The 56,275-nt window shown below is 72.9% G+C and carries 51 protein-coding genes and 1 pseudogene (2 of these 52 running past the window's edge); 22 read left to right on the forward strand and 30 right to left on the reverse strand.

All coding sequences use genetic code 11. The features are described from left to right. Window positions 1-536: the 5' portion of a hemerythrin domain-containing protein gene (locus LRS74_RS31745; RefSeq protein WP_277744240.1), read on the reverse strand. It extends 28 nt beyond the left edge of the window; 536 of the gene's 564 nt are visible here — the first part of the coding sequence; its start codon is at window positions 534-536; its stop codon lies off the left edge, out of view. 421 nt (window positions 537-957) lie between these two features. On the opposite strand from LRS74_RS31745, the gene ctaD reads away from it, so the two are divergent. From ctaD to LRS74_RS31770, 5 genes are all read left to right on the forward strand, one after another. Next, window positions 958-2,688, forward strand: coding sequence for a cytochrome c oxidase subunit I (ctaD, locus tag LRS74_RS31750; RefSeq protein WP_277744241.1), 1,731 nt, complete (start codon window positions 958-960; stop codon window positions 2,686-2,688). Next, window positions 2,685-3,071 (forward strand): hypothetical protein, encoded by a 387-nt coding sequence (locus LRS74_RS31755; protein ID WP_277744242.1) that lies wholly within the window; start codon window positions 2,685-2,687, stop codon window positions 3,069-3,071. The genes ctaD and LRS74_RS31755 overlap by 4 nt, the downstream gene beginning before the upstream one ends. 275 nt (window positions 3,072-3,346) lie before the next feature. Then, window positions 3,347-4,456, forward strand: coding sequence for a hypothetical protein (locus LRS74_RS31760; protein WP_277744243.1), 1,110 nt, complete (start codon window positions 3,347-3,349; stop codon window positions 4,454-4,456). Between the two features lie 172 nt (window positions 4,457-4,628). Next, entirely contained in the window at window positions 4,629-4,820 is a 192-nt protein-coding gene (locus LRS74_RS31765; protein WP_277744244.1) for a DUF2795 domain-containing protein, read from the forward strand. 126 nt (window positions 4,821-4,946) lie between these two features. Continuing rightward, the gene (locus LRS74_RS31770) at window positions 4,947-5,756 is read left to right on the forward strand and encodes an SDR family oxidoreductase (RefSeq protein WP_277744245.1); all 810 of its coding nucleotides are present in this window, start codon (window positions 4,947-4,949) and stop codon (window positions 5,754-5,756) included. A 381-nt stretch (window positions 5,757-6,137) separates the two neighbouring features. On the opposite strand, the gene LRS74_RS31775 is transcribed toward LRS74_RS31770, so the two are convergent. Then, window positions 6,138-6,665, reverse strand: coding sequence for a hypothetical protein (locus tag LRS74_RS31775; protein ID WP_277744246.1), 528 nt, complete (start codon window positions 6,663-6,665; stop codon window positions 6,138-6,140). A 511-nt stretch (window positions 6,666-7,176) separates the two neighbouring features. Here LRS74_RS31775 and LRS74_RS31780 point away from each other — a divergent pair. The 4 genes and pseudogenes from LRS74_RS31780 (at window position 7,177) to LRS74_RS31795 (ending at window position 8,456) form a co-directional block, all read left to right on the forward strand. Next, window positions 7,177-7,473: a hypothetical protein gene (locus tag LRS74_RS31780; protein ID WP_277744247.1), complete on the forward strand. Its 297-nt coding sequence runs from the start codon at window positions 7,177-7,179 to the stop codon at window positions 7,471-7,473. Continuing rightward, on the forward strand, window positions 7,470-7,688 hold the full coding sequence (locus LRS74_RS31785) for a hypothetical protein (protein WP_347178179.1): 219 nt from the start codon (window positions 7,470-7,472) through the stop codon (window positions 7,686-7,688). The genes LRS74_RS31780 and LRS74_RS31785 overlap by 4 nt, the downstream gene beginning before the upstream one ends. Window positions 7,689-7,839: 151 nt before the next feature. Beyond that, window positions 7,840-8,016 (forward strand): annotated as a pseudogene (locus LRS74_RS33705) (DUF5133 domain-containing protein); the annotation flags it as partial. 245 nt (window positions 8,017-8,261) lie between these two features. Then, entirely contained in the window at window positions 8,262-8,456 is a 195-nt protein-coding gene (locus LRS74_RS31795) for a hypothetical protein (protein ID WP_144386043.1), read from the forward strand. A 10-nt stretch (window positions 8,457-8,466) separates the two neighbouring features. Here the strand turns inward: LRS74_RS31795 and LRS74_RS31800 are convergent, their stop codons facing one another. The 3 genes from LRS74_RS31800 to LRS74_RS31810 form a co-directional block, all read right to left on the reverse strand. Beyond that, complete coding sequence (locus LRS74_RS31800; protein ID WP_277744249.1) at window positions 8,467-9,858, reverse strand: family 2B encapsulin nanocompartment shell protein; 1,392 nt, start codon at window positions 9,856-9,858, stop codon at window positions 8,467-8,469. Between the two features lie 101 nt (window positions 9,859-9,959). Continuing rightward, complete coding sequence (locus LRS74_RS31805) at window positions 9,960-11,375, reverse strand: family 2B encapsulin nanocompartment shell protein (protein WP_277744250.1); 1,416 nt, start codon at window positions 11,373-11,375, stop codon at window positions 9,960-9,962. Between the two features lie 120 nt (window positions 11,376-11,495). Beyond that, entirely contained in the window at window positions 11,496-12,746 is a 1,251-nt protein-coding gene (locus LRS74_RS31810; RefSeq protein ID WP_277744251.1) for a phosphodiester glycosidase family protein, read from the reverse strand. Window positions 12,747-12,991: 245 nt separating this feature from the next. Here LRS74_RS31810 and LRS74_RS31815 point away from each other — a divergent pair, with 245 nt between their 5' ends. Both LRS74_RS31815 and LRS74_RS31820 read left to right on the forward strand, forming a co-directional pair. Beyond that, window positions 12,992-13,849, forward strand: coding sequence for a phosphatidylinositol-specific phospholipase C/glycerophosphodiester phosphodiesterase family protein (locus LRS74_RS31815; protein ID WP_277744252.1), 858 nt, complete (start codon window positions 12,992-12,994; stop codon window positions 13,847-13,849). A 62-nt stretch (window positions 13,850-13,911) separates the two neighbouring features. After that, entirely contained in the window at window positions 13,912-14,400 is a 489-nt protein-coding gene (locus LRS74_RS31820; RefSeq protein WP_277744253.1) for a GNAT family N-acetyltransferase, read from the forward strand. 220 nt (window positions 14,401-14,620) lie between these two features. On the opposite strand, the gene xylB is transcribed toward LRS74_RS31820, so the two are convergent. The 3 genes from xylB to LRS74_RS31835 form a co-directional block, all read right to left on the reverse strand. Further along, window positions 14,621-16,075, reverse strand: coding sequence for a xylulokinase (gene xylB, locus LRS74_RS31825; protein WP_277745024.1), 1,455 nt, complete (start codon window positions 16,073-16,075; stop codon window positions 14,621-14,623). Window positions 16,076-16,282: 207 nt separating this feature from the next. Next, window positions 16,283-17,713 (reverse strand): SWF or SNF family helicase, encoded by a 1,431-nt coding sequence (locus tag LRS74_RS31830; protein ID WP_277744254.1) that lies wholly within the window; start codon window positions 17,711-17,713, stop codon window positions 16,283-16,285. Continuing rightward, on the reverse strand, window positions 17,710-20,685 hold the full coding sequence (locus LRS74_RS31835) for a DEAD/DEAH box helicase (RefSeq protein ID WP_277744255.1): 2,976 nt from the start codon (window positions 20,683-20,685) through the stop codon (window positions 17,710-17,712). Before LRS74_RS31835 ends, LRS74_RS31830 begins: the two co-directional genes overlap by 4 nt. A gap of 216 nt (window positions 20,686-20,901) precedes the next feature. Here LRS74_RS31835 and LRS74_RS31840 point away from each other — a divergent pair, with 216 nt between their 5' ends. After that, window positions 20,902-21,084, forward strand: coding sequence for a hypothetical protein (locus tag LRS74_RS31840; protein WP_277744256.1), 183 nt, complete (start codon window positions 20,902-20,904; stop codon window positions 21,082-21,084). 242 nt (window positions 21,085-21,326) lie between these two features. Here LRS74_RS31840 and LRS74_RS31845 read toward each other — a convergent pair whose 3' ends face one another. From LRS74_RS31845 to LRS74_RS31865, 5 genes are all read right to left on the reverse strand, one after another. Further along, window positions 21,327-22,154, reverse strand: a complete 828-nt coding sequence (locus tag LRS74_RS31845; RefSeq protein WP_277745025.1) for a hypothetical protein — start codon at window positions 22,152-22,154, stop codon at window positions 21,327-21,329. A 273-nt stretch (window positions 22,155-22,427) separates the two neighbouring features. Continuing rightward, the gene (locus LRS74_RS31850) at window positions 22,428-22,691 is read right to left on the reverse strand and encodes a hypothetical protein (protein WP_277745026.1); all 264 of its coding nucleotides are present in this window, start codon (window positions 22,689-22,691) and stop codon (window positions 22,428-22,430) included. Between the two features lie 621 nt (window positions 22,692-23,312). Continuing rightward, window positions 23,313-23,912, reverse strand: a complete 600-nt coding sequence (locus tag LRS74_RS31855; protein WP_277744257.1) for a methyltransferase domain-containing protein — start codon at window positions 23,910-23,912, stop codon at window positions 23,313-23,315. Beyond that, window positions 23,909-25,405 (reverse strand): cytosine permease, encoded by a 1,497-nt coding sequence (locus LRS74_RS31860; protein ID WP_277744258.1) that lies wholly within the window; start codon window positions 25,403-25,405, stop codon window positions 23,909-23,911. Before LRS74_RS31860 ends, LRS74_RS31855 begins: the two co-directional genes overlap by 4 nt. Window positions 25,406-25,492: 87 nt before the next feature. After that, a complete protein-coding gene (locus LRS74_RS31865; protein ID WP_277744259.1) occupies window positions 25,493-25,921 on the reverse strand; it encodes a PPOX class F420-dependent oxidoreductase in 429 nt (142 codons plus the stop codon). Between the two features lie 122 nt (window positions 25,922-26,043). Between LRS74_RS31865 and LRS74_RS31870 the strand changes: the two genes are divergently transcribed. The 3 genes from LRS74_RS31870 (at window position 26,044) to LRS74_RS31880 (ending at window position 28,967) form a co-directional block, all read left to right on the forward strand. Further along, window positions 26,044-26,454 (forward strand): roadblock/LC7 domain-containing protein, encoded by a 411-nt coding sequence (locus LRS74_RS31870; RefSeq protein ID WP_277744260.1) that lies wholly within the window; start codon window positions 26,044-26,046, stop codon window positions 26,452-26,454. A 250-nt stretch (window positions 26,455-26,704) separates the two neighbouring features. Continuing rightward, window positions 26,705-27,772 carry a DUF6397 family protein gene (locus LRS74_RS31875; RefSeq protein ID WP_277744261.1) on the forward strand — a complete coding sequence of 356 codons (1,068 nt, stop codon included), beginning with the start codon at window positions 26,705-26,707 and terminating at the stop codon, window positions 27,770-27,772. 166 nt (window positions 27,773-27,938) lie between these two features. Further along, a complete protein-coding gene (locus tag LRS74_RS31880) occupies window positions 27,939-28,967 on the forward strand; it encodes an ABC transporter substrate-binding protein (RefSeq protein ID WP_277744262.1) in 1,029 nt (342 codons plus the stop codon). A 239-nt stretch (window positions 28,968-29,206) separates the two neighbouring features. Here the strand turns inward: LRS74_RS31880 and LRS74_RS31885 are convergent, their stop codons facing one another. Next, the gene (locus LRS74_RS31885; RefSeq protein ID WP_347178203.1) at window positions 29,207-30,052 is read right to left on the reverse strand and encodes an NAD(P)H-binding protein; all 846 of its coding nucleotides are present in this window, start codon (window positions 30,050-30,052) and stop codon (window positions 29,207-29,209) included. A gap of 131 nt (window positions 30,053-30,183) precedes the next feature. Between LRS74_RS31885 and LRS74_RS31890 the strand changes: the two genes are divergently transcribed. Both LRS74_RS31890 and LRS74_RS31895 read left to right on the forward strand, forming a co-directional pair. Continuing rightward, on the forward strand, window positions 30,184-30,705 hold the full coding sequence (locus LRS74_RS31890; RefSeq protein WP_277744264.1) for a hypothetical protein: 522 nt from the start codon (window positions 30,184-30,186) through the stop codon (window positions 30,703-30,705). Between the two features lie 171 nt (window positions 30,706-30,876). Further along, window positions 30,877-31,956: a hypothetical protein gene (locus LRS74_RS31895; protein WP_277744265.1), complete on the forward strand. Its 1,080-nt coding sequence runs from the start codon at window positions 30,877-30,879 to the stop codon at window positions 31,954-31,956. 110 nt (window positions 31,957-32,066) lie between these two features. Here the strand turns inward: LRS74_RS31895 and LRS74_RS31900 are convergent, their stop codons facing one another. Further along, window positions 32,067-32,663 carry a LysE family translocator gene (locus LRS74_RS31900; RefSeq protein WP_277745027.1) on the reverse strand — a complete coding sequence of 199 codons (597 nt, stop codon included), beginning with the start codon at window positions 32,661-32,663 and terminating at the stop codon, window positions 32,067-32,069. Window positions 32,664-32,961: 298 nt separating this feature from the next. On the opposite strand from LRS74_RS31900, the gene LRS74_RS31905 reads away from it, so the two are divergent. Continuing rightward, window positions 32,962-34,407 (forward strand): glyceraldehyde-3-phosphate dehydrogenase, encoded by a 1,446-nt coding sequence (locus LRS74_RS31905; protein WP_277744266.1) that lies wholly within the window; start codon window positions 32,962-32,964, stop codon window positions 34,405-34,407. Window positions 34,408-34,529: 122 nt separating this feature from the next. Here the strand turns inward: LRS74_RS31905 and LRS74_RS31910 are convergent, their stop codons facing one another. After that, the gene (locus tag LRS74_RS31910) at window positions 34,530-35,393 is read right to left on the reverse strand and encodes an acyl-CoA thioesterase II (protein WP_277744267.1); all 864 of its coding nucleotides are present in this window, start codon (window positions 35,391-35,393) and stop codon (window positions 34,530-34,532) included. A gap of 52 nt (window positions 35,394-35,445) precedes the next feature. Continuing rightward, window positions 35,446-37,959: a DEAD/DEAH box helicase gene (locus LRS74_RS31915; protein ID WP_277744268.1), complete on the reverse strand. Its 2,514-nt coding sequence runs from the start codon at window positions 37,957-37,959 to the stop codon at window positions 35,446-35,448. A 135-nt stretch (window positions 37,960-38,094) separates the two neighbouring features. Here LRS74_RS31915 and LRS74_RS31920 point away from each other — a divergent pair, with 135 nt between their 5' ends. Continuing rightward, complete coding sequence (locus LRS74_RS31920) at window positions 38,095-38,880, forward strand: metal-dependent hydrolase (RefSeq protein WP_277744269.1); 786 nt, start codon at window positions 38,095-38,097, stop codon at window positions 38,878-38,880. Between the two features lie 175 nt (window positions 38,881-39,055). Here LRS74_RS31920 and LRS74_RS31925 read toward each other — a convergent pair whose 3' ends face one another. Both LRS74_RS31925 and LRS74_RS31930 read right to left on the reverse strand, forming a co-directional pair. Beyond that, the gene (locus LRS74_RS31925; RefSeq protein ID WP_277744270.1) at window positions 39,056-40,837 is read right to left on the reverse strand and encodes an ABC transporter ATP-binding protein; all 1,782 of its coding nucleotides are present in this window, start codon (window positions 40,835-40,837) and stop codon (window positions 39,056-39,058) included. Then, on the reverse strand, window positions 40,834-42,825 hold the full coding sequence (locus tag LRS74_RS31930; protein ID WP_277744271.1) for an ABC transporter ATP-binding protein: 1,992 nt from the start codon (window positions 42,823-42,825) through the stop codon (window positions 40,834-40,836). The genes LRS74_RS31925 and LRS74_RS31930 overlap by 4 nt, the downstream gene beginning before the upstream one ends. 272 nt (window positions 42,826-43,097) lie before the next feature. On the opposite strand from LRS74_RS31930, the gene LRS74_RS31935 reads away from it, so the two are divergent. Further along, window positions 43,098-43,919, forward strand: coding sequence for a hypothetical protein (locus tag LRS74_RS31935; RefSeq protein ID WP_277744272.1), 822 nt, complete (start codon window positions 43,098-43,100; stop codon window positions 43,917-43,919). A gap of 222 nt (window positions 43,920-44,141) precedes the next feature. On the opposite strand, the gene LRS74_RS31940 is transcribed toward LRS74_RS31935, so the two are convergent. Next, window positions 44,142-45,566: a Gfo/Idh/MocA family oxidoreductase gene (locus LRS74_RS31940; RefSeq protein WP_277744273.1), complete on the reverse strand. Its 1,425-nt coding sequence runs from the start codon at window positions 45,564-45,566 to the stop codon at window positions 44,142-44,144. A gap of 440 nt (window positions 45,567-46,006) precedes the next feature. Continuing rightward, window positions 46,007-46,471, reverse strand: coding sequence for a MarR family transcriptional regulator (locus LRS74_RS31945; protein WP_277744274.1), 465 nt, complete (start codon window positions 46,469-46,471; stop codon window positions 46,007-46,009). 276 nt (window positions 46,472-46,747) lie between these two features. Between LRS74_RS31945 and LRS74_RS31950 the strand changes: the two genes are divergently transcribed. Further along, window positions 46,748-48,760, forward strand: a complete 2,013-nt coding sequence (locus tag LRS74_RS31950; RefSeq protein ID WP_277744275.1) for an ABC transporter transmembrane domain-containing protein — start codon at window positions 46,748-46,750, stop codon at window positions 48,758-48,760. A 49-nt stretch (window positions 48,761-48,809) separates the two neighbouring features. Here the strand turns inward: LRS74_RS31950 and LRS74_RS31955 are convergent, their stop codons facing one another. The 3 genes from LRS74_RS31955 to LRS74_RS31965 form a co-directional block, all read right to left on the reverse strand. Beyond that, window positions 48,810-49,949: a CaiB/BaiF CoA-transferase family protein gene (locus tag LRS74_RS31955; protein ID WP_277744276.1), complete on the reverse strand. Its 1,140-nt coding sequence runs from the start codon at window positions 49,947-49,949 to the stop codon at window positions 48,810-48,812. A gap of 66 nt (window positions 49,950-50,015) precedes the next feature. After that, a complete protein-coding gene (locus LRS74_RS31960) occupies window positions 50,016-50,984 on the reverse strand; it encodes an alpha/beta fold hydrolase (RefSeq protein ID WP_277744277.1) in 969 nt (322 codons plus the stop codon). Window positions 50,985-51,183: 199 nt separating this feature from the next. Next, entirely contained in the window at window positions 51,184-51,546 is a 363-nt protein-coding gene (locus LRS74_RS31965; protein WP_277745028.1) for a DUF4440 domain-containing protein, read from the reverse strand. A 99-nt stretch (window positions 51,547-51,645) separates the two neighbouring features. Here LRS74_RS31965 and LRS74_RS31970 point away from each other — a divergent pair, with 99 nt between their 5' ends. Continuing rightward, window positions 51,646-52,101 carry a helix-turn-helix domain-containing protein gene (locus tag LRS74_RS31970; protein ID WP_277744278.1) on the forward strand — a complete coding sequence of 152 codons (456 nt, stop codon included), beginning with the start codon at window positions 51,646-51,648 and terminating at the stop codon, window positions 52,099-52,101. Window positions 52,102-52,143: 42 nt separating this feature from the next. Here the strand turns inward: LRS74_RS31970 and LRS74_RS31975 are convergent, their stop codons facing one another. The 6 genes from LRS74_RS31975 to LRS74_RS32000 form a co-directional block, all read right to left on the reverse strand. After that, complete coding sequence (locus tag LRS74_RS31975) at window positions 52,144-53,013, reverse strand: amino acid ABC transporter ATP-binding protein (RefSeq protein WP_277744279.1); 870 nt, start codon at window positions 53,011-53,013, stop codon at window positions 52,144-52,146. A gap of 7 nt (window positions 53,014-53,020) precedes the next feature. Further along, window positions 53,021-53,806 carry an amino acid ABC transporter permease gene (locus LRS74_RS31980; RefSeq protein ID WP_277744280.1) on the reverse strand — a complete coding sequence of 262 codons (786 nt, stop codon included), beginning with the start codon at window positions 53,804-53,806 and terminating at the stop codon, window positions 53,021-53,023. 31 nt (window positions 53,807-53,837) lie between these two features. Then, complete coding sequence (locus tag LRS74_RS31985) at window positions 53,838-54,647, reverse strand: transporter substrate-binding domain-containing protein (protein ID WP_277744281.1); 810 nt, start codon at window positions 54,645-54,647, stop codon at window positions 53,838-53,840. A gap of 182 nt (window positions 54,648-54,829) precedes the next feature. Then, the gene (locus tag LRS74_RS31990) at window positions 54,830-55,066 is read right to left on the reverse strand and encodes a hypothetical protein (RefSeq protein ID WP_277744282.1); all 237 of its coding nucleotides are present in this window, start codon (window positions 55,064-55,066) and stop codon (window positions 54,830-54,832) included. 177 nt (window positions 55,067-55,243) lie between these two features. Next, window positions 55,244-55,726, reverse strand: coding sequence for an Rrf2 family transcriptional regulator (locus LRS74_RS31995; protein ID WP_277744283.1), 483 nt, complete (start codon window positions 55,724-55,726; stop codon window positions 55,244-55,246). A gap of 95 nt (window positions 55,727-55,821) precedes the next feature. Next, window positions 55,822-56,275, reverse strand: partial view of a hydroxyacid dehydrogenase gene (locus tag LRS74_RS32000; RefSeq protein ID WP_277745029.1) — the end only. The gene runs 518 nt beyond the window's last position; only the last 454 of its 972 coding nucleotides appear in the window; its start codon lies beyond the right edge, outside the window; it ends in the stop codon at window positions 55,822-55,824.

Genomic DNA, 56,275 nt, shown 5'->3' on the forward strand with positions numbered 1-56,275 from the left:
ATGTCGCGTACGCGGTCGACCATGCCGGCCCCGGGAGCGAGGAGCTTGTTCGCGGGCGGGGTGTCGGGGGCCGCGGGGTGCGGCCGGGTCGGAGCCATCTTCTTGGCCCGCCGGATCTTGTCGCCCAGTTTGTCGAGGTCGCCGGCGGAGCAGGATTCGGACAGCAGCGGGAAGAGGCGACCCTCCTCGTCGGCGATGTGCGAGGTCACGGCCTCCTTCAGCCGGCTGATCAGCGCGTCGAAACGGTGCTCGTCCGCGTCGCAGCCCTCCAGCTCCTTGAGCATGCGTTCCACGGCGCTGTGGTCGTCGATCTCCTTGTCGGCCAGGTCGTCGCCGTCGTCCACGAAGCGGCGCACCGCGGGGTAGAGGTACTCCTCCTCCGCCACGGAGTGGCGCACCAACTCGATGGTCAGCTGATCGGCCAGGCGCCGCCGCTCGCCGTCTCCCGCCGGCAGTGCCCCGATCCGCTCGAAGAGCGACTCCACTTCGCGGTGGTCAGCAGTCAACTCCGCGATGACGTTTCCGCCGTGCCCCATGATCAGCCTGCTCTCTCGTTGTCTCCGGAGGGAAGTCCGCTTTTCCGCACGAGCTCTTTCGTCTCCTGCTGCGAGTCGCGTCGTACCGCACCTCGTGGGGGTGCCGACGGCACTCAGCCGCTATACCTCCCACCTTCCCCTGCCGGTGACCGCGCCCGGCCCGGCCTTCCACCCGGATGGACTCCTTTCGCCGGCCCCGGCGGCCAATTCGGCCGCAAGCGCGGACCGGTCGGTCTCGGCCCTGTCAATTCACGGAGATCGTTCACTCTGACGAGGGATGAGAAGAGAGCGCATCACCCGGACGCGCAGGGCGTTCGCGATCCACGCCGCGAGGACATGCCGTCATCATGAAGGGAAACCGCATCCCGATGTCCTCGGGTGACGCGATGGGGTGTTCGACCCACAGGAAGGCAGAGAACTCATGTCGACGACCGCGGAACACACGGCGGCCCCTGTTCGGGAGCGGCCCGGCATGGGAGCGATCATCGTCGATTGGGTGACGACCACCGACCACAAGAAAATCGGTCACCTCTATCTGATCACCTCATTCATCTTCTTTCTCTTCGGTGGAGTTCTCGCGTTGCTGATGCGGGCCGAGCTGGCGCGGCCCGGTGTGCAGATCATCTCCAATGAGCAGTTCAACCAGGCATTCACCATGCACGGCACGGTCATGCTTCTGCTGTTCGCCACGCCCACCTTCGCGGGGTTCGCCAACGCGGTCATGCCCCTGCAGATCGGATCCCCCGATGTGGCGTTCCCCCGGCTGAACATGCTGTCGTACTGGCTGTTCCTCTTCGGCGGGCTGATCGCCCTCGGTGGACTGGTGACCCCGGACGGCGGCCCGGACTTCGGATGGACCGCCTATACGCCGCTCAGCGGCGAGGTACGCACACCCGGGATCGGCGCCGACATGTGGATCATGGGGTTGGCGCTCGCGGGTTTCGGCACGATCCTCGGGTCGGTCAACTTCATCGCCACCATCGTGTGCATGCGCGCCCCCGGAATGACGATGTTCCGGATGTCCATCTTCACCTGGAACATCCTGCTGACGTCGATCCTGGTGCTGCTCGCCTTTCCGATCCTGGCCGCCGCGCTGCTCGTGCTGGAATCCGACCGCAAGTTCGGATCGCTGGTCTTCGCCCCCGAAAATGGCGGGGCCCTGCTGTGGCAGCACCTGTTCTGGTTCTTCGGCCATCCGGAGGTCTACATCATCGCGTTGCCGTTCTTCGGCATCGTCACCGAGATCTTTCCTGCGTTCTCCAGGAAGCCGATCTTCGGATACGCGGGCCTGGTGGGTGCCACCATCGCCATCGCCGGGCTCTCGGTCACCGTATGGGCGCACCACATGTTCGCCACCGGTGCCGTGCTCCTCCCGTTCTTCTCCTTCATGACGTTCCTGATCGCCGTGCCCACCGGAGTCAAGTTCTTCAACTGGGTCGGAACCATGTGGTCTGGGTCGCTCTCCTTCGAGACGCCCATGCTCTGGTCGGTGGGATTCCTGGTCACCTTCCTCTTCGGCGGTCTGACGGGAATCATCCTCGCCTCGCCGCCCATGGACTTCGAGGTCACGGACAGCTATTTCGTCGTCGCCCACTTCCACTACGTGGTCTTCGGGACCGTCGTCTTCGCCACCTTCGCGGGCTTCTATTTCTGGTGGCCCAAGATGACGGGCAAGATGCTGGACGAAAGGCTGGGGAAGATGCATTTCTGGACCCTGTTCATCGGCTTCCACACCACGTTCCTGGTCCAGCACTGGCTCGGCGCGGAGGGAATGCCCCGCCGCTATGCCGACTACCTTGCCGTCGACGGGTTCACCACCCTCAACTCCCTGTCCACCATCGGTTCCTTCCTCCTCGGCCTGTCCACCCTTCCGTTCCTCTACAACCTCTGGAAGACCGCCAAGTACGGCAAGAAGGTCGAGGTCGACGACCCGTGGGGCTACGGCCGCTCACTGGAGTGGGCCACCTCCTGCCCACCCCCCAGGCACAACTTCCTCACCCTGCCCCGGATCCGCAGCGAGTCACCCGCCTTCGACCTGCACCACCCGGACGTGGCCGCCCTGGAGCGCTTGGAGAACGTCTCCTACCGAGACGTCGTCGAACCCGGGAAGGGCCTGGCGCCGCCGCTGGGAGACGAGGAGCGGGGGAAGTGACGCGCCGGACGCGCCGGGCGCGCCAGACGCGGCGGCGGGAGGCGGCGGCCGACGCGCCGAGGGGACTCGCCCAGCTGGAGACGTATGTGTACTGCCAGGGCGAGATCGGCAACGCGCGAAAGGAAGCCGAGGCGTTCGCCCGGGGCATGCCCTGGCTCACCGCCGCGCAGCACGAGGAGGTCGTGCGCCGCTTCGCGAAGGCACGCCTGGAGCTCTCCCGCACCCTGCTGCGTGAGCTCGCGCAGCGACGCGAGGACCTGGGACGCGAGTACGCGGCCCGCTACGAGGCGCTGCAAGGCCGGCTGAAGTCGCTCTGCGCCGGGGTGCTGATCAGCGTGTCCTTCCTGGCCACTGGCATCGCGCTCGTCATGACGCTGCGCTGACCCGCTCGTAACGCCCCACCGGCGGGCGGCCGGACGCAGTCCGCCGCCCGCCGCGCCGGCCCCCGCACGCGGCGTCGAAGACCCCCGGAGACAGCGGTCGCCGTGGGGTGCCGGGACCGGAGCGGCCTTCGTCGTGCGCGGGTCCGAAGGACGTGCGAGCGTGGAAGGAGGGGCGCCGGCGCCGGGAGCGGAGGCGCCTTCGACGGCCTCTTCGACGGCTCGCTTCGGCGGGCTGGAGAGGACGGGCCGTGGTGGTCAGGGACGGGGAGGTTTCCGTGCAGCTGTCCTTCCTCGATCGGCTCTACGAGCAGCCCGGTCCCTGGGCCAGCGTGTATCTGGACACCTCGCGGGACATCGACGACCCGGACAAGGCGATCGCCCTGCGGTGGCGGCACCTGCGCGACGAGCTGGTGGCCGGTGGCGCGGACGCGGCGACCGTCGACGCCCTGGCGGACGCGGCAGGCGCCGACCGCGAGGTGGCGGGACGGCACGGTCAGGCGCTGTTCGCGACGCGTGGACGGCTGGTGCTGGTCGAGGAGTTGCCGGAGCCCCCGCCGCGCGACGTGGCGCGCTTCGGACCGCTGCCGCACGCCCTGCCCGTGGCCGTGCAGTACGCGCCCGACATCCCCTACACGGCCATCGTGCTCGAACGGCTGGTGCCCCCGGACGCCGACGGGACGGAAGAGGTGGTCGTGGAGGTGGAGAGCGGACGCTGGCCGATGAGCCGGGCCCTCCCGGGCCCGTCGGACCTCCTCCGGGTCGCGGTCGAGGACTGGCGGCTGGAGCTGCCGGGCATCGTCCGGCACCTGGCGGAGCTGGCCGGCCAGGCGGACGCGGAGGCGATCGTGGTCGGGGCCGATCCGGGCAACGAGCGGCTTCAGGGAGCGCTGGTCAACCGCCTTTCCGCACGGGTGCCCCACGGCCGGCGCGTCGTCCGGAGCGTCGCCGCCACGGACCCGACGCCGTCTCCGCCCGAGAGCGGGCGCGCCCTGCTGGAACAGGAACTGAGCGAGCTGCTCACCGGCCGTCTGAGGGAGTCCGACCACGAGCGGCTGGAGCGCTACCAGGCGCAGCGGGCACGGCGCCCGGACACCTCGGAGGGCATGGGCGCCGTGGTCACCGCCCTGCAGCGCGGCCAGGCCGACACCGTGCTGCTCAACGACCCCCCGCGGCTCCCCTCGCCTCTCTTCGTCGGCACCGAGCCGGCGCAGATCGCCTCGGCGCCCGGCGAGCTGGAGGCGTTCGGGTCCTCCACCATCCGGGAGGAGGACGCGGGAGACGCCCTGCTGTGGTCCACCGTGGGCACGGGCGCCCAACTGACCGTGGTGCCCCAGGACACGCTGGCGTTGCGCGACGGTGTCGGGACACTGCTGCGCCACGGATGAGGCGGCCGGCACACCGCGCGGCACGCCGTATGTGCCGTCGCCCTCCAGACCTCGTGGCCGGGATCGTCCACGAGACATGGGAAACGGGAAACCAGAAGGCAAACGACAAACGGCGAAGCAGACAAGGAAAACCCGAGCCAGACAAGGGAAATCGAGCGCAAAGGAGCGAAGCATGGCCGCCACCGACCCCAGCCAGGTGCAGAAGGCCCTCAGGGGAGCCCACTACCCCAGCGACAAGCGCGAGCTGGAGCAGCTGGCCAAGAAGAACGGAGCCGATCAACAGATCGTCAAGAAGCTCCACGACGCGAAGCGGGACCGCTTCGACAGCCCCGCCCAGGTCCAGGAAGAGATCTTCGGCTCCTGAACCGAGGGGCGTCCGCGTCCCGGAGCCCGCCCGTCGGGCCCCGGGACCGGCACGCCCGGCTGTCCGGGCGTGCCGCGCCCGGACGGCCGTGGCCCACGACCTCACCGCCAGGGAAGGAGAGGCCCGATGACGACGGGTACCCGTGCGGCGCACCCCGTGGCCGTGGTGACGGGGGCCGACTCCGGAATCGGCCGGGCCACGGCCGTCACGCTCGCCGACCAGGGCATGGACATCGGCGTCACCTGGCACAGCGACCACCCCGGCGCGGAGCGGACCGCCGCGGAGGTGCGGGCCCTGGGCCGGCGCTGCGAGCTGGAGCGGATGGACCTCACCCGGCTGCCGGAGGACACCGCCGCGATCGACCGGCTCGCCGACCGGCTGGGCCGGATCGACGTCCTCGTCAACAACGCCGGCACGGGGACGGCCACCGCCTTCCTCGACCTCGACCCCGACACGGTGCGGGAGGTCCTCGACGTCGACCTTTTCGGCCCGTTCCTGTGCGGACAGCGTGCCGCCCGTCGCATGATCCGGCAGGGCGACGGCGGGCGCATCATCAACGTCACCAGCGTCCACGAGCACCAGCCGCGCGTCGGCGCCGCGCCGTACTGCGCGGCCAAGGGCGGTCTGGGGCTGCTCACCCAGGTGATGGCGCTCGAACTCGCCGGACACCGGATTCTGGTGAACGCGGTGGCCCCGGGCGAGATCGCCACCCCGATGACCGGTCAGGAGGACGTCGACGTGACGACCGTCCACCGTCCCGGTGTGCCGTTGGGCAGGCCGGGTGACGCCCGGGAGGTGGCCGCGGTGATCGGCTTCCTGGCGGGGGAGCGGGCCGGTTACGTCACCGGCGCCTCATGGGCCGTCGACGGCGGGATGCTGCGCATGGGGCCCATGGCCGGTTCGCATCTGCCCGACGACTCCTGGCGCCGCCCCTGACCCTCCGGCGTCCCGGGGCCGGTCCCCGGGCCGCCGTTCGCGCCGCCGGCCGGCCCACGGCGCGGCGTTTCGCGTGCCGACTGGTCCACCGCGCGGTGGTTCGAAGGTGCCAGCCGTTCCCCGGCATGGCCTCGGCGTGGCTTTGTCGGGTGCTGGGCCGGTCCACCGTGCGGCTTTTCGCGTGCCGGTCGGACCCACCGCGCGGCGCCCCGGTTCACCACGCGGTGCTCCCCACCCACCATGCGAGGTTCCGGCGTGCCGGCGGCCGCCGACCGGCGTCCGGTCCACGACAGGCTCGGGACACCGCCGGGAGGCCGGAGGAGACGACACCCGGACACCGGACTTGTGCCCGCCGGCCGGGCTCGCCGACGCGCCCGCCCGTCAGGGCCGCGAGACGCCGGCCAGCCCCGTGTCGAGCCGGTCCACCAGCTCGTCCCGGTACAGCCGGGAGACCTGGTCGAGCAGGTCGGGGTGGCGCAGCAGACCGGCGGCGGCCTGGTCCCCCTCGTCGGGGGCCGTCAGCCGGCGGAACGCCACGGCGGTCACCGAGTCGTGCTCGCTGCCCGCCGCGGCGACGACCGCCGCGTCGGCCAGCGTGGGCTCGGTGAGCAGACAGGCGGCCCAGCTCGCCACGGCCTCGTCCACCCAGGAGCGCCACGCCTCCTCCGCGGACTCGGGCGTCGGGTGCCCGCCCACCAGCCCGTCCAGCCGATGCGACCCGCCCGGGCCCAACAGGGACACCAGACCGACGTCCAGCGAGGTCGGATAGCGCAACCAGGCGGCGACCGTCACCGCCTGACGGGCCTGGGCCTCGGCGAGGGCCGCGCTCAACGGGCCGCCGACGGGTGGGTAGGCGCGTAGCAGCCACCGGGTGGTGGCCGCTATGACCGAGGTGAGTTCCACCGGCATGGTGCGACGGTTCTCCTTCCTGCCCGGGCCTGTGCGGCGGCGGGTGCGAGGGCGATGGGACGGCCGCGTACGGCGGTGCCCGTCAGGAGTGGCAGTGGGGACGTCGAGAACTTCGTGGAGAGCCCGGCAGGCTCGGACAGCGGAGTCGGCGCGACCTGGTCACCGGCGGACGCCGGGCAGGTGCCGAGTTCGGTCGGTGCTGCGCGGAGGGCCCGCACTGCCGAGGCACTCCCGTCAGCAGCCCACATCCTCACAGAATCGGCGGCGCGGTGGCGTCCGGATCCGTCGCGGGAGGCGCCCGGGAGCCCGTGGAGCCCTTGGCCCGCAAGGGAGAGGCGGAGCCCGGTGAGGTTGACCACAGGACCACCGCGGAGGCCGGGTTGTGGAGCAGGTCACTCCGACGCACCGGCGGGACTCCGCCCTGCGATTTCCCGGGTCTACGGGAAGAATTCATCCCGATTTGCCGGTATGCACGGCGATCCACCGGAGCATCGTCGAAGGAGCGGTTCCCATGCCGGGCTCCCGTCGGCGGCCACCACGCGGCCGCACCTCCGTGAGCGAGCCCGGCCGCACCGGCCCATACGCCGGATCCGGCCCGTACGCCAGGACCGGCGGCACCGCCCCGTACGCCGGAACCCGCCGCCCCGGCCCGTACGCCAAGGCCAGCCCGTACGCGGGGGCTGGCCGCACGGCCCTCGGTGCCGGGACCGGCCGCTCCGGCCCGTACGCCAAGGCCAGCCCGTATGCCGGGTCCGGCGGCACCGGCCCGTGCGCCAAGGCCGGCCCGTACGTCGGGGCCGGCCGGTGACCGGTCGAGGCGGCGGGAGTCGCCCAGAGACCCGTCCCCGCATCCTGGTGCTGCGCGCCCTGGGGCTCGGCGACCTGCTGACGGCGGTTCCCGCGCTGCAGGCGCTGCGCCGCGCCCACGCGGACCACGCGCTGGTGCTCGCGGCCCCTCGCCGGCTGACCGGAGCGGCACGGTCGACCGGCCCGGTGGACCGGGTGCTGCCCACCGCCATGTGACCGACTGCTGCGCCCCGGTCGCACACCGCAGCGACGCCGACGGCCACCGGTTGCCGTCCGGCGGGTTCGGGAGTTTCGTGGAGAGAACGCCCAGCGGGGTGGCGTGCAGTCCGCCCGCCCCGCGCACGGCCCGCGGCGAAGGGAGCCCCCCATGCTGATGGCCCACCCCACCGTGCTCCGCGAGCTCATCGAGCGGTACGAGGCACTGCAGGACCTGCCGCACAGCCCCCAGGTGCGGCAGAGGACGGCCGATGTCGTCTACACGCTGTGTGTCTCGACCGGCACCCGTACCGCCGGCGCGGCCCTCGCCACCGCGCGCGACCACCTGCGGCGGGCTTCCGTACGAGAGGTCCGAGAGGTCCGAGAGGTCGGTCCCCGGTCTCTGACGAGGGAGAGTGACGCCGGCGGCGCGGGCGAGCCGCCCCGGCCCGCGCGGGCCGTCGGTATCGAACCGGCGATCTGCACCCGTCCGGAGTAGCCCGCCTGCCGCTGTGGCGGGCCCTCCGTGAGCGACACTGGCGGCTGATCCTTACCCATGGATCCCACCCACCGTCGCCGCCGAGGAGGCCCGCCATGGCCATTTCCATCTCCGTGGTCCTGCTGCTGCTGGTCCTCGCGGTGGTCTTCCTGCGCAGCGGTGGCCTGCGCGTCTCGCACGCCATCGTCTGCGTGCTGCTCGGCTTCTACCTCGCCAGCAGCAGCCTGGCGCCGACCATCTCCGAGGGCCTGGCCGCCACGGCGGACGTGGTGAGCAGCGTACGGCCCTGAGCGACGCCGCTCAGCGGCCGATCTCGACCCCCTCCAGCACACCGAGCGCGTCCGGCACCAGGATCGCCGCCGAGTAGTAGGCGGAGACCAGATAGGACGTCACCGCCCGCTCGCTGATGCCCATGAAGCGCACGTTCAGACTCGGCTCGACCTCGTCCGGGATGCCGGTCTGGTGCAGCCCGACCACGCCCTGGTCCTCCTCGCCGGTGCGCATCGCCAGGATGGAGCTGGTGCCGGTCTCGCTGATCGGGATCTTGTTGCAGGGCAGCAGCGGAACGCCGCGCCAGGCCCGCACCGACGCCCCCATGAAGTCCATCCCCTGCGGGTAGACGCCCCGCTTGTTGCACTCCCGGCCGAAGGCGGCGATCGCGCGGGGGTGCGCCAGGAGGAAGCGCGTCTTGCGGCGCCGGGCCAGCAGCTCGTCGAGGTCGTCGGGGGTGGGCGGGCCGCTGCGGGTGTAGACGCGCTGCTTGAGGTCGGCGTTGTGCAGCAGCCCGAACTCGGTGTTGTTGACCATCTCGTGCTCCTGGCGCTCCCGTAGCGCCTCGATGGTCAGCCGCAGCTGCTGTTGCAGCTGGCTCATGGGGTCGTTGTAGAGGTCGGTGACGCGGGTGTGGACCCGCAGTACGGTCTGCGCCACACTCAGCTCGTACTCCCGGGGGGCCAGTTCGTAGTCCACGAAGGTGCCGGGCAGCAGCGGCTCTCCGGCATGGCCGGAGGTGATGGTGATGTCGGCCTCGCCGCGCCGGTTCCGCGGCGGCTCCGGTCGTCGCTCCACGCCCTCGATGTGGGAGCGCAGCACCCCGGAGCGGTCGGCCAGCTCCTGGAAGGCATCCCGGGACAGCGCCAGCACGGTGGTGCGGGTGACGGCCTTGACGGTGTACTCCCACACCCGCTCCGGCCCGGTCAGCGACTCGTCCCCGACGTAGTCCCCGTCCGCGAGCACGCCCAGCGAGTGCGCCTCGTCGTACTCCCCGGGGCTGAGCTTGTCGACCTTGCCGTGGGCGATCAGGAGCACCTCGTTGGCCGGTCGTCCGGCCTCGGCGAGCACATCGCCCGGCGCGTACTGGCGCTGGATGAACCGGTCGGCGAGGTCCTCCAGCACACCGTGGTCCTCGAAGCCCCGCAGCAGCGGGAGTTCGGCCAGCTCCGGCGGGATGACCCGGACGTCCGGGCCGGTGGTGATGAACTCCACCCGCCCGTCCCCGACCGTGTAGGTCAACCGGCGGTTCACCCGGTACGTACCGGCCGAGACCTGCACCCAGGGCAGCACCCGCAGCAGCCACCGGGAGGAGATGCCCTGCATCTGCGGAGCGGACTTGGTCGTTGTGGCGAGATTGCGCGCTGCCGAGGTACCGAGGCTCAGCTGCGGCTCGCCGGCGGGCTCCACGGACGTCGTCATAAGAGGTCTTCACCCATTTCTGTGCGGTACGAAGCTCTGTGCGGTACGAAGCGGAGGTGAGTCCTTGAAAAGCGCGAGGAAAGAGCGGACTGCGGCTCCCGTCAGTTCCCGACTTCGACGTTCTCGAGAATTCCGAGGGCGTCGGGGACGAGCACGGCGGCGGAGTAGTAGGCGCTGACCAGATACGAGATAATGGCCTTGTCGCTGATCCCCATGAAACGCACCGTCAACCCCGGCTCGTATTCGTCCGGAATCCCGGTCTGGTGCAGTCCGACGACGCCCTGGCGCTCCTCGCCGGTGCGCATGGCGAGAATCGAGCTGACCCCGCTCGGGCTGACCGGGATCTTGTTGCACGGAAAGATCGGGACGCCGCGCCAGGCCGGCACCGCGTGGCCGCCCACGTCGGCGCTCTGCGGCGCCAGACCGCGCCTGTTGCACTCCCGACCGATGGCGGCGATGGCGCGCGGGTGAGCCAGGATCAGCCCCGGCTCCTTCCAGACCGTGGCCAACAGCTCGTCCAGGTCGTCGGGGGTGGGCGGCCCGCTGCGGGTGTGGATCCGCTGCTTCAGGTCCGCGTTGTGCAACAGGCCGAAGCTCCGGCTGTTGACCATCTCGTGTTCCTGGCGCTCGCGCAGCGCCTCGACGGTCAGCCGCAGCTGCTGTTCGAGCTGGTTCATCGGGTCGTTGTAGAGGTCGGCGACCCGGGTGTGCACCCGCAGCACGGTCTGCGCCACGCTCAGCTCGTACTCCCGCGGCGAGGTCTCGTAGTCGGCGAAGACGCCGTCGAGGGAGGGCTCGCCGACGTGCCCGGAGGCGATGGCGATATCGGCCTCGCCGTGCTGGTTCTGCGAGGGTGTCGGCGCGTTCCGATACGCCTCGACGTGTGCCCGCAGTCCCTCCGCGCGGGCCTGGAGCGCCAGGAACTCCTCCCGCGTCAGCGTCAGCACGGTCGCGGAGGTGGCGGCGCGCGCGGTGAACCGCCAGGTGCCGGCGTCGGTCGCGGCCAACTCCTGGTCGCCGAGGTAGTCGCCGTCGGCGAGCGAGCCGAGCACGGTGGGCTCGTCGTACTCGCCCACGCCCAGCTTCTCGATCTTGCCGTGGGCGATCAGGACCACCTCGTCGGCCGGCTCCCCGGCCGCCACCAGCACCTCGCCGGGGGCGAGTTCGCGCTGCCGGAAGCGGTCCGCGAGCGCGGTCAGCACCTCGGTGTCCTCGAACCCGCGCAGCAGCGGCAACTCGCGCAGCTCCACCGGGATGACCCGGACCTCGGCCCCGGTGGCGACGAACTCCACCCGCCCGTCGCCGAGCGTGTGCGTCAGCCGTCGGTTGACCCGGTACGTGCCGCTGGAGACCTCCACCCAGGGCAGCAGCCGCAGCAGCCACCGCGAGGTGATGCCCTGCATCTGCGGCACGGTCTTCGTCGTCGTGGCCAGGTTCCGCGCCGCGGCCGTGCCCAGGCTCAACCGCGGCTGCGTCATGTTTTCGGCGCCGGACCGGGATTCCGCCGAAGTCGTCATGGAGAAAGCCCACCCACCCTTTTGGGATCTACATCTAAAATTGCACTGGAGCGCCCCCGAAGCTAGCAGCGCCCATTGTGTCCGCGCAGTCACTCGGACGGGTGGCATGATCAGGTTTGGTTAAGAGCGGGTGAATACGCCGATGCCATTGGGCACGGGGCGCTCCGAGCCGCCCGAGGGATGGTTCCGCACTTTTGTGCGGGTGCCGCCGGGGGCCCGTGTCACCAGCGTCGAGGAACCGCCGCCGTCGAGGTTCACCACGTCCCGCGCGCCGAGCTCCAGCATGACCTCGGCCAGCTCCGCGATCGTCAGCCCGGAGCGGTACTCCGCCCTGCCGTCCAGCGCCAGCAGATGGAGGAGCCGCCCGCCCCTGCCGACGCCCGCGCCGGTGCGCACCGCGGTGGTGACGGCGTCCAGCCCCTCCAGGGGTCGACCGTCACGAGCGATGGGATAGCCGCCGACAGCGAAGTCGAACGGCGTCCGCTGAGTGCCCTTCAGGGTGTACGTCGTCCGTACCGGGTCGCCCACCCGCAGCCCGCGCAGCGCCCGCGCCCCTGCCTCGCGGCCCACCAGCACCACCGTGTCCGACGCGATCGCCCCCTTGCCCGGGGTGCGGGCCACCGCCGTCACCCGTCCGCGGCGCACCGTCACCTCCCGGGTCTCGGTGCTGCACGGGGCTGACCGGTCGGTGTCCGTGCCGCAGGTCGCCCGCACCCGCGAGGTGGTGCCCCAGGCGGAGGTGAACGCGCCGACGCCGTCCACCGCCACCGCGTACTGGTTCAGCCCGCGCAGTCGCAGCTCGCCGCGCGGGGTGCGCACCGTGCCCCGCAGCGACAGCCGGTCCACCCGGGCCCTGCGGTCCGTGCCCACCCCGATGACGTCTCGGACGGACGCCCCGGGCGGCAGCGCGGGCCCGAACCGCTGTCCCCTGGGAACCGCCCCCTTCAGCACCCGCCCGCCGGCCACGGCCGGGCCCACCGGCGCTCCGGTGGCCTCCACGCCCGGGTGCTGGACCTCGGTGATGTTGAAGAAGTCGCCGTTGACGGCGGCCACCGCGCCGCGCGCGTCGGCCAGCCGGGTCACCGGCGCCCGGGCCCCGACCGCGTCCGGGTACAGCAGGCCCGACGCGGTCCGCGCGGTACGCAGGTCGACGGTGAGCAGATGGCCGTAGGCCGTGCCGTGGGGCGTCGACACCGCGAACCGCCGGTAGTCGACGCCCGGCGCCAGCGTGGTCTCCGTCAGCTGGCGCAGTCCGTTCGGCGCGCCCCGCGCGGGAGTCGCTCCGGCCAGCCCGCCGCCGACCAGCGCCACCCAGGCGGTGCCCGCCGCCACCGTCCTCCGCAGCCGTCTCAGTCGTCTGTGGCGTGTCATCGTCCCCCCTCGGTCCCGATGGCCCGGGCGGCCCTCGATGGTGGCCAACTGTCGCACCGCGCAAGGGACTTCTCCACGGCGTACGGGGGTGAACGGAACGCCGGGGAAACCCCGGGGGAGCACCCTCGGAACTCTTCATCCCCCTCTGCCCATCGCGCGCCCCGCCCCCGATACTCACTGGCGTCCGCCGTGCACAGCCGCGTGCACCCCCGGCCGTGGGCCGGGACGAGAACCGGGAGGCCCCCATGGTCCGCCGTACGCGCCGCGCCTTCGTCGTCACGCTCGGAGCCGCCCTCGCGGGCGGTGCGGCCGCGCCCGCCCTGGCGGCGGAACCCCCGACCGGGCGCGACCGCCGCGCGCCGCTGCGCAGAGCCCATGCGCACAACGACTACGAGCACCCCCACCCGCTCGATGACGCGCTCTCGCACGGCTTCACCAGCGTGGAGGCCGACATCTGGCTGGTCGACGGCGAACTGCTGGTCGCCCACGACGAGGTCGACCTCGACCCCGAGCGCACCCTCGAGGCCCTCTACCTCGACCCGTTGGCGCGGCGCGTCCGGGCCAACGGCGGTCGCGTCTTCCGGGGCCACGACGTCACCCTGCAACTGCTCATCGACATCAAGAGCGCGGGCGACCCCACCTACCGCGCGCTGTCCCGACGACTGCGCCGCTACGCGCCCCTGCTGAGCGTCGCCGCCGGCGGCCGGGTGCGCCGCCGCGCGGTCACCGCCGTCGTCTCCGGCGACCGCGGCGCGCGGGTCCCCATGGAGGCCGAGCGGATCCGGCACGCCTTCTACGACGGCCGACCGGACGACCTGGGCAGCGGCGTCCCGGCCTCCTTCGCCCCGCTGATCAGCGCCAACTGGAACTCGCTCTTCACCTGGTGGGGGGTGGGCGAGATGCCCCCGGCGCAGCGGGAGCGGCTGCGGCGCATCATCGGCGCCGCGCACACCGAGGGGCGGCGCGTCCGGTTCTGGGCCACACCGGACCTGCCGGGCCCGGAGCGTGAGGCGGTGTGGCGCGAGCTGCTGGCGGCTGACGTCGATCACATCAACACGGATGATCTGGCCGGCCTGGAGAACTTTCTTCGCATCATGCGCTGATCGGACATATCCGCATCGTACGTGGCTGGCGTCGCGGCACCCGGTGCGCCATGCTGGCCGCTATGTTGATCAAGGACGCGACGGCCGACCACTGGCCCGCCATCTGGCCCTTTCTGCAGCGGATCTGCGCCGCGGGCGAGACCTTCACCTATCCGGTCGATCTCGACGAGCCGTTGGCCCGTGACATGTGGATGCTGAAGGCGCCCGGCCGCACGGTCGTCGCCGTCGACGAGGCGGGAACCGTGCTCGGCACGGCCAAGATGAATCCCAATCAGATGGGACCCGGCGCCCACGTCTCCAGCGCCAGCTTCATGGTCGACCCCGCGCACCAGGGACGCGGGGTCGGCCGCGCCCTGTGCGAGGAGGCGCTGCGCTGGGCGCGCGCCGCCGGCTACCGTGGCATGCAGTTCAACGCCGTCGCCGCGACGAACACCCGCGCGGTGGGGCTCTACCGCACCCTGGGCTTCGAGGTGGTCGGCACGGTCCCCGGAGCCTTCCGGCACCCGACCGAGGGGTATGTGGGGCTGCACGTGATGCACTGCGCGTTCTGAGCCGCTTTCCACGGCTCGTTCTCTGCCGCTTGCCACGGGCGCGTTCTGAGCCGCTTTCCACGGCCTGTCTGTGCCGCTTCCCACGGGCGTGTTCTGAGCCGCTTTCCGCAGCCTCTGAACCGCGCTCCGAGAGCGCCTTCTGAGATGCCGTCGGGCGCGCGGTCGCGTGGGACCGCGCGGGCGCGCCCGGCCCCCGCGCGAGGCCGCGTCCCCCGAGGGGTCACCCGCGGCGCAGCAGGGTGTCGGCATCGGCCAGCACCGAGCCGATGCGCTCCAGGGCCGCGTCGTCCCGCGCGACCGCCTCGTACTCGGGGCCGTCGGCGGTGCCCCAGCGACGGGCGACGGCCGCCGGGTCCTCACCCAGCAGCAGCCCCGCGGCCTGTGTGGCCGCGCCCAGCGCCACCGGCTCCGCGACCCGCGGCACCCGGAGGGGGCGGCCGCTGAGCCGGCGCACGGTGTCCCGCCAGGCCGTACCCCGTGCCCCACCGCCGATCAGCAACAGCGCGGCGTCCTCCGCACCCTCCCGGGGGCCGGCCACCTCCAGCACCCGGTCGAGGGCGGTCAGCAGCGCGTGGACGGCACCGTCGTAGGCGGCCTGGAGCACCTGGCCGGGTGTCGTGTCATGGCGCAGCCCGTGCAGGAGGCCGGAGGCCCGCGGCAGGTCGGGGGTGCGTTCGCCGTCGAGAAAGGGCAGCGCGACCACCGAGCCGCCCGGCTCCACCGCCTCGCGCTCGCGGCCGAGCAGCGCCGCGAACCGGTCGACGGCGGGCGCGCAGTTCAGGGTGCAGGCCAACGGGAGCCACGCCTCGCGGGCGTCGGCGAAGCCCGCGACCACCCCGGTCGGATCGGCGGGGCGCCGCGCGGACACGGTGAAGACCGTCCCGGAGGTGCCCAGACTGAGCACCGGCTGACCGGGGCGCAGCCCGAGCCCCAGGGCCGCGGCCATGTTGTCGCCGGTGCCGATCGCCACCAGCGCCCCGCCGGGCAGCGGCAGGTCCGGCTGGTTCCGCACGGTTCCGGCCGCCTCGCCGTGCCGGCGGACGCGCGGCAACAGCGCGGGGGAGAGCCCGACATGCTCGAGCACCCGGTCGTCGTACGCCTCGTCCGCCGCCGACCACCAGCCGGTGCCCGACGCGTCGCCCCGGTCCGTGGTCGCCTCGCCCGTCAGGCGCTCGGTGAGGTAGTCGTGCGGCAGCCGTACGGCGGCGGTCGCGCGGACGGCCTCGGGCTCGTGCTCCCGCAGCCACGCCCACTTCGTCACCGTGAAGGACGGCGCCGGGACGCTGCCGGTGCGCTCGGCCCAGACCGCGGGTCCGCCGAGCTCGGCCAGCAGCCGGTCGCGCTGCGGCGCGGAGCGCACGTCGTTCCACAACAGCGCGGGCCGCACCGGGTTCCCGGCGGAGTCGAGCGTCACCAGGCCGTGTTGCTGCCCGGCGACGGACACCGCCGCGGCCTGCCGGGCCTCGGGCCCGCACTCCTCCAGGGCCGCGCACAGCGCCCGCCACCACCCGCGGGGGTCGCTCTCCCTGCCCCGACCGTCGGCCCCGCCGCCGACGGTGTGCGGGGCCCGGCCCCGCGCGACGACCTCGCCCGTCGAGGCGTCGACGACCACCGCCTTGGTGGACTGGGTGGAGCTGTCCACGCCGACGACGAGCGGCCCCTCGGACACCTGCATGGCTGTGGCCACCGGACTCTCCCTCTGTGCGGTCTGGGCGACCCGCGCGGGCCGCCGTGGCCCGCGCGGGCGTCGGAGCCGGCCGGGCGGGACCGGCCACGGCGCCACCGTCCCTGCGGCGGCCGTGCGGCGGTGCCCGGCGCGGGGCCTCCAGTCTCCCGCCGGTCGTCCTCCGCGCGCCCGCGGAGGACGACCTCCAAGCGGGTGTCAGTCCGTGAGGAGCCCGGCGAGCGCGGCCGCCGGATCCTCCGCGCACGGCCCGGCGGGCCACCACTGCCCGCGCTCCTTGCGGTACGGCCACCAGCGTCCGTCCCGTCCGTAGCGCAGCTGGACGTTCGCGCCGACCGCGGTCCACCGGTTGCCGGACGCGCGCAGCCGGGGCAGCCCGCCCGGTGCGTCCGCCCCGCTCCGCCCGCCCTGTCCGGCCGGGTCGCCCTCGTCCTCGCCGTCCTCCTGGTCCTCCCAGGCGGCGGCGAGCTCCGCGCGGGCGCGGGCGAGCGCCTCGGCGTCGGGCGCCCAGTCCTCCTCCAGCACCGCCAACCCGGCCACGCCGCCGTGCTGCCAGGCACGCACCGCGCGCTCCAAGGCCCCGCGGTCACGGCCGCAGCCCTCGGCGAGCCGGGCGCGGATCCGCGCGGTGTCCGGGTTCGGCGCGCCGGCGTCGGCCGCCAGCCGTACCGCGTCCTGCCAGACGGAGAGCCCCGCGGGGAACGGCGCGGTCGCGTGCTCCGGCGCCAGTGCCTCGGCCAGCAGCCGGCGCGCCCGTACGGCCGCGTCCGCCGCCAGGAACTCCAGCGCGCCGGGGTCGAGCCCCGGGGCCGGGTCCGTGCCGCCGCCGAGGGCGGGCGGAACCCCGGGCTCCGCCACGGTGGGCGGGGGATCCGGCAGCGGCGCCACGAGGGCGCGGCCGGCGAAGGCCTCCGCGGCCGATATGCCCTCCGCGGCCGTGCCACCGGCCGCCTGACGGTCGGTCGGCGTCACCCCGTCGGCCGGATCGGCCGCGGGCTCGTCGGGGGCGGACTCCCGTACGGCGGCGGCCGCCCGCGCGGCACTGCGCTCCTGGAGCTCGTCCAGCACCTCCCGCTCGGTGCGGCCGCGCACCAACAGCAGCACGAACGGGTCCTGGTCCAGCAACCGCGCCACCTGGTAGCAGAGCGCGGCGGTGTGCGGGCAGTGGTCCCACTCCGCACAGCCGCACTCCGGCTCCAGGTCGCCGATGCCGGGCAGCAGCTCGACGCCGGCCGCGGCCGCGTCCTCGGCCAGGTGCGGCGGCATCTCGCGGTCGAGCAGCGCGGCGATGTTCCCCGCGCGGTCCGCGACCACCGCCAACAGCCGGTCCCACTCCGCCTCGTCGAACTCCCGCAGGAGCACGTCGGAGCGCTGCTGCGTGCCGTCGCGGTCGCGGACCACGCTGGTGATGCGGCCCGGCCGCACCGAGACGGCACCCACCGCCCCCGCCCGCGCCTGGACCCGCCCGCGCCTGAGCTGATCACCGTCGAGCGCCGTGTCCTCCAGGGCCTTGAGCCAGGCCCGGCCCCACCAGGTGGTGGCGAAACCGCGGCCCCGCGCGGGCGGCAGCGCGGCGAAGGTGCGCTCGGCGGGGCTCTCCCCGCGCCGTGTCCGGTACGCCTCGGTCATCGGTCGTTCCCCCTCAACTCCACCAGTTCCGCCAGCTCGGCGTCGGTCAGTTCGGTCAGCGCCGCCTCGCCGGTGCCCAGCACCGCCTCCGCCAGCTCCCGCTTGCGCTCCAGCATCGCCGCGATCCGGTCCTCGACCGTGCCCTCCGCGATCAGCCGGTGGACCTGCACCGGCCGGGTCTGCCCGATGCGGTACGCGCGGTCGGTGGCCTGCGCCTCCACGGCCGGGTTCCACCAACGGTCGTAGTGCACCACGTGCTCCGCGCGGGTGAGGTTCAGACCGGTGCCCGCGGCCTTCAGGGACAGCAGGAAGACCGGGACCTCGCCGTCCTGGAAGCGGCGGACCATCTCGTCCCGCTGTGCCACCGGCGTGCCACCGTGCAGGAGCAGCGTCGGCACGCCGCGCGCCGCCAGGTGCCGCTCCAGCAGTCGGGCCATCCGCACGTACTGCGTGAAGACCAGCACACCGGCGCCCTCGGCCAGGATGGTGTCGAGCAGCTCGTCGAGCAGCTCCAGCTTCCCGGAGCGCCCGGGGATCCTGGGCTCGTCCTCCTTGAGGAACTGCGCCGGGTGGTTGCAGATCTGCTTCAGTCCGGTGAGCAGTTTGACGATGAGCCCGCGGCGCTCGAAGGCGTCGGCTCCGGAGATCTCGGCGAGGATCTCGCGCACCACCGCCTCGTACAACGCGGCCTGCTCCGTGGTGAGCGCCACCGCGCGGTCCGTCTCCGTCTTCTCGGGCAGCTCCGGGGCGATGCCCGGATCGGACTTGCGGCGGCGCAGCAGGAAGGGCCGCACCAGCCGCGCGAGACGCTCGGCGGCCGCCGGGTCGGCGGCCCGCCCGCCGCCCTGCCCGGCACCGCCCTCGATGGGCTGGGCGTAGCGCCTGCGGAAGGCGCCGAGCGTCCCCAGCAGTCCGGGGGTGGTCCAGTCGAGGATCGCCCACAGCTCGGTGAGGTTGTTCTCCACCGGGGTGCCGGAGAGCGCCACCCGCGCCTTCGCCCCTATGGTGCGCAGCTGCTTGGCCGTCGCCGAGAACGGGTTCTTGACGTGCTGCGCCTCGTCCGCCACCACCATGCCCCAGGGCCCGGCCGCCGCGAGCCGTCGCGCGTCCAGCCGCATGGTGCCGTACGTCGTGAGCACGAACTCCCCGTCGGCCAGGCCCTCCAGGCTCCGCGCGGAGCCGTGGAAGCGGCGTACCGGGGTGCCGGGCGCGAACTTCCCGATCTCCCGCTGCCAGTTGCCCATCAGCGACGCCGGGCAGACGACGAGCGTGGGGCCGGCGGTGTCGGGGGAGGTCTGGCGGTGCAGATGGAGGGAGATCAGGGTGATGGTCTTGCCCAGGCCCATGTCGTCGGCGAGACAGCAGCCGAGGCCGAGCGAGGTCATCCTGCTCAGCCAGTCCAGGCCGCGCAGTTGGTAGTCGCGCAGCGTCGCGGCGAGCGCGGCGGGCTGCCGCACCGGCTCGCGGCCGGTGCCCTCGGGACCCTCGGGGGTGGCGATCGCGTCGCGGAGCCGGGCCAGCCAGCCGGTGGCCTCGACCTCCACGGTGGTGCCGTCGGGGGCCTCGGTACGTCCGGTGAGCGCGGCGCCGAGCGCCTCCACGGGGGTGAGCTTGCGGTCCTGCCGGTCGCGGGCCGCGCGGAGCGCCTCCGGGTCGATGACCACCCACTGGTCGCGCAGCCGCACCACGGGACGGCTGGCCTCGGCGAGCCGGTCCAGCTCCGCGCGGGTGAGCTCCGTGTCGCCGACGGCGAAGCGCCAGTCGAAGCGGAGCAGCGCGTCGGCGGAGAGGAACGAGGGCAGGCCGGATCCGTCCCCGTCGAACCGTTCCCGCCCCTCCGCGCGGTCGTCCCTTTCGGAGTGGTCCCCGCCGTCCGGGCCCACGACCGCGCGGGCGGTGAGCCCGCGCGCCAGCTCCTTGGGCCAGTGCACCCGCACACCGGCGGCGGCCAGCGCGCGGGTGGCGGAGCCGAGCAGCTCCGCCACCTCCTCGTCGGCCAGTTCGACGGCGTCGGGTACGGCCGCGGAGAGCAGCGGGGTCAGCGGCGGCCAGGCGTGCGCGGCCCGGCGCAGGGTGAGCAGCGCGTCCATCCGGGCGCGTGGGCCCAGCGCGGCGGCCACGGGCGAGGTGCCGGCCCAGACGTCGGCCGCGTCGGCGACGAGCGCGGGGTCGGTGAGGCTGTGCAGTTGGAGGACGACGCGGAAGTCGGGCCCGCGCGTGGCGTCGTCCGCCGTGTCCTCCACGGTCGCGTCCACCGTCGGCCCGTACGCCTCGACGCGCAGCGACAGCCGCACGCCGGCGTCGTGGCCCGCGGCGATGTCCGCGGCCCAGGAGCGCTGCTCGGGCAGCCGCCGCGGCTCGGCGGCGGCGAAGGCAGGGCCGCCCGCGGCGAGGGCCGCGGCGGGCGAGCGCGGGAGGCCGTCCGCCACCGCGTCCAGGAAGGCGCGAAGCAGCCGCTCGGGCTCCGGCAGCAGCGGCGGTTCGGTGCCGGCCAGCGGTACGGCGTGCGCCTCCGGCGGCATCGCGGCGGCCAGCTCGCGCACTCGCCGCAGGTCGTCGGCGGAGAGCGGGCCTGCGCGCCACGCGTCGTGGTCGCCGGCGCTGAGTCCGGGCAGCAGGCGACCACGGGCGGCGAGTTGGAGAGCCAGCACCGACGCGGCCCCCCAGAAGGCGGCGGCCGGATGGCCGCCGGCGGCACGCGCCCGAGTGAGCACGGGCAGCGCCTCGCCCGCCGACAGCACCAGGGCCCGCACGGTCCGGGGGCGGATCTCCGCGCCGTCCATGACGACGACGGTCAGCTCCTCGACGCGGTCGGGCTCGGACCCCGGGGCGGGCGCGTCGGCGGAGGGCGGGTCGCTCGGCGTCCAGAAGGCGACGCGTCCGGCGCGCGCCGGGTCACCGGGCAGGAAGACGGTGTGACAGCGGATGAGTTCGGTGATCAGGGAGGGCGTTGCCGCGAAGGGCGATGTCACAGCGATGACGCATTCCTCAAATTTGACTAGCCGAGTTCGGAATCGCCGAGGGTACACCGCCAGGTGGGCCTCCGGACGTGCCTCCGGCGTGATCCGCGTCACTCGGGTGGAGACTGGATGCGTCGACCTCGTGTCGCCGGGCGCCGAGGGCGCACCGTGGGAAGACGGTGGCCGGCGCGGCGTGAGCGCGGCGTGTCGCCGTGAAGGAGGCGGAAGATGTCCAAGGGTGCGAAGGCCGCCACCGGGGCGGTCGCGGTGGCCGTGATCCTGCTCTGGCTGCTGCCGCTGTGGGCGGCGGCACTGATCATCGTCGGGGTGCCCGTGGTGGGCTTCCTCCTGCTCGACCCGGAGCAGCGACGCAGGCTGCGCGGGTCCTTCCACAAGGAGATCGGACGCTGAGGGCGCGGCCCGCCGCCGCACGGCCCGCCGCCGCGCGGTACGCCGAGCGGCCGGGGCCCGCGTGGGTCGGCCGCTGTCGGGGGAGGCTTCGCCGGCGTCCGCGACGATGAGCCTCGGTTCCATGGCCACTGCGCGCGATGCCGATTTCGGATGGGCGGGGGCGGGCTTCTCCGGGCGGCGGAAGGTGCCCGGCGCGAGGCGGGGAGAGTGGCCGGTCCCCCTCCGGCGGGTGGGAGGCGTTCTCAGTGCGGGCGAACGGCCAACCGGTCCAGGGCGTTCAGCAGGGCCGGCAGTTCGGGGCCCCGGCCGACCGGCAACACCTCGCCCGGAGCCTCGTCCAGGAGGACGAACGCGATGTCGTCGGTACGGGCCACGAGGCTCCAGCCCGGCCCGTCGGCCCGGAGCGTGCGCGCGTCGCCCGAGGCGAAGGCCGAGCGGATCCGGCCGGGCGGCGGGGGCGATTCCAGGTAGGCACGGGCCTCCTCCAGGACGCGGCGCACCCCCGCGTGCGGCTTCTCGCCCGCCGGCACGAAGGTCACCTCATCGCCGATCTGCTCCCGCCAGGTCGCCCACTGGAGCGCGATCTCGTCCGCCCCCAGCCGACGCTGCGCGGGACCCCACCCGTCGGCGTCCGGCGGCGCGAGCGGCAGCCGCCCCGGCGCGGCTCCGTCCGCGGCCTCCGGGTCGAGCTCCGGATCGGGCCGCGGGTCGTGCGGAGCCGGGATGCCGGGCACGGCCACGGCGACCGCCAGCGGCCACCCGGGGAGCGAGGCGACGACGGAGCGTTCGTCGGGGGACAGGTCGTACTCCATGCCGCAGTCCCAGGCGGCGATCGCACAGGCGACGAGCGAGACGTCGTCGGTGACCACCGTCCAGCGCGCGCCCTCCTCGTCCTGGCCCAGGACCAGCCCGTACCCGGCGTCGCACGGATCCAGCCCCAAGGCCCCGCAGACCTCCGGGTAGTCGTCCCCGAGCACGCTGGGAAACCGCGCGGGCGTCAGGAGGACAGCGGTCAGGACGTACAGCGCGCCGTCCCCCGCCTCCTCGGTGAGCTCGTCCGTCGTGGGCACGGCGGCCTCCTCCTCCAGCTCGTGTACGGCGTCCGGGCCGGACACGGCTCGATCGACGCGGCCACCGTGACGGGCGGGCGCGCCCCGGCGTCGGGGCGACCGGGCGTACGGGGCGATCGACCGGTTCCGAGCGGCATGACGCCCTCGGCCACCTCCGGTGCATCGACCGACCACGTCCGGCCGACCGGTTGTCCGGCGCACCTTAACCAGCCGGTAGCCACGGCGTCGAGAGGTCGCGCGAAGCCGTCGTGGAACACGCGCCGGGCCGAACACTCAGGCAGAGGGCAGACCCAGGAGGGACCGCGCCACCTCCTGCGGCGACTCGTCGCGCTCCCGCGCGAGCGCTATCACCGCCCGGCAGGCCAGTTCGTGCACGCCGAACGCCAGCGCCTCCGGCGACACCCACTCGGCCGCCTCCGCGCTGCGCTGCTCGTCCGCCTCCGCGCACGCGGCGACGTGGGTGGCCGCCGCCTCGAAGAGGTTGGGCCGATGGCGGGCCGGGCGCGGTCCGGCGGCCCTGCCGACGGGGCGGGGCACCGCGCGGCGTGCCGGCGCCGGCTGTGGGGCGGCGGGGCGGGGGGTCGCGGACCGCGGTGCCTCCGGCCGGGGAGCCGCCGTCGGCGGCGCGCCGGCGGGCCGCGCGGCGCGGGTCCGGGACGGCACGGTCCGGGGCCGCCAGAGGACCCGCCACACCTCGTCGATCAGCGTGCCCATTCCGCGGAGCTTTCCTGCCACGTCGACCATCCCCTCCATGAGCCGCTGGAAGTGCCGTAGCGTCAAGTGTCCTCCGAGCGCGCGTCGTTGTCCCTGCCGTCGACGGGCCCGGGGCCACCGGGGGCGCGTCCGACCGAGGCGCACGGTCCACCCGAGGCCGAGGCCGAGGGCCCGCACGCCGCCGGCGGGCCGCGACGAGGGGCAGGCCCGACGGGACGAGGGCGTGGGCCGGACGGCGGGGGATGGGGCCGACGCGGGGCAGACCGGGCGCGGGAGGCGGCCCGCGTGAGCGGCTGGGGGCGGACGGGGGGGCGGACGGGACGTGTGGGCGGGCCGGGTGCGGGAGGTGGCCTGCCTGGGCGGCTGGAGGCCGACGCGGGTAGACGGATGCGTGCGCGGGCCGGGCCCATGCGTAGGGGCCGAGCGGCGGCGTTCGAGGCGGGGTCAGCTGGGACGCTCGGCCAGGGCCAGGAAGCGCGCGTCCACGTCCTCGTAGGAGCTCAGCCGCCAGCCGGAGCGCGTCAGCACCGGGCGGAGGTTGGGCTCGGCGCGCAGGTCGTCAGGGGTGAGCCGGCGACCCTTCCGGGCGGCGAGCGCCGCCCTCCCGACGGGATGGAACAGCGCCAGCCGCCCGCCGGGCCGCACCACCCGCGCCAGCTCACGCAGCCCCGCCTCCGGGTCGGGCAGATGGGACAGCAGCCCGGCGGCGAACACCGCGTCGAGCGTTCCGTCGCGCAGCGGCAGCCGCGTCACGTCGGCGACCGTGAGCGGTGCCGCGCGGTGGCGCCCCGCGCGGACCGCCGCCTCCAGCATCGCCGGTGTGAGGTCGGCACCGAGGACCCGCCCCTCCGGGCCCACGGCGGCGCGCAGCGCGGGCAGGGCGCGGCCGGTGCCGCAGCCCGCGTCGAGGACCGTGTCTCCGGTGCGCAGCTCCAGGTCGGCGACGGCGGCGGCATAGGCCGGCTCGTCATCGGGGAAGCGCGCGTCCCAGTCGGCCGCCCGCGCGGTGAAGAACTCCCGCACCTCGTGGTGGTCGTGGCTCACAGGGCTCCTTCGGAGGTGGTGGAGGCGGCGGCGCCCCGTCGGCGACCGTCCAGGGTCGACAGCGCGGCGTAGAGCGCGCCCGCGACGAGCAGCGCCACGACCACGCCGATGTTCATCGCGCCGAGCGTGCCCCGCGCGGCGCTCTCGGTGAGCAGGAACCCCACGCCTCGTGCGAGGTGTGGATCGGCGGAGGTGATCAGTCCCAGCCCGAGGGCGGTGGCCGCGGCGAGCGAGACCACGGCGGGCCATCCCACGGGCCGGACCGCGGTGAGGTCGTACCCCGCCGCGCGGCGACGCCACTGCTCGACCAGGAACACCGCCACCCAGGCCGCCATCGTCACCCCGACGATGGACAGGAACGCCTGAAACGTGGCGAGGAAGCTCTGCGAGACGAACAGCAGGTACCAGCCGCCGAGGGTCATCAGCGCGCCGTCGACCAGGACCGCCAGATGACGCCGGATCGGTACGCCGAGCGTGAGCAGCGACATCCCCGAACTGTAGATGTCCATGATCGCGCCAGAGACGAAGCCGCCGACGGCGGTGAGCAGATACGGCACCAGGAACCAGGTCGGCAGCTCGGCGGCCAGGGCGCCGACCGGGTCGGCGGCGGCAGCGGCTGCCAGCCGTGGATCGCCCGAGGTCAGCAGCGCGCCGAAGACCAGCAGCACCAGCGGCGCCAGGACGCCGCCCAGCGTCGTCCAGCCGGCGATGCCCCGCGCGGAGGCGTCGCGCGGCAGATAGCGGCTGTAGTCCGCGCCGCAGTTGACCCAGCCCAGACCGAGCAGGGTCATGGCGAAGACGACGCCGCCGACGAACACCCCGGCGTCCCCCGGGGCGCCGCCCGCCGTCGACAGGTCGACGCGATCGGCCATGAGGACCATGTACGCGACCGTCATCACGGCTATGGCGGCGGTGAGGTACTTCTGCACCTTCATGATCAGCGCGTGCCCGTACACTCCGACGACGACCACCACGGCGGCCGTCACCGCGAAGCACAGCGCGACGGCGGTGGTCGTCGGCGAGCCCTCGCCGCCCCGCTCGGCGAAGGCACCCGGGGCGACGCGCGCCAGGATGGCCGCACCACCCAGCGAGGAGAGGGTGACCAGCACGGTCTCCCAACCGACGTTGGAGACGTAGCTGAAGAGGGTCGGCAGCTTGTTGCCGTGCAGTCCGAAGGAGAGCCGGCTGATCGCCATGGTCGGCGCCCCGGTCCGCGCGCCCGCCACCGACACCAGGCCGACGAGCGCGAACGACAGCACATAGCCGATCGCTCCGGCGGCGACGGCCTGCCACCACCCCAGCCCCAAACCCATCAGGTAGACGCCGAAGGCGACGCCCGCGAGCGAGAGGTTCGAGGCCGCCCACGGCCAGAAGAGCGACGCCGGCGTGCCGTGCCGCTCGGCGTCGGGGACCGGGTTGATCCCGTTGCGTTCGACCGCTCCGGCGGAGGTGTTCACGGTGCGCCGCCGCGGGGCCGTGGGCTGTCGTGTCATCACACCATGATCGCGCGAGCCCGCGATCCCGTGAACGGCCCCGGCGCAGTGGCGACGGGCCCGCCCGCGAGAAGGCCGAGCCCCCCGCTAGTCGGTGAGCCCCGACAGCGCGACGACCTGGTCCACATGGACGCGGACGACCAGCTCGCCGGGGACCCCGTTGCGGGCGCCGAACTCCTCCGCCCGGTCCTCGCCCATGTAGCGGGCGGCGATCCGGGTCGCCCAGTGGCGGAGTTCGTCGAGGTCCTCACTCAGCTCCGCCCGCCCGCGCAGCGTGACGAAGGCGAACGGCGGCCGCTCGTCGTCCACGCAGAGGCTGACCCGCCCGTCGCGTGCCAGATTGCGTCCCTTGACGGTGTCCTTCCCGGTGTTGAAGACCACGTCCTCCCCGTCGAGCAGGAACCACACCGGGGCGAGGTGCGGGCTCCCGTCCGCCCGGACCGTCGCCAGCTTCGCGGTGCGGGTTCCCTCGGAGACGAATGCCTGCCACTGATCCTTGGTCATCTTCTGCGCCATGTCCCCATCCTGCCAACCCGCTCACACAGGCGCCGCCAGTCCCGAGGTCGGGTTGCCGAGACGACGGCAGTGAGAAAGGCTGGTGCAGGTGCGGGGAATTCGCCGGACGGGGAGGGCACGGAATGGCACTCAGTAAGGGGCTCGACTGGCTGCTGGACGACCTGACCGAGCGTGTCGAGCACGTGCGGCACGCCCTCGTGTTGTCGACCGACGGCCTGGTGACCGCCGCCAGCTCCTCGCTACCACGCCAGGACGCGGAGCACCTCGCCGCGGTCGCATCGGGTCTGCACAGCCTCGCCAAGGGGTCCGGGCGGCACTTCCGGACCGGCCGGGTGCGGCAGACGGTGGTGGAGTTCGAGGAGGGCGTGCTGTTCGTGACGGCGGCCGGAGACGGCAGCTGTCTCTGCGTGCTCGGCGGGCCGGACAGCGACGTCGGGCAGATCGCGTACGAGATGGCGCTGATGGTGAACAGAGTCGGGGAGCATCTGGGCGTCGAGTCCCGACGGCAGAGCAGCGCGACCAGTCACCTCTAGCGGCCGATCGGACCGGGGAATCCGGCGGTCGGCCGGTCGGCTGAGCGACGCGGTCGGCCGCCGAGGGCCGGAAGGGGATCACCCGAAGGGCTGAGCGGGTTGTCCACATGCGCGGACCTGTCCACAGCCACGCCCACCGCCTCCGCGCCGCCGCTAGATTCGTCACTGTCAGTGATTGATCGCGGGTCAGGGCGTAGCGGCACGTGAAGGCGTGGCGCTCCGTCGGGATCCAGAGCGGGGGAGGCCAGCGATGGTCGTACGCGAGCATGTTCTGTCGGAGCAGACGCCGGCCCCGGGGCGGCGACCCGTGCCGTGCCCGGAGGCGCCGGCGCGGCCACCCGAGACACCGGCCCCGGATCCCGGCCGGCCGCCGGAGGACACCGTCGCGTCCGGCTGGGCCGCCCGGCGACTGGGTCTGAAACCCAGCGAGTTCGAGCTGGCCGTACAGCTGGGTGAGGTGCGCACCGTGGCCACCGGCACCCCCTGGCTGCGGCGCGTGGACCGCACCGAGCTGCGCCGGCTCGCCGAGGCCGAGGGCGGCCCCGAGGGGCTGCGGGAGCGGCTGCGGTCGGTCGGAGTAGGGCAGGGTGCGGAGCTGTTGGGCATCAGCCCCGGCCGATTCGGCCGGCTGGCGCGCTGCGGGTGCTTCACCCCCGTCCGCTTCTACGTGAACCGCTACCAGGCCGTCGTCTGGCTCTATCTCGCGACCGAGGTGCGGCGGTTCGCCGAGCGGGAGCCGGAGTTGCTGACCGGCCGCGCCCCGGCCGGGCTGCTGGCGATGCTCGCCGCCGGCGAGGACCTGCGGGCCCGCGGCTGGCGCGGCCGCCGGGCCGAGCAGCTCATCGGGCAGACGGACGACCCGTGGGAGCGAGCCGCGGTGTGGGCTGCCCTGTTGGCCCCCGACGAGCTGGACCAGGCCGTGGAGGACCCGCATGAGCGTGCCTGGCTGCGGCGCCTCCGCCCCGCCCTGGTCTCCTCCGGAGCCCACGCCCCCGGCTCGCGCGACGCGGCCGCAGGCGTGCTCACGGCGGACGACCCGGTGGAGCTCCTCACCTGCCGCCTCTGCCTCGCCGCGGCGCTGACCACGGCCCGCGCGGCCCGTCCGGCCCCGCTCCTCGGGCCGGCCGAGGCCGTTCCCGGGGGCGTCGAGGCGTGGCCGCCCGGGGAGATCGCGGAGCCGTCGGGGGCGGCGGCGACGGGGGCGATGGGGACGACACAGGCGACGGGGTTGAAGGCTGCCGGGCGGCCCGCGCTTGGTCCCGCCTCCCGCACCGGCCGCTCGCGCCCGCTGTGGAGGCGACTGCTCGGCCGTGCCTGACTCCCGGGCACCCACAGGGGAGTCGAGCCCCGCCTGGAGACGGTCGACGCCGCATCGCTCCTCGCCGTGGTGGACCATCGATAAGAAGATCAGCTTAGGTTAGGCTTCCCTAGCCTTGTCGATGCTGTTGTGACGCCTGTCCCGTGATGACGGAAGTAGAGCACCCATGACGTATGACCTCGCCCGCTCAGCCCGTCTGTCGCGCCGTGGCCTGTTCGCGGCCGGCGGTGCCCTCGCCCTCGCTCCGGTGCTGGCGGCCTGCGGCGGTGACAAGAAGGACGACACGGCGAAGGCGGGCGAAAGCTCCTGGTCCTTCAAGGACGACCGGGGCCGCACGGTCACGCGGAAGAAGAGGCCGGAGCGGATCGTGGCCTTCGTCAGCACCGCCGCGGCGCTGTACGACTACGGGATCGAGTGCACCGGCATCTTCGGGCCCAGCTCGCCGGTGCACGGCAAGCCCAACCCGCAGGCCGGAGACCTCGATGTGGAACGGCTGACCAGCCTCGGCGAGGCGTGGGGCGCGTTCAGCATCGAGAAGTACGCCCGGCTCCGGCCCGACCTGTTGGTCAGCAACATGTTCCCGGCGCCTGATCTGTGGTTCGTGCCGCAGGACAGCGCCAAGAAGATCCAGGAGATCGCGCCCAGCGTCGGCATCAACGTCGCTCGCACCTCACTGCTCAACCCGCTCAAGCGCACGGCCGAGCTCGCCGAGTCTCTCGGTGCCGACCTCGGCGCGCGCAAGGTCGTCGACGCCAAGGCGCGCTTCGACCGGGCCGTCCGGACCCTGCGCGAGGCCGCCGCGGCCAACAAGGGCCTGAAGATCCTCGCCATGACCGCCGACCCGGACAACCTCTACGTCGCGGTCCCCGACTCGTACTGCGACCTCAACTTCTACAAGAGCCTCGGCGTCGAGTTCGTGGAGGGCAAGAAGAGCGACAAGTGGGGCTTCTGGGAGTTCCTCAGCTGGGAGAACGCCGACAAGTACCACGCCGACCTGATAATGATCGACAACCGTTCCAGCGCACTGCCGCGGCAGCAGCTCGACGAGCGACCCACCTGGCGCCGGCTTCCCGCGATCAAGGCCGAGCAGACCGTCGACTGGGCCATGGAAGAGCGCTTCAGCTACGCCGGCTACGCGCCGGTGCTCGAACAACTCGCCGCCGCGATAACCAAGTCCAAGAAGCTGCGCGCTTAGCCGCGCCCCGGTCCGCCGGGTCGGGGACGAGGAGCCGCCGGTCGGCGCGAGGATCCGCCGGTCGGAGCGAGATCCGCCGGGTCCGTGCCGAGGTTGTCCCCGAGTGGCCCGAGCGTCCCCGAGCCGCCCGGGCCGATCCGATCTGGCCGACCCCCGCGGCGAGGGTGGTGGTCAGCGCCCCGCCGCGGCAGCCGTGGCGCCGGAACTCCTCGGCCCCGTCCCCGAGTCCGTTCGGGCACCTAGCGGAAAAGGGCCGCGTGCTCTTCCGCCCACGAGCGGAACGTGCGCGCCGGTGCTCCGGTGATCTCTTCCACGGTTGAGGTGACCAGGTTCGATTCGGGCCGCGTATCGGCGCTGGCCAACAGGGCCTCGATGAGGGCGGGCGGCCTGCCGTCGGCGAGCATCTGCTCTCGCGCGATCTCGAGGGGGACCTTCTCGAACCGCGTCCGGCGGCCGATCGCCTCCCCGATCGTATGGACCTGCGCGTCCCTGCTCATGACCTGCGGACCGGTCAGGACGTGTCTGGTCCCCGCGTGCCCTTCATCGGTCAGCGCATGTGCCGCCACGGCCGCCACATCGCGTTCGTGGATCACCGCTGTGGCGGCGATGTCGGGACCGCGAACGACGTCCGTGGCCCGGATCTGCTCGGCCCATCCTCGCGCGTTGGAGGCGATGGTGTTCGACCGCAGCACGGTCCACTCCAGGCCGGATTCCTCGATCAGGCCCTCCATGTCGGCGTGGAGCTGGTTGATCGGGTCGGTCTGCCGTCCGCCATCGTCGTTCACGCCCGACGATGAGAGGTAGACGATGCGGCGTGCGTGCCGTGCGATCGTCTCCAGTACGGCGGGGGCGCCCTCGGTCGTCAGGAAAGGCCAGATCAGGAACACCGTGTCGGTCCCGGTCAGCGCCCGCTCCAGCGTGTCCGGCCTGGACAGGTCCCCGCCCACGACCTCGACTCCCGGCGGCAGCTCGGCCGATTCGGGGTCCCGCGCCAACGCACGTACAGCGACGCCTGCGGTCAGGAGTTGAACGACAACGTGTCGACCGACGTTCCCGGTGGCACCGATCACGAGAATCTCACTCATGATCAGGTCAGCCTCGGCCACGCTCGAAGTATTCCTGTCTGCCGGGGCCGGGCCGGGGTCGAGGCCGGGGATCGAAGGTGAGGGTTTTAGGGTTCGATCGGTAGGTATCACCGAGTTCAGGAGATCAACGGGTGTCCGATCTGGACTTCTACGCTCACGTCGCCACGCGCTGCGACGTCCTCGGGGCCGGCATAGGGTCCGGTCTCGCCGCATGGGAAGCCATGGTGGGGTCGGACTACGTCGACGATGCGGGCGATGGGCTGGTGCGTCGGGACTACGGGCTGGTGGAGCTCTCCTTCTCGGATGCCGACGGGCCCCTGTCCTGCTTCGGGATCGGTGTGCAGGTCCATCGGTTGGTGCACGGTCCCTGCGTGCCGGCGCCCCTGGAACGGGAGTACGGGGAGTTCGCGCCCCGTGCCCGGTTCGAGGAGTTGCGGTCCGTGATCCTGTCCCTGGGGTGCACGGTCGAGCCCGATGACCTCTCAGGGGACATCCACCGTTATCGCGTGCCCGAGTCCGACGCGCGCATTCTCGTCATCGCTGATCCCGACCCGCATGGGGACGGCGACCACGATGTCGACGACCCGGAGATTCACCAGGCAGGCGACGTGTGGGCGTTGAGTATCTCCCCGGCCTGGTGGGGGCCGCGCTAGAGACCGTCCGACAGGCCCTTTCCGGAGCCGTGGCCGGATCGAGGCGAGGGAGGCGGCGAGAATCGCGTTCGGAGGGGAGCGAACCCCGTCCGACGGTGGGCGCGTGAATCGTTGTCAGCGCCGTATGACAAGGTCTGTCGCACGAGTACGGCACGGAACGAGGAGTTCAAGATGACGGGGGCCTGGGACGAGGCGCGCGTGGTGGACCTGGCGCGGCGGCTGAAGCGTGCGGACACCGACGGCTGGAGCGGCGCGGCGCTGCGGGCGGTGGTCGAGGACCTCGGCTGGGGGTGGCGGAACAGCGCCGCCGGGCCGCGGCTGAGCACGGGCCCGGAGTCGGAGGCGGAACCGCGGTGGACCGCCCGACTGCGTCCGACGGGTCGCTTCGAGGAGGACTACGCGCACGACGGCGAGGAGTACGTGGGGCTGTATGTGCCCGTCGCGCTGCCAGAGGGCGGGGCCGCGGAGAAGGCCGCGGCCTTCCGGACGGTCGCCGAGACGCTGACGAAGGAGTTCGGCCCCGCCTCCATCATGGGCGCGTACGGCGACCCCGGACCGTTCTACGACTCCGCGCCGCTGTGGGGGAGCCCCTTCCTCCGCTGGCGTGAGCGCGAGAACACGCTGGAGCTGTACGCCGGCGAGCACGGCCCCGAACTGCTGCTCCAGCCGACCGATCCGGTGGAGAACTGGTTCTGGCGGCAGGGGCACGGCGAGCACTACGCGGTCGGCGGGTTCTTCGGCTCCCGCCGCGACCCCGCCAACGCGGGCCTGGGCTTCCCGGGTCGCTGGCGCACCGACGACTGGGACGTCTTCTCGAACGCCCTGGGCGACTTCCTGCACACGCTCCCGGCCGAGACCCACGCCCTGGGCATCGAGCTGGACCTGGGCTTCCACGCGCTGGTGCCCGGCACCTACGGCCCGATCCTGTTCCACCTCGTCTGCAACGAGCGGCTGGAGATCGTCTACGATCCGGAGCGCCTCCACGAGGACGGCACCGATCCGACGTCCTTCGGCTGGATCTCGCGGAGCTCCCGACCGGCCGCCCTGGACCACTGGCTCGACTGCCCCTACCACTCCGGGGACTTCGGCATCGGCGAGGTGGACGGCCGCCGGCTGGCCCGGATGATGGTCGACACCCTGCGCGCCCTGGGGGTCGCCTCCCCGAAGGACCTCAGCCTGTCGGACCACGCGCAGCGGGTCGGGGACTACCACGTCGACTACTACGGCCTCACCCTGCGCGAGAACCCGTAAGCCGGGTGCGGGGATCCGCGGTCGTTCGCGGCCTGGTGCGGGCATCCGCGGTCGCCCCCCCCCGCCCCCGGCTGCCCGCTGAGGCGGGCGGCCGGGGGCGGAAGGGGGCGTCAGTCCGCGCGGCCGGTGGCGGCCACCGTGATGCCCAGGCCGATCATCGCGAACCCGCCGGCCCCGCCGACCAGGGACATGCGGCGTTCGGAGCGGGCGAACCAGGCGCGTGCCGCGGAGGCCGTCAGGGCCCAGGCCGTGTCCGTGACCAGGCCGATGCCGATCGGGACCAGGCCGAGGACGAGCATCTGGGTGGGCACCGCGCCGGCCCCGTGGTCGACGAACTGCGGGAGCACGGCGGCGAAGAAGACGAGGCCCTTGGGGTTGGTGGCGCCCACCAGCATCCCGTCCACCACCGTGCGGACGTCGCCGCGGCGTGCGGGCCGCGGCGACGGTTGCCCCGCCTCGCCCAGTCGTCCGCGGTGCCGGAGGGCCCGTACGCCGAGGAAGACCAGGTAGCCGGCGCCGGCGAGCTTCACCGCGGTGAAGGCCGTCGCGGAGCGACCGATCAGCGAGCCGAGGCCGAGGGCGACGACGACCACCAGGAGGTAGGAGCCGAGCGCATTGCCCCAGGCGGTCGCCAGCGCGGTGCGGCGGCCGTGGGCCAGGGCCCGGCCGACGACGAAGAGCACGCTCGGCCCCGGGATCACGATCATGACGAAGGACGCCGCCGCGAACGCGAGCAGCCGCTCACCGGACACCGGATCTCCCCACCGTCGCCCCCGTGGAAGACACCTGGTCGGTGCCGACCGTCCGTTGCACGGCCCCACTCAACAGCCTTGGCCTCAGCCTGTCCAGCGCGAATGGCCGGGGTAAAGCGGTGCATATTCGGGCGTTACCACCCGATGAGATACCCGCTTTCTCTCCCGAAGTGACCATGGGCCACCCCGGCGCCCTGCTCAGCCGACGCGGGGGGTTAGCATATGAGCGCCGCCTAGCTCGAAAGATAAACCTGTGACTGTCAACGAAGACTCGTTCACAAACTGGAAGCACCGCGAGGAGATCGCGGAGTCGATGATTCCGATCATCGGGAAGCTGCACCGGGAGCAGGACGTCACCGTCCTCCTCCACAGTCGCTCCCTGGTGAACAAGTCGGTGGTCAGCATCCTCAAGACCCACCGATTCGCCCGGCAGATCGCCGGCGAGGAACTCTCGGTCACCGACACGCTGCCGTTCCTCCAGGCCCTCACCACCCTTGACCTCGGGCCTTCCCAGATCGACATCGGCATGCTCGCCGCGACGTACCGACGCGACGACCGCGGTCTCTCGGTGGAGGAGTTCACCGCCGAGGCCGTCTCCGGCGCCACGGGGGCCAACAAGGTCGAGCGCCGCGAGGGGCGCGACGTCGTCCTCTACGGCTTCGGCCGCATCGGCCGCCTCGTCGCCCGCCTGCTCATTGAGAAGGCCGGTTCCGGCAACGGCCTGCGGCTGCGCGCCATCGTCGTCCGCCAGGGCGGCGACCAGGACATCGTCAAGCGGGCCTCGCTGCTGCGCCGTGACTCGATCCACGGCCAGTTCCAGGGCACGATCACCGTCGACGAGGCGAACAGCACGATCATCGCCAACGGCAACGAGATCAAGGTGATCTACGCCGGCGACCCGTCCGAGGTCGACTACACGGCGTACGGGATCAAGGACGCCATCCTGATCGACAACACCGGCAAGTGGCGCGACCGCGAGGGCCTCTCCAAGCACCTGCGCCCCGGTATCGACAAGGTCGTCCTGACCGCCCCGGGCAAGGGCGATGTCCCCAACATCGTCCACGGCGTCAACCACGACATGATCAAGCCGGACGAGCAGATCCTGTCCTGCGCGTCCTGCACCACCAACGCGATCGTCCCGCCGCTGAAGGCGATGGCGGACGAGTACGGCGTGCTCCGCGGCCACGTGGAGACCGTCCACTCGTTCACCAACGACCAGAACCTGCTGGACAACTACCACAAGGCCGACCGTCGCGGCCGCTCGGCGCCGCTCAACATGGTCATCACCGAGACCGGTGCCGCGTCCGCCGTCGCCAAGGCGCTGCCGGAGCTCAAGGCGCCGATCACCGGCAGCTCGATCCGCGTCCCGGTGCCGGACGTCTCGATCGCGATCCTCAGCCTGCGCCTCGGGCGTGAGACCACCCGCGAGGAGGTCCTCGACTACCTGCGCAACGTGTCGCTGACCTCGCCGCTCAAGCGCCAGATCGACTTCATCAGCGCCCCCGACGCGGTGTCGAGCGACTTCATCGGCTCGCGCCACGCCTCCATCGTCGACGCCGGCGCCACCAAGGTCGACGGCGACAACGCGATCCTGTACCTCTGGTACGACAACGAGTTCGGCTACTCCTGCCAGGTCATCCGCGTCGTCCAGTACGTCTCCGGGGTGGAGTACCCGACCTACCCGGCTCCGCTGGCCTGACGGACGCCCTGTCCGACGGGCGTCCTGCTTGACCGCCGCCCCGTCTGAGGTACGTCCCGAGCAGAGGTCCGCGTCGTGTGGCAACACCCGACGCGGACCTTTGTCATGGGCGAAACCCCAGGTCAGACGTGCTGGCGGAAGAGTCCCTCCTGCATCACCGAGACCAGCAGCCGACCGTCGCGGTCGAAGATCTGGCCGCGGGCCAGGCCGCGGGCTCCGGTGGCGACGGGGGACTCCTGCTGGTAGAGGAACCACTCGTCCGCGCGGAAGGGGCGGTGGAACCACATGGCGTGGTCCAGGGAGGCCATGTCGAAGCCGCGGGGACCCCACAGCGGCTCGACGGGGATGCGCACCGCGTCGAGCAGGGTCATGTCGCTGGCGTAGGTGAGGGCGCAGGTGTGCACGAGCGGGTCCGTGCCGAGCGGGCCCACCGCGCGCATCCACACCGCGCTGCGCGGCTCGGCGCCCTCGAGGTCCTCGGGCGTCCAGCGCAGCCGGTCCACGTAGCGGATGTCGAACGCCTGGCGGCGCTCCATGCGACGCAGCGGCTCGGGCAGCTCGCCGAGGTGCTCACGCAGCTCCTCGCCGAGCCGGGGGAGGCTCTCCGGCTCCGGCACCCCCGGCATGGGCACCTGGTGTTCGAAGCCCGGCTCCGGCTCGTGGAAGGAGGCCGTCAGATTGAAGATCGTCCGGCCCTGCTGCACGGCCACCACCCGCCGGGTGGTGAAGGACCGCCCGTCGCGCACCCGCTCCACCTGGTAGACGATGGGCACCCCCGGCGTGCCGGGACGCAGGAAGTAGGCGTGCAGCGAGTGCACGGGGCGCTTCCCGTCGGTGGTCCGGCCGGCGGCCACTAGGGCCTGGCCGGCCACCTGCCCGCCGAACACCCGCTGCAACGACTCGTCCGGGCTGTGGCCGCGGAAGATGTTCAGCTCGATCTGCTCCAGGTCGAGCAGGTCGACCAAGCGCTCGGCGGGACTGGTCATCGGTGGAGCCCTTCTGCCGGTGGAACTCGCCGTGGGGTGGCGTTACCGGAGGTTACAGCTGGCCCACGTCCGTGACCCGGACCACCGCGCGGCCCTCCTCGTCGGAGGCCGCGAGATCCACCTCGGCGGAGATGCCCCAGTCGTGGTCGCCGTTGGGGTCGGCGAAGGTCTGGCGCACCCGCCACAGGCCGTGCTCCGGGTCCTCCTCGATCCGCAGCAGCTTGGGCCCGCGGGCGTCGGGGCCGGTGCCCAGGTCCTCGTACTCGTCCCAGTAGGCGTCCATGGCCTCGGCCCACCGGGCCTCGTCCCAGCCCGCCTCCTCGTCCATCTCGCCGAGCTCCCGGACGTCGTCCAGGGCGGCCAGCTCCACCCGGCGGAACATCGCGTTGCGCACCAGCACCCGGAAGGCGCGGGCGTTCGAGGTGACCGGCTTGACCTGGTCGGCGCGCTCCCGGGCCTCCTCGGCCGATTCCTCCTCCGGGTTGGCCAGCTGCTCCCACTCGTCCAACAGGCTGGAGTCGACCTGCCGGACCATCTCGCCCAGCCAGGCGATCAGGTCCTCGAAGTCGTCGGACTTCAGGTCGTCGGGAACGGTGTTGTCCAGGGCCTTGTAGGCGCTGGCGAGGTAGCGCAGCACGATGCCCTCGGTCCGCGCCAGGTCGTAGAAGGACGTGAACTCGGTGAAGGTCATCGCCCGCTCGTACATGTCCCGGATGACGGCCTTGGGCGACAGCGGATGGTCGCCGACCCACGGGTGGCTCTTGCGATACAGCCCGTAGGCGTGCAGCAGCAGCTCCTCCAGCGGCTTGGGGTAGCTGATCTCCTGGAGCCGCTCCATCCGCTCCTCGTACTCGACGCCGTCGGCCTTCATCGCGGCCACCGCCTCGCCGCGGGCCTTGTTCTCCTGCGCGGCCAGGATCTGCCGGGGGTCGTCCAGGGTCGACTCGACGACCGAGACCATGTCCAGGGCGTAGGACGGCGACTCGGGGTCCAACAGCTCGAAGGCGGCGAGGGCGAAGGTGGACAGCGGCTGGTTCAGCGCGAAGTTCTGCTGGAGGTCCACCGTCAGCCGCACCCGGCGGCCCTCGGCGTCCGGCTCGTCCAGCCGCTCCACGACCCCGCCGTCCAGCAGCGAGCGGTAGATCGCGATGGCGCGGCGGATGTGGCGCAGCTGGTTCTTGCGCGGCTCGTGGTTGTCCTCCAGGAGCCGGCGCATCGCCTCGAAGGCGTCGCCGGGCCGGGCGATGACCGACAGCAGCATGGCGTGGGTGACCTGGAAGCGCGAGGTGAGCGGCTCCGGCTCGGAGGCGATGAGCTTCTCGAAGGTGTTCTGGCCCCAGTTGACGAAGCCCTCGGGGGCCTTCTTGCGGACTACCTTGCGGCGCTTCTTGGGGTCGTCCCCGGCCTTGGCGAGGGCCTTCTCGTTCTCGATGACGTGCTCGGGCGCCTGCGCCACCACGAAGCCGGCGGTGTCGAAGCCGGCCCGCCCGGCGCGGCCCGCGATCTGGTGGAACTCCCGCGCCCGGAGCGTCCGCACCCGCTGCCCGTCGTACTTGGTCAGCGCGGTGAACAGCACCGTGCGGATCGGCACGTTCACACCCACGCCCAGGGTGTCGGTGCCGCAGATGACCTTGAGCAGGCCGGCCTGGGCCAGCTTCTCCACCAGCCGACGGTACTTGGGCAGCATGCCCGCGTGGTGCACCCCGATGCCGTGCCGGACGTAACGGGACAGGTTGCGTCCGAACTTGGTGGTGAAGCGGAAGTTGCCGATCAGCGCCGCGATCTCGTCCTTCTCGGCGCGGGTGCACATGTTGATGCTCATCAGCGCCTGGGCCCGCTCCACCGCCGCGGCCTGGGTGAAGTGCACGATGTAGACGGGCGCCTGTCGGGTCTCCAGCAACTCGGTGAGGGTGTCCGTCATCGGCGTCGTACGGTACTCGTAGCTCAGCGGCACCGGCCGGGTCGCGGACCGTACGACGGCCGTGGGCCGCCCGGTGCGCCGGGTCAGGTCCTCCTCGAACCGCGTCACGTCGCCGAGCGTCGCCGACATCAGGACGAACTGCGCCTGCGGCAGCTCAAGCAGCGGGATCTGCCAGGCCCAGCCCCGGTCCGGCTCGGCGTAGAAGTGGAACTCGTCCATCACCACCTGGCCGATGTCGGCGTCCCTGCCGTCCCGCAGCGCGATGGAGGCCAGCACCTCGGCGGTGCAGCAGATCACCGGGGCGTCCGCGTTGACCGACGCGTCGCCGGTGAGCATGCCGACGTTCTCCGTGCCGAACACCTTGCACAGCTCGAAGAACTTCTCCGAGACCAGGGCCTTGATCGGCGCGGTGTAGAAGGTGACCTGGTCCTTGGCGAGCGCGGTGAAGTGGGCGCCCGCCGCCACCAGGCTCTTTCCGGAGCCGGTGGGCGTCGACAGGATGACGTTCGCGCCGGACACCACCTCGATCAGTGCTTCCTCCTGGGCGGGGTAGAGCGAGATGCCCCGCCCCTCGACCCAGGTCGAGAACGCCTCAAACAGCGCATCGGGGTCGGCGTCGCTCGGCAGCTGATCAATAAGAGTCACCCCCCTATACTGCCTGGTTTCCCGCGCGAGCCGGGAACCGGCTGTGCTGAGGAAGATCGTCCACGGCTAGGGTGGGCGGGCCGATCAGACCAACTCCCGCGCGGAAGCGGGCACGAACAGGGGCGGGGCACGACGATGATGGGACCGGCGCACTCACTCTCCGGGGCGGCTGCCTGGCTGGGGGTGGGGGCGGCGACCGCGGCGGCCGGCCATGCGATGCCCTGGCCGGTGCTGGTCGTCGGCGCCCTGATCTGCGCCGGGGCCGCGCTCGCCCCGGACCTGGACCACAAGGCCGCGACGATCTCCCGGGCCTTCGGCCCGATCTCCCGCACCCTGTGCGAGGTCACGGACAAGCTGTCGTACGCCGTCTACAAGGCGACGAAGACACAGAGCGACCCGCGGCGCTCCGGCGGCCACCGCACGCTCACCCACACCTGGGTGTGGGCGGTGCTGATCGGCGCGGGCGCCTCCGCGCTCGCCGTGGCCGGGGGGCGCTGGGCGGTGCTGGGCATCCTCTTCGTCCACATGGTGCTCGCCGTGGAGGGGCTGCTGTGGCGGGCCGCCCGGGTCTCCAGCGACGTCCTGGTCTGGCTGCTCGGCGCGACCAGCGCCTGGCTGCTCGCCGAGATCCTCAACAAGCCGGGCAACGGCGCTGACTGGCTGTTCGACGGCCAGCCGTACCTGTGGCTGGGCCTGCCCATCGTGCTGGGCGCGCTCGTACACGACATCGGGGACGCGCTGACCGTCTCCGGCTGCCCGATCCTGTGGCCCATCCCGATCGGCCGCAAGCGCTGGTACCCGGTGGGCCCGCCCCGCGGGATGCGCTTCCGCGCCGGGAGCTGGGTCGAGCTGAAGGTGCTGATGCCGGTCTTCATGGTCCTGGGCGGCCTCGGCGGGCTGGGCGCCCTCAACGTGATCTGAACCGGTCGGCGCGGCCTTTGGCGGGCGAACCGGTCGGCGCGGCCCTCGGCGGGCCGCCGCGGCCCTCTCGACGACCGACTCTCACCCTGAGGTCTAGGGTGAGAGTCGGTCGTCGTATGGTGACCTGGCGCACACGCGAACCCGCGCCGCGCGAGGCGCCGTCGCACGGCGCTCGCTACCGGTGCCAGGAGCGCCACAGCGCCGCGTACGCCCCGCCCGCCGCGACCAGTTCGTCGTGGCTGCCCAACTCGCTGATCCGGCCGTCCTCCACCACCGCGATCACATCCGCGTCGTGGGCGGTGTGCAGCCGGTGCGCGATGGCGACCACCGTCCGCCCCTCCAGCACCCGGGCCAGCGAACGCTCCAGATGGCGGGCCGCCCGCGGGTCGAGCAGGGACGTGGCCTCGTCCAGGATCAACGTATGGGGGTCGGCGAGCACCAGCCGGGCCAGCGCGATCTGCTGCGCCTGCGCCGGGGACAGCGCCAGGCCGCCCGAGCCCACCTCCGTGTCCAGCCCGTCCGAGAGCCCCCGCGCCCAGGCGTCCGCGTCCACCGCGGCGAGCGCCGCCCACAGCTCCGTGTCCCGGGCGGAGGCGCGCGCCAGCAGCAGGTTGTCGCGCAGCGAGCCCACGAAGACATGGTGCTCCTGGTTGACCAGCGCCACGTGCGCGCGCACCCGCTCCGCAGGCATCCGGGCCAGCTCCGCGCCGCCCAGCGTGACCTCGCCCGTCCGGGGCGCGTAGATCCCCGCGATCAGTCGGCCCAGCGTCGACTTGCCCGCCCCGGACGGCCCCACGAGGGCCATCCGGGTCCCCGGCCGCACCCGCAGGGTGATCCCGCGCAGCACCTCGCTGTCGGCCCGGTAACCGAACCGCACCGCGTCCGCCCGGACATCCCGGCCCGCGGGCGCGTCCCCGGTGTCGTCGACGGTCGTGTCGATCTCGCGCACCCCGACCAGCCGGGCCAGCGACACCTGGGCCACCTGGAGCTCGTCGTACCAGCGCAGGACCAGCCCGACCGGCTCCGCCAGCATCTGCGCCAGCAGCGCCCCGGTCGTCAGCTCGCCGACCGACATCCAGCCCTGGAGCACGCACGCGCCGCCGATCATCAGCACCGAGCCGGTGATCAGGGTGTAGGTCGTATTGATCACCGGGAAGAGGACGGTGCGCAGCCAGAGCGTGTACTGCTCCCATCGGGTCCATTCGTGGATCCGCTGGTCGGAGAGCGCCACACGGCGCTCTCCCAGCCGGTGCGCCTCGACGGTCCGCCCGGCGTCCACGGTCTCGGTCAGCGCCGCGGCGACCGCCGCGTACCCGGCAGCCTCCGAGCGGTAGGCGCTCGGCGCACGGCGGAAGTACCAGCGGCAGCCGACCAACAGCACTGGCAGCGCGACCAGCACGGCGAGGCCGAGCGGCGGCGCGGTCGCGGTCAGCGCGCCCAGCAGCAGACCGGCCCACACCACGCCGATCGACAGCTGCGGCACCGCCTCGCGCATCGCCTCCGACAGCCGGTCGACGTCGGTGGTGATCCGGGAGAGCAGGTCTCCCGTGCCGGCCCGTTCCAGCACGCTCGGCGGCAGCCGCACCGAACGGACGAGGAAGTCCTCCCGCAGGTCCGCCAGCATCCGCTCGCCCAGCATCGCGCCGCGCAGCCGCACCTCCCGCACGAAGACGGTCTGGACGGCCAGCGCCACCGCGAACAGCGACACCGTGCGGCCGAGATGGAGGTCCTCGGCGCCCCGCGACACGTTCTCGACCAGGCCGCCCAGCAGATACGGACCGACCATGGAGGCGAGCACCGCGGCGGTGTTCACCGCCAGCAGCGCCAGAAACGCGGCGCGGTGACGGCGCAACAGCTCACGCACGTACCCGCGGACGGTCGCCGGCCCGCCGACCGGAAGCGTCGCCGTCGACTCCTGAGCCGCGGGGTCGAACTCCGGGGGTGCCACGCCGATCATGCCGACTCCTCCACGCGCTCCCTGCCGTCCCGTTCCATGCCGGTGGGCGGCACGCCGTTCCGTTCCCTGTCGTCCGGTTCTGTGCCGGCCGGCGGCACGCCGTTCCGCTCCTTGTCGTCCGGCTCCAGGTCGCCGCGGATCGTGGGGCGCCCCACACCGTCCCGCTCGCCCCGTTCGGCGTCGGTCTCCCGGGTGACCACCGCCAGATACGCGGGGTCGGCGCGCAGCAGCTCGCGGTGGGTCCCGGCCGCCACCGCCGTGCCGTCCCGTACGAACACCACCCGGTCGGCCCGGTCCAGCAGCAGCGGGCTGGAGGTGAAGACGGCGGTGGTGCGGCCGCGCCGCAGCCGCCGCAGCCCGTCCGCGATCCGCGCCTCGGTGTGCGAGTCCACCGCCGACGTCGGCTCGTCGAGCACCAGCACCTCGGGGTCCGTCACTAGCGAGCGGGCCAGCGCCAGCCGCTGTCGCTGGCCACCGGAGAGCGACCGGCCGCGCTCGGTGAGCCGCGCGGCCATCGGGTCGCCCGGCCGCCCGTCCGCCGTCGGCACGGTCTGCGCGAGCGCGGTGAGCACATCGCCGCACTGCGCCGCCTCCAGGGCCGCGGACGACGTGACCGCCCCCGAGGCGGGCACGTCGAACAGCTCGGCCAGCGTGCCCGACAGCAGCGTCGGATCCTTGTCCTGGACCAGCACCGCGGCGCGGGCCGCCGACAGCGACACCTCGTCCAGGGCGACGCCGCCGAGCAGGGGAGAGGGAGAGGGCGCCGAGCCCGCCGGCGCCTCGGGCGTCGCCGACCGCCGGTCCGGTCCGGCCCCCTCGGCCGGGTGCCCGCCGAGGCGTTCGGCCAGCCGCCCGGCCACGTCCGGATCGCCGCACACCACCGCGGTCAGCCGCCCGGCCGGCACCAGCAGGCCGCTCACCGGGTCGTACAGATCGCCGCCGAGCGGCTCGCCGACCCCGCCGTGCTCGTACTCCGGGGCGGCCGCGGCCGTGCCGCGTCGCAGCGCCAGCACCCGCGCCGCGCGGCGGGCGGAGGGTCGGGAGAAGGAGTACGCCATGGCGATCTCCTCCACGGTCCGCAGCGGCAGCAGCAGGAAGGTGACCGCGGCGTAGACGGTGACCAGTTCGCCGACCTCGATCCGGCCGTCCCGGGCCAGCACGGCCCCGTACCCGACGACGCCGATCAGCAGCAGCCCCGGCAACACCACCTGGACCGCCGCGATGAGCGCCCACATCCGGGCGCTGCGCACCGCCGCCTCCCGCACCTGCTGGGACGCCCGCCGGTACCGCTGGAGGAACAGCTCCTCGCCGCCGATGCCCCGCAGCACCCGCAACCCGGCGACGGTGTCCGCGGCGAGCTCGGTGGCCCGGCCGGCCTTCTCGCGCTGCTCGTCCGCGCGGCGGGTGGCACGCGGCAGCAGCGGCAGCACGGCCAGCGCCAGGACCGGCATGCCGACCGCCACCACACCACCCAGCGCGGGCTGGTAGAGCACCAGGGCCACGCACACTCCGATGGTGGTGAGCAAGGCGGCGGTGAACCGGGAGAGCGCCTCCACGAACCAGCCGATCTTCTCCACATCGTTGGTGGACACGGCGACGACCTCACCCGCCGCCACCTGCCGGGTCAACGAGGCCCCCAGCTCGGCCGTCTTGCGCGACAGCAGCTGTTGGACCCGCGCGGCGGCCGTGATCCAGTTGGTGACGGCGGCCCGGTGCAACATGGCGTCGCCCAGCGCGGAGAGCGCGCCGAGCAGCAACAGCAGCCCGCCGGCCAGCGCGAGGCGGGCGCCCGAGCGGTCCACCACGGCCTGCACCGCAAGTCCGACCGCGATCGGGAACGACGCCACGGACGCCTGGTGCAGCAGGCCCCACAGCAGTGCGCGGAGCTGGCCGCCCAACTGCCGCCGGCCCAGCCAGAGCAGAAGACGCGGTCCGGACCGTACGTCGGGCAGGCCGGGGTCGGGGTACGGAAGATCGCGAATCTGCATGACGTCCCAGGGCTCGCGGGGGGGGGGAAAGACGGGATGACGGGCGGAGACGGTGAAGTGGACGGAGGCGCGGGGAGCGAGGTGCCGACGTGGGACCGGTGGGCTGCTCGTAGCGCGGCTCGGCGGACGGGACGACCCGGGCAGGAGAGGGCGGAACGAGGGAACGGTGAAAGGGTCGTCGCACGGCGCCTCGGAGTTCAACTGGTTTTCCGTTCCCGGGGTATGGCGCACTTCCCGGGGTCACCTGCGCGTCCAGGGACCGGGGTGCGACGATGGCGGGTATGGGAATCTCCGGCACCTTGTCCAGACGTACGGCCGCGCTGACCGTGGCGGCGGTGCTCCTGCTCGCCGGCTGCGGCGGCGGTTCGGACCAAGGCGACGGTGACAGAGCCGGGGACAAGGCGAAGGGCGGAAGCGACGGGCGGGGCGACCGGGACACCGTCGGCGACGGCGGCGGCCCGCGCGGCGGTTCCGCCAAGCACCCCGCGAACCGGGCCTCGCCGCCCGCCGTGTCGACCCGTATCCCCGACGTGGGCGACACGCTGCAGTCCCGTATTCCCGACCGCTCGCGGCAGGTCCTGGCCGTGTACGGAGAGGGTGAGAACTCCGCCCGAGCGACCGCCGTGCTCTATGTCAAGCGCGGCGAGAACTGGCACCGGGACCGGAGTTGGGCCGCGCACAACGGCCGGCGCGGCTGGACGGTCGACCACGAGGAGAACGATCTGCGCAGCCCCGTCGGCGTGTTCACGCTCAGCGACGCGGGCGGGGTGCTGCCGGACCCCGGGGCCCGGCTCCCGTATGACGCCGACGCCGCCTTCGCCGCGCCGCGGTACTGGCCGAAGACCTACTGGAACGACTTCGACTACGTCATCGCCATCGACTACAACCGGGTCCGCGGTACCTCTCCGCTCGACCCGACCCGGCCCCGGGGGCAGCGTGAGGGCGGCGGCATCTGGCTCCATCTGGACCACGGCAGTGGCACCTCGGCCTGTGTGAGCCTCCCCAAGTCCGGCATGGAGTACCTGCTGAAGACGCTCGACCCCGCGCGGCACCCGGTCGTGGTGATGGGGGACAAGGCGCACCTCGCGGACTAGAGCGGCCGGGCTCACTCACGAGGCCGAAGGCGGCGCCGAGCAACGCCGCGACCGCGCGCCCGGCAGCGACCGCGACCGCGCCCAACGGCAGCGCCGCGGCCGTGCTCCCGGCAACCCGCGATCGCGCTCCCGGCAACGACCGCGACCGCGCTGCCGTCAGCGCGCGCTCGGGGTCCGGCCGGCCCGCGCCGACCGGACCCCACCCCGCCGCCGTGTGTGCCGTTACGCCCTGGGCTTGGCCGAGTCCACGCCCGGTCGGGCCTTCCGCCAGTGGCCGCGGGTGAAGTCGGGGATGGACTGCGGGGCGCCCTTGGCCCGGATGGAGGCGTTGCTCAGCGGCACCGGCGCGGTCCAGGTGGCCCCGTCGTAGACGTCGAAGTCCGGCACCAGACCGAGCCGCATGCACTGCGTCAGCCGGAAGAGCATGATGTAGTCCATCCCGCCGTGCCCGCCCGGCGGGTTGCTGTGCTCCTTCCACAGCCAGTGGTCCCAGTCGGCGTACGCCGTGAAATCACCCCAGCGGTCGTCGTGCATCTCCGGTTCCAGATAGATCCGGGGCGGATAGTCCTCGAAGACCCCCTTGGTGCCGCCGAGGATGTTGTGCCGGCTGTACGGATGCGGGTTGGAGACGGCGTGCTCCAGCCGGATGACACGACCCTTCGCGGTCTGCACCAGACTGATCGACATGTCGCTTTCTATGTATGTCTCCTTCCAGCTCGGGTCGCCGGGCGGCATGTGCTGCTCCCGATAGGCGGCCAGACCGCGGGCGGGGGAGCCGAAGGTGGTGATCCGCACGGCGCGGTCGCCGCGGTTGACGTCCATGTAGTTGGCGACCGGGCCGAAGCCGTGGTTGGGGTAGAGGTCACCGCGCAGCCGGGTGTGCCACCGGCGGCGCCACGGCGTCTCGTAGTACTCCGGGTCGAACATCAGCCCGCGCAGGTCGTGGATGTACGCGCCGGCGCCGTGCAGCAGCTCGCCGAAGAGGCCGGCGTGCGCCATCCGCAGCACCCGCATCTCGTTCCTGCCGTAACAGCAGTTCTCCAACTGCACGCAGTGGCGGCGAGTGCGCTCCGAGACGTCGACCAGCTCCCACAGCTGGTCCAGCTCCATGGCGAGCGGGCACTCGACGCCGACATGCTTGCCGTGCTCCATCGCCGTCCGGCACATCTCGAAGTGCCAGTCCCAGGGCGTGGCGACGTAGACGAAGTCGACGTCCGCGCGCTCACACATCCGCACGAAGTCGTGCTCGCCGTGGGCGTAGCCGGCGGGCGTGGGCTGGCCGGCGGCGGTGACCTTGGCGACCGCTCTGGCGACCTTCTCCTTCACGGGGTCGCACACCGCGGTCACCCGCACCCCCGGCAACGCCAGAAAGAGGTCGATCATGCTGCCGCCGCGCTGGCCGAGGCCGACGATGCCGACGCGCACGGTGGCGCGCGGCTCGAACGGCACCCCGATCATGGTCGCGCCGCGCCGCGGTGGCGCCGCGGGGGACTCCTCGGTGTCCACGGACTCGGCCGCGGTGGCCGGCGCGGCGGACGCCGGTTCGGCGGCGAGGCCGCCGAACCCGACGCCGATGCCGGCCCCGGTGGCGCCCGCGGTCCTCAGGACCGAGCGTCGACTGGGCTGCCGCGGTGTTTCCTCGTTCATCGAGCCTCCAGGTGAACTGATCGGCACGGCTGGTGGATGCACCTCGTCAGGACCCTGGCGGTTGCGGCACATGGGGCACAAGAGAGCCCGATTGGACTCTTGGTACGGGGGGTTGGACTTCCGTCACACCGACGGCGGTGTGGCCGAACGGGAGGGTGCGGGGCGACGGCACGACGCCCGGTGCGCCGTGAGGCGCGACCGGGCGGCGGGCGATGGCCGGCGGAGCGCCGGACGCCCGGAGTGCCGGCCGACGGAGCCGACGAAGCGCGTGCGTGCAGGGCACCGGCCCCCGCCGCCCGGAGCGCGTGCCGTCCAGAGCGGCGGCCGTCCGCCCGAGCGCCCGCCGCTCGGAGCGCCTTGGGCCCCCCGTGTGCCGCGGCTGTCAGCGGTCGGGGCGGCGGTGGCTCAGCAGCCGCTCATGCAGTGGCTCATGCAGTCGCTCAGCAGCCGCCCGGACCGGCGGAGAGCGTGTCGAGAAGCCCGCCGAGCATCTCCCGCTGCCGCTCGGAGAGGGGCGCGAGCACGTCCTCCGCCGCGGCCCGGCGCGCGTCCCGCAGCGCGCGCAGCGCCGAGCGGCCGGTGTCGGTGAGCTCGATGCGGATCACCCGGCGATTGGCCGGATCCGGTGCCCTGCGCACCGAGCCGTGCGCCTCCAGGGCGTCGACCAGGGTCGTCACCGCGCGCGGCACGACGTCGAGGCGCTCCGCGAGATCCGCCATCCGGGGCGGTCGGCCGTCGTGGTCGAAGTGCGCGACCGTGCGCAGCAGCCGAGACTGGGCCGGGGTGATGCCCAGCGGCTCCAGATGGCGCCTCTGCGCGCGGTGCAGCCGGCGCGTGAGACTCAGCAGCTGCTCGGCGAGCTGCCCGGAGGCGTCGGAGGTGGGGGAGGGCGCGGGGGTGCACATACGGTGACTCTATCAGGGCATAATTCATTGTGAGCTTAGGTAACAGTGGTCTATGCTCATCATGGCTCGACGCGCGCCCTCGGCTCGGCCGGCTCGTCACACAGGCGACCGGCGACCGGCTGCCGGCGCGCCGCTGCCAGCGCGCCGTCGTCGGCCCGCCGCTGTCGGCGCGCGGCTGTCGGCCCGCCGAGCCGCCGTACGGCGCCGTGGCGCCGCGCGACCCACCGCCACCGACCCCGACTTCCCTCCATCGACGCCCGACTCCTGAAGGAGCCCATGCATCACGACGCACCCGAGTGGACCCCACCGCCCGCCGACCCGGACCAGCCCGCCCAGGTGCGGCGCATCCTGCGGCTCTTCCACCCCTACCGCGGCCGGCTGGCCCTGGTGGGGCTGCTGGTCGCGGCCTCCTCGCTGGTCTCGGTCGCCTCCCCGTTCCTGCTCCGCGAGATCCTCGACACCGCGATCCCCCAGGGGCGCACCGGCCTGCTGACCCTGCTGGCCCTGGGCATGGTCCTCGCGGCGGTCGTCACCAGCGTGTTCGGCGTGCTGCAGACGTTGATCTCCACTACCGTCGGCCAGCGCGTCATGCACGATCTGCGCACCGGGGTCTACGACCGGCTGCAACGGATGCCGCTGGCCTTCTTCACCCGCACCCGCACCGGCGAGGTGCAGTCCCGGATCGCCAACGACATCGGCGGTATGCAGGCCACCGTCACCTCGACCGCGACCTCGCTCGTCTCCAACCTCACCAGCGTCGTCGCCACCATCGTCGCGATGCTCGCGCTGGACTGGCGGCTGACCGTGGTCAGCCTGCTCCTGCTGCCGCTGTTCGTCTGGATCAGCCGCCGTGTCGGCCGGGAACGCAAGAAGATCACCTCACAGCGACAGAAGCAGATGGCCGCCATGGCCGCCATGGTCACCGAGTCGCTGTCGGTGAGTGGCATCCTGCTGGGCCGCACCATGGGCCGCTCCGACTCCCTCACCAGCGCCTTCGCCCGCGAGTCCGAGCGGCTCGTCGAGCTGGAGGTGCGTTCCAGCATGGCCGGTCGCTGGCGGATGTCCACCATCACCATCGTCATGGCGGGCATGCCCGCCGTCATCTACTGGACCGCCGGCATGGCCCTCCAGACGGGTGGCCCGGCCGTCTCGCTGGGCACCCTCGTCGCCTTCGTCTCCCTCCAGCAGGGCCTGTTCCGGCCCAGCGTCAGCCTGCTCTCCACCGGCGTGCAGATGCAGACCTCGCTCGCCCTCTTCCACCGCATCTTCGAGTACCTGGACCTGCCGGTGGACATCACCGAGCCGGCCGATCCGGTACGGCTCACCACGGTGCGCGGCGAAGTCCGCTTCGAGGCCGTCCACTTCTCCTACGACGAGCACCCGGACGCGACCGGCACGCCGAAGCAGCCCACGACGCCGCCGAGGAACAGGCAGGCCACGGCGGGCGGGAAGCCGGGCGCGAACGGGAAGGCCAGGGCGAGCGAGAAGACCGGCGCGAGCGGGCAGGGAACGGCGAGCGGCAAGCCCGGCGCGAACGGGAAGGCCGGCGCGAACGGGAAGCCCGTGCGGCACGCCCTGCGCGCCATCGACCTCACCGTCCCGGCGGGCGGCAGCCTGGCCGTCGTCGGACCGACCGGCTCCGGAAAGAGCACCCTCAGCTACCTCGTGCCCCGGCTGTACGACGTGACCGGCGGGCGGGTCCTGATCGACGGCGTCGACGTGCGCGACCTCGACTTCGACAGCCTCGCCCGCGCGGTCGGCGTCGTCTCCCAGGAGACGTACCTCTTCCACGCCTCCATCGCCGACAACCTCCGCTTCGCCAGGCCCGACGCCACCGACGAGGAGCTCGCCGAGGCGGCCCGCGCCGCCCAGATCCACGACCACATCGTCTCGCTGCCCGAGGGCTACGACACGCTGGTGGGCGAGCGCGGCTACCGCTTCTCCGGCGGTGAGAAGCAGCGTCTCGCGCTGGCCCGGACGATCCTGCGCGACCCGCCCGTCCTCATCCTCGACGAGGCCACCAGCGCCCTCGACACCCGCACCGAACAGGCCGTGCAGCAGGCCATAGACAAGCTGTCGGCGGGCCGCACCACGATCACCATCGCCCACCGGCTCTCCACCGTCCGGGACGCCGATCAGATCGTGGTCCTGGACGGCGGCCGGATCGCCGAGCGGGGCACGCACGACGAGCTGCTCGCGCGGAACGGGCGCTACGCCGCGCTCGTACGGCGCGACGCCCGCCTCACCACGAGCCAGCCCCCGGCCGCGACCTCGACCCCGGTCGGCTGACCGGCCGCCCGGCGCCGCCCATGCCATCCGGCGCCGGGCGCCGGGTTCGCTAGGCCGGGCCGAACTCCGCCCGGACGGCCTCCGTGTGCTCTCCGAGCGCGGGCACCGGCCGCAGCGGGGCGTGTCGGCCGCGCACCTCCACCGGGGGCAGCAGGCCGCGCAGCGGTCCGACCGGGGAGTCGAACTCCTGCCAGCGGTCGCGCGCGGCCAGCTGCGGATGGGCGGAGAACTCACCGACCGTCCGCAGCCGCGCGTTGGCGATCCCCGCGGCGTCCAGCAGTGCGGTCAGCCCGTCCGCCGTATGCGCGGAGAATCGGTTCTCCAGCTCCGCCGTCAGCTCGTCGTCGTGCGCCCGGCGCAGCGGATTGGTGGCGAACCGCGGATCGCGCGTCAACTCCGGACGGCGCAGCACCCGCTCGCACAGAGCCACCCACTCCCGGTCGCTCTGCACGCTGAGGAAGACCCGCGCGCCGTCGCCGCAGCGGTACGGCCCGTACGGCGAGATCGACGGATGACGGGCGCCGCTGCGCACCACGGGGGTGCCGCCGTACTCCTGGGCGAAGTAGGGATGGCCCATCCACTCCCCGAGCGCGTCCAGCAGCGAGACGGACAGGGCCGAGCCCACCCCCGTGCGCTCGCGTTCGTACAGCGCCGTGAGGATGCCCGTGTAGGCGTACATCGCACCCGCGATGTCGGCTATCGAGATGCCGGGTCGGGCCGGCTCCTCAGGGCTGCCCGTGATCGACACCAGCCCCGCCTCGCACTGCACCAGCAGGTCGTACGCCTTCTTGTCGCGGTACGGCCCGCCCTCGCCGTAGCCCGAGATGTCGCAGGTGATCAGGTGCTCGTGGCGGGCCCGGAGCGCCGCGGAGCCGAGGCCCAGGCGCTCGCAGGCGCCCGGGGCGAGGTTCTGCACGAAGACGTCCGCGCGGGCGAGGATCGCCTCCAGCAGGCCCCGGTCGGTCGGGTCCTTCAGGTCCAGGACCGCGCTCTCCTTGCCCCGGTTGACCCAGACGAAGTAGGCGGACATCCCTTTGACATTGCGGTCGTAGTCGCGGGCGAAGTCGCCCCGACCGGGGCGCTCGACCTTGATCACCCGCGCGCCGAGATCGGCGAGTTGACGGGTCGCGTACGGGGCGGCGACGGCCTGTTCCAGTGCGACGACGGTGATGCCGTGGAGAGGAAGCATTCCGGCAGTATCACCCCGCTCACCCGTCACCGGGGATGGCCCACGGGCCACGCGCGCCACAGGGCCTCAGCCCAGCAGCCGCCGCACATACCGGACCTGTTCCGCCTGTTGGTGCACGCCCCCGCCCTCGTGCCCGTTGAAGGACCAGACCCTGAGCTCCTTCTCGCCCCCGTAGTGGTTGTACGCGGCGAAGCCCCCGGAGGTCGGCGTGACCTCGTCGCGCAGCGCGGTGGAGAAGAGGGCGGGCGCGCTCGCGCGGGCGGCGAAGTTGAGCCCGTCGAAGTGGTCCAGGGTGGCGAACACGCGCTCCGCCAGGTCCCGCTGCCCTGCGAGGTAGCGCGCCAGCTCGCCGTACGGGTCCATGTCCGTGATCTCCACGGCGCGCCGGATGTGCGTCATGAAGGGGACGTCGACGAGCGCGCCGGCCAGGTCGGGCACCAGCCCCGCGGCGGCCAGCGCCAGCCCGCCGCCCTGGCTCGCGCCGCTGACGACGATCCGCGCGGCGTCCACCGCCGGGTGCGTGCGGGCCGCCTCCACGGCCCGCACGGCGTCGGTGTACAGCCGCCGGTAGTAGTAGTCGTCCGGGCTGAGCACGCCCCTGGTCAGCATCCCCGGCACCTCCGGGCCGGTGCCGCCGACCGGGTCCGGGGTGGCGCCGGGGCCGTGCGGGCTCCAGCCCTGCCCGCGGCTGTCCATGACGAAGACCGCGTACCCCGCGGACGGCCACAGCAGCCAGCTGTACGGCAGGCTCCGGCCGCCGTTGTAGCCGATGAACTGCACCACACAGGGCAGCGGCGCCGCAGCCTCCCGCGGGACCAGCAGCCAGCCCCGGATCCGATGCCCGCCGAAGCCGGAGAACTCCGCGTCGTAGGTGCTCAGCCGGGCCAGCCCCGCATCCGACTCCGAGAACACCGCGTCGAGCTCGTACTTGCGTGCCTCGGTCAGCGTCCGGTCCCAGAAGGCGTCGAAGCCGGCGGGCTCGGGCAGCGGCGGCCGGTAGTCCCGCAACTGCTCCAGGGGCAGGTCGAGGAACACGGAGGGCCTCCCGGGGATCGCGTCGGGCGCGTCTCCAGAAGACTGCCACGCGGGACGGGATACACACCGGTGCGCGCACCGCGCGCCCGGAGGATTGGTGCGCTGGGCGTACCGCCCGGCCGGTCACGGGGGCCGGCGGCGACCGGCGACGGTCGTCGGGGGTACTCGATCGGCGGACGCCCGCCCCGTCGGCGGACCGTCAGCTCCGTGGCGCGGGCGGGGACGCCGTGCCGAACGGGTTGTCGATCACGTACCGCCAGCGGCCGTCCGGCCCACGGCGGGCCACATCGGTGGCGGTCCCCTCCAGACGGACGTGCTCGCCGTCCGGTCGACGGCCGTCGATGACCCAGTCGACGATGAGCAGGGCGATGTCGTCGGCGACGTAGGTGTGCCGGGGGCGGACGCTGATCGGCAGTCCCAGCGCCTGGAACTCGGTGTTGGCGGCCCGCAGTTCGCGGCCGGTGACCGACTCCCCGGGGCGGGGCACGAACACCGCCCCGTCGGCGTAGACCCGGGCGAGCTCCTCGGGACTGCCGGAGTTGAACGCGGCGGCGAAGGCCATCGGATGTTGCTCCGGGTCGGAGACCAGGGCGACAGTAGGGGCATGATCGTGTGTGGGATGCGTGGGGAAGCTCATGACGACAGCCAAGCCGGCTCCGGCGTGGCTCACCAAACGGATACCGACGCCTGGGACGGAGACCTGGTGCCGTCCCCGCGCGGGCGCACCGCCCGGCCGGAGGCGGACTGCCCGGTGGAGATCGCCCTGGCCGCGGTGTCGGGCCGCTGGACCACGCTGGTCCTGCGGGAGCTGATGCACGCCCCGCAGTCGTTCGGCACCCTGCGGGAGCGCCTGCCGGAGATCAGTCCCAAGGTGCTCTCCGAGCGGCTGCACACGCTCCGCGAGCGCGGCCTGGTCGCCCAGGAGCGGCTTCCCGGATTCCCCGTCCGCACCCGATACACGCTCACCACGGCCGGACTCGCCCTGCGGCCGCTGCTCATCGAGCTGTACCGCACGGGGGAGCGGCTGCACGAGCTCTCGGCCGTGGCCGGCCCGGCCGGCGAGGCGCACGACGCCGTATCCCACGCCGTGCGCCCCACCGGCCGGGCGACCGGGTAGGCCCCGCGCCAGTGGTCGCCTCGTGCGCCGCGCGGCCCCGTGTCAGTAGTCGCCCCGCGCCCAGGGCGGCCCCGTGTCAGCGGTCGACCCGCGCGTTCCGGGCGGCTCCGTGTCCGGCGCCTCCGTGTCCGGCGCCTCCCCGACCCGCGCGGCCGACGGATCGAGCACCCGCTTCAGGAACGCGCGCGTCCGTTCCCGCCGCGGGGCGCCGATGACCTCGGCGGGGCGGCCCTGCTCGACGATCACCCCCTCGTCCATGAAGACGACCCGGTCCGCCACCTCCCGGGCGAAGCTCATCTCGTGCGTGACGACCAGCATCGTCATGCCCTCGTCGGCCAGTGAGCGCATCACCGCCAGCACGTCGCCGACCAGCTCCGGGTCGAGCGCCGAGGTCGGCTCGTCGAACAGCATCAGCTCGGGGTCCATCGACAGCGCCCGCGCGATGGCCACCCGCTGCTGCTGCCCGCCCGAGAGCTGGGCCGGATAGACGGACTCCTTGTCGGTCAGCCCGACCCGGGCCAGATTGCGCCGGGCGATCTCGCCCGCCTGCGCCTTGTCACGGCGCAGTACCCGCCGCTGCGCCAGGGTGAGGTTCTCCAGGGCGGTCAGGTGCGGGAAGAGGTTGAAGGACTGGAAGACCATGCCGATCCGTCGCCTGACCCGGTCGATGTCCACCTCCGGGTCGGTGACCTCGGTGCCGTCCACCGTCACCGTTCCCGAGCTGGGCTCCTCCAGCAGGTTCACACAGCGCAGCAGCGTGGACTTGCCCGAGCCGGACGGGCCGATGACGCAGACCACCTCGCCCCGCCCCACCGTGAGGTCGATGCCTCGGAGCACCTCCAGCTCGCCGAAGGACTTGTGCAGCCCCTCGACCCGGATCGCCGGGCCCTCCGGACGCGTTTCCGCGGACACCGGTGGCTCACCTCGCCTTCGCGGTACGGGCCTCCAGCCGTCGGACCAGATGGCCGAGGGGGAGGGTGATCAGCAGGTAGCACAGCCCGGCGACCAGGATCGGGGTCAGGCTGCGGTGCTGGTTGAGCGCGTCCCGGCCGAACTTGGCCAGCTCGTACTGGTCGAGCGAGAGCCCGAGCAGATACACCAGCGAGGAGTCCTTGGTGAGCAGGATCAACTCGTTGGTGAGCGGCGGCAGGACGATCCGGAACGCCTGGGGGATGACCACCGAGACCATCGCCCGCCCATGGGACATGCCCAGCGAGCGCGCCGCCTCCATCTGCCCCTTGGGGACCGCCTGGATGCCCGCGCGGATCGTCTCCGCCATGTACGCGGCGCCGACCAGCCCCAGCGCCAGCATCACCGTGACATAGCGGTCCAGCGCCACATGGAAGGCCAGCGGTACGCCGAAGCCCAGCGCGATGAAGACGAGCAGCGCGGGCACACCGCGGAAGAACTCGATGTACGCGATCGACAGCCAGCGGTACGGCGGCACCTGCGACAGCCGCATCAGCGCCAGCACCAGCCCCAGCACGAGGCCGAAGCCGAAGCCGAACAGGGTGTAGACGACGGTGTTGACCAGGGCGGTGGTGATGATGTCGGGGAACAGGGACCGGGCGACCTCGACGTCGAAGAAGGCGCGTCGCAGCTCACCCCAGTCCGCGGCCAGGGCGACGGCGAGCAGCGCCGCCACCAGCACGGCGTACTGTGCCGTGCGCACCATCCGCGCCCGCCGCCGACGAGTCATTGCCATGGTGACTCCTCAGTTCGTCGGACGGCCGGTCTCAGCTCTTCTCGGTCTTCTCGGGCGCGGCGCCGAACCACTTCTTGTAGATGGCGTCGTAGCGGCCGTCGTCCCTGGCCTTCTCGAGCACCGCGTCGATCTTCTTGCGCAGTGCGTCGTTTCCGGTCCGCACGCCGATGCCGTACGTCTCACCGGTGTCGAACTCGGCGCTGACGTCCGTGTCGGGGTTGTCCTTGACGTAGTCGTAGAGCACGCCGTTGTCGTTGATCCCGGCGTCCACCTGGCCGGTCTTCACGGCGGTCAGCAGCAGTGCGAGGTCCTCGAACTGGACCACCTTCACGCCGTCGCCGTGCTCCTTGGCGTACACCTCGCCCGTGGTCTTCTCCTGAACGGCCAGCTTCCTGCCCCTGAGGTCGGCGAGGGACCGGTAGGGCTTGCCCTTCTTGGTGATGAGGGCCTGGGTGGCCTCGAAGTAGGGGGCGGAGAAGTCCATGTTCTCGTCGCGGACCTTGGTGATCGTCATCCCGGCCGCCGCCACATCGCACTTGCGGATGTTGAGATCCTCGCCGGACTGGATGCCGTCGAACGGCGTGTCCACGATCTCCTGCTCGACGTCCAACTCCTCGGCGACCAGGTCGACCAGGTCCACGTCGAAGCCGACGACCTTCTTGCCCTCCTTGAACTGGAAGGGTTCGTACGGCAGATGAGTGCAGGTCGTCAGCTTCCCGGACGAGACAAGACTGATCTTCGAACCGTCCGAGTCGGTCGACTCGGTGCTGGTGCAACCCGCCAGCAGCAGGGCGGCGGTGGTGGCAGTGGCTATGACAGGCAACGCGGAGCGAGCGGACACGGCACCTCCGGAGCATGGTCGGTGAACGACCCCACCTGATCAGTGAGTTGGGCGCATCCTGCCATTCGCGGGGCGCGTTGTCGCGAGGAACGGCGCAGTCATCACTCCGGTGGCCGGAACGGCGCAGGCGCGGAGGTGCCCCCGGGGTGCGGGCCGGGCATCCCTCGCGTGCGGGCCGGGGCTCAGCGGCGCCGGCGGCGCTTGCGGCGCCTGCTCCAGAACCAGCCGGCGGGCGGCTCGTCCGCCCGCCACGGCTGTGGCTCGGGCGCCTCCCGCCGCCACCGCTCGGTCAGCATGCGGGCGCGCGCCGAGGGTTCGGCCACCTCGGCGCCGCGGACGAAGTCCTCGTCGAGGACGACCTCGTCGACCTCGTCCCAGCCGTCACCCGCCTCCGCCTTGTCTGCCGCGTCGGAGCTCACGACGCACCTCCCAACGGTTGCCTGTGGTCTACGGGCAACGTCCCGGCGGCGCACCGAGTTCCGGCGGCGACGGTGACGGTGACGGTGATGGTGGCGGTGACGGTGATGGTGGCGGTGGCGTGCCGCGGCGTGTCGTGGCGGGGCCGGAGCGCGGCGCGCGGCCGGCCGGTCCGGAGCTCAGCGCGCGACGGGCCGTTCGAACCAGCGCCGGGTCCGCTCGGCGGCCGAGGCCGGCGCGGCGGCCATGATGTCCGCCAGAGTCTGGGCCGCCAGCTCCCGCCGCCAGGCGAGCTCTGCCCGACGCATGGCGGTGGTGAACGCACAGGGCTGGGCGAACTCCGCCGCCGGCAGCCCGGCGCCGATCCCCTGCTGACGGATCTCCGCGCAGCGGAACGGGTCCTCCGGCCCCTCGACCGCCGTGACCACGTCCATCAACGTGATCGCCTCCGGTGGGCGGGCCAGCCGGAAGCCGCCCCGAGCCCCCGGGGTGGAGGTCAGCAGGCCGGCCCGGACAAGGGCCTGCAGTCGCTTGTTGAGATACGCCGGGGGCAGCTCGAAAGCCGCCGCGAGCCTGGCCGTCGGCACCGGTGTGTCGGCACCGAGCCACGCCAGCGTCAGGCAGCAGTGCAGCCCCCACTCGACACCTTCACCCATCTTCATAATCAGGACACTATACATCCAGATAAGCGCCCGCGGCGCGCGGCGAGCGGGGGCTACGCGAGCCGGGCTACGCGAGCTGGGCTACGCGAGCTGGGCTACGCGATCCGGTCCAGGTCGCCCCGCAGGACACGGTGGCGTGGTGGCGCGCCGGACAACAGCCGCTCCACCTCCTCCGTCGCCGCCGTCCCCAGCCGCTCCAGCTCATTGCCGAGCGCGCCCGCGATGTGCGGCGTGAGCAGCACGTTCGGCAACCGGTAGAGCGGCGAGTCGGCCGGCAGCGGTTCCGGCTCGGTGACGTCGAGCACGGCGGAGAGGCGCCCCGCCACGAGCGCGTGCGTCAGCGCCTCGGTGTCCACCAGCGCGCCCCGCGCGGTGTTGACGAGGGTGGCCCCGTCCGGCATCAGGGCGAGCCGGCGGGCGTCCAGCAGGTGGCGTGTCTCGGGCAGCGCGGGGGCGTGCAGGCTGAGCACGTCGCTGCCCGCCACCAGCGCGTCCAGCGGCATCGACCGTACGCCCAGCTCCCGGGCCTCCGCCGGCGGCAGGTGCGGG

This window comes from Streptomyces sp. LX-29 (genome assembly GCF_029541745.1).
Classification (GTDB): domain Bacteria; phylum Actinomycetota; class Actinomycetes; order Streptomycetales; family Streptomycetaceae; genus Streptomyces.

Excerpts from the sequence above, each read along its gene's own strand:
- LRS74_RS31955 (WP_277744276.1), bottom strand. The coding sequence starts at position 49,949 with ATGCTTCCTCTCCACGGCATCACCGTCGTCGCACTGGAACAGGCCGTC.
- LRS74_RS31910 (WP_277744267.1), bottom strand. The coding sequence starts at position 35,393 with ATGACCAGTCCCGCCGAGCGCTTGGTCGACCTGCTCGACCTGGAGCAG.
- LRS74_RS31870 (WP_277744260.1), top strand. The coding sequence starts at position 26,044 with ATGGCACTCAGTAAGGGGCTCGACTGGCTGCTGGACGACCTGACCGAG.
- LRS74_RS31840 (WP_277744256.1), top strand. The coding sequence starts at position 20,902 with ATGTCCAAGGGTGCGAAGGCCGCCACCGGGGCGGTCGCGGTGGCCGTG.
- LRS74_RS31995 (WP_277744283.1), bottom strand. The coding sequence starts at position 55,726 with ATGAAGATGGGTGAAGGTGTCGAGTGGGGGCTGCACTGCTGCCTGACG.
- LRS74_RS31765 (WP_277744244.1), top strand. The coding sequence starts at position 4,629 with ATGGCCGCCACCGACCCCAGCCAGGTGCAGAAGGCCCTCAGGGGAGCC.
- LRS74_RS31830 (WP_277744254.1), bottom strand. The coding sequence starts at position 17,713 with ATGACCGAGGCGTACCGGACACGGCGCGGGGAGAGCCCCGCCGAGCGC.
- LRS74_RS31950 (WP_277744275.1), top strand. The coding sequence starts at position 46,748 with ATGCATCACGACGCACCCGAGTGGACCCCACCGCCCGCCGACCCGGAC.
- LRS74_RS31920 (WP_277744269.1), top strand. The coding sequence starts at position 38,095 with ATGATGGGACCGGCGCACTCACTCTCCGGGGCGGCTGCCTGGCTGGGG.
- LRS74_RS31945 (WP_277744274.1), bottom strand. The coding sequence starts at position 46,471 with ATGTGCACCCCCGCGCCCTCCCCCACCTCCGACGCCTCCGGGCAGCTC.
- LRS74_RS31770 (WP_277744245.1), top strand. The coding sequence starts at position 4,947 with ATGACGACGGGTACCCGTGCGGCGCACCCCGTGGCCGTGGTGACGGGG.
- LRS74_RS31935 (WP_277744272.1), top strand. The coding sequence starts at position 43,098 with ATGGCGGGTATGGGAATCTCCGGCACCTTGTCCAGACGTACGGCCGCG.
- LRS74_RS31880 (WP_277744262.1), top strand. The coding sequence starts at position 27,939 with ATGACGTATGACCTCGCCCGCTCAGCCCGTCTGTCGCGCCGTGGCCTG.
- LRS74_RS31900 (WP_277745027.1), bottom strand. The coding sequence starts at position 32,663 with ATGATCGTGATCCCGGGGCCGAGCGTGCTCTTCGTCGTCGGCCGGGCC.
- LRS74_RS31930 (WP_277744271.1), bottom strand. The coding sequence starts at position 42,825 with ATGCAGATTCGCGATCTTCCGTACCCCGACCCCGGCCTGCCCGACGTA.
- LRS74_RS31925 (WP_277744270.1), bottom strand. The coding sequence starts at position 40,837 with ATGATCGGCGTGGCACCCCCGGAGTTCGACCCCGCGGCTCAGGAGTCG.
- LRS74_RS31860 (WP_277744258.1), bottom strand. The coding sequence starts at position 25,405 with ATGACACGACAGCCCACGGCCCCGCGGCGGCGCACCGTGAACACCTCC.
- LRS74_RS31805 (WP_277744250.1), bottom strand. The coding sequence starts at position 11,375 with ATGACGACTTCGGCGGAATCCCGGTCCGGCGCCGAAAACATGACGCAG.
- LRS74_RS31940 (WP_277744273.1), bottom strand. The coding sequence starts at position 45,566 with ATGAACGAGGAAACACCGCGGCAGCCCAGTCGACGCTCGGTCCTGAGG.
- LRS74_RS31795 (WP_144386043.1), top strand. The coding sequence starts at position 8,262 with ATGGCCATTTCCATCTCCGTGGTCCTGCTGCTGCTGGTCCTCGCGGTG.
- LRS74_RS31885 (WP_347178203.1), bottom strand. The coding sequence starts at position 30,052 with ATGAGTGAGATTCTCGTGATCGGTGCCACCGGGAACGTCGGTCGACAC.
- LRS74_RS31780 (WP_277744247.1), top strand. The coding sequence starts at position 7,177 with ATGCCGGGCTCCCGTCGGCGGCCACCACGCGGCCGCACCTCCGTGAGC.
- LRS74_RS31800 (WP_277744249.1), bottom strand. The coding sequence starts at position 9,858 with ATGACGACGTCCGTGGAGCCCGCCGGCGAGCCGCAGCTGAGCCTCGGT.
- LRS74_RS31820 (WP_277744253.1), top strand. The coding sequence starts at position 13,912 with ATGTTGATCAAGGACGCGACGGCCGACCACTGGCCCGCCATCTGGCCC.
- LRS74_RS31815 (WP_277744252.1), top strand. The coding sequence starts at position 12,992 with ATGGTCCGCCGTACGCGCCGCGCCTTCGTCGTCACGCTCGGAGCCGCC.
- LRS74_RS31810 (WP_277744251.1), bottom strand. The coding sequence starts at position 12,746 with ATGACACGCCACAGACGACTGAGACGGCTGCGGAGGACGGTGGCGGCG.
- LRS74_RS31875 (WP_277744261.1), top strand. The coding sequence starts at position 26,705 with ATGGTCGTACGCGAGCATGTTCTGTCGGAGCAGACGCCGGCCCCGGGG.
- LRS74_RS31895 (WP_277744265.1), top strand. The coding sequence starts at position 30,877 with ATGACGGGGGCCTGGGACGAGGCGCGCGTGGTGGACCTGGCGCGGCGG.
- LRS74_RS31775 (WP_277744246.1), bottom strand. The coding sequence starts at position 6,665 with ATGCCGGTGGAACTCACCTCGGTCATAGCGGCCACCACCCGGTGGCTG.
- ctaD (WP_277744241.1), top strand. The coding sequence starts at position 958 with ATGTCGACGACCGCGGAACACACGGCGGCCCCTGTTCGGGAGCGGCCC.
- xylB (WP_277745024.1), bottom strand. The coding sequence starts at position 16,075 with ATGCAGGTGTCCGAGGGGCCGCTCGTCGTCGGCGTGGACAGCTCCACC.
- LRS74_RS31980 (WP_277744280.1), bottom strand. The coding sequence starts at position 53,806 with ATGGCAATGACTCGTCGGCGGCGGGCGCGGATGGTGCGCACGGCACAG.
- LRS74_RS31865 (WP_277744259.1), bottom strand. The coding sequence starts at position 25,921 with ATGGCGCAGAAGATGACCAAGGATCAGTGGCAGGCATTCGTCTCCGAG.
- LRS74_RS31965 (WP_277745028.1), bottom strand. The coding sequence starts at position 51,546 with ATGGCCTTCGCCGCCGCGTTCAACTCCGGCAGTCCCGAGGAGCTCGCC.